This window comes from Thermostichus sp. OS-CIW-31 (assembly GCF_054060305.1).
This window is the reverse complement of the sequence record NZ_JBSSDA010000023.1, coordinates 1-48,235: the sequence shown is the minus strand read 5'-3', so window position 1 is coordinate 48,235 and position 48,235 is coordinate 1. Positions and strand designations below refer to the sequence as shown.

The window sequence follows — 48,235 nt, the reverse complement described above, 5'->3', positions numbered from 1 at the left end:
AATCTACTGGAATGAATCCTACCTTATTGCTTCATGCGGTGGGGTTACCGTCTCGGTTTTAGGCCAGTCCATTGAAAACCAAAGTGTCCCCGCCTCTCATCCCGACCTTCACCCTGGATAGTGGTGAGTGGATAGTGACTAGCCACTAGTCACTAACAGAGGGCAGGGCTTCCCGGCGGTCTAGCTAACGCTACGCATCGCCAACAGGAGCGATGAGCAGGGGAAACGCTACAAAAAACAAACCGTGAAAAATCCCCCGGCCTCAAGGGTGAGGAGAACGTCAAACTGCCCAAAATTCCCCTGCAATTTGCAATGGCCACAAAAGGGGATCCCTAGAGCTTGCGGGAATAGAACTCAACCACCAAAAGCTCGTTGACCGGGGCGCAAATTTGCTCGCGGGGGGGCAATTCCTTGATGCGTCCGCGCAGCTTTTCTTTGTCAAACTCCAGGTAGTCCGGCAAAAACAACCCCGGATACTCCGCGTAGGCGGCCACCAGCTTGCGGGAAGATTCCTTGTTTTTTACCGTAATCACATCCCCCACTTTGCAGCCATAGCTGGGAATGGTTACCTTTTGGCCGTTAACCTCTATGTGGCCGTGGCTCACGAGCTGCCGAGCTGCCGGAATGGTTGGAGCCATGCCCAGACGAAACACGATGCAATCCAACCGCATTTCCAGCATTTGCAGCAAGGCCAAACCGGTGGATCCCTTGGAGCGCCGTGCCTTGCGCATGTAGCGGATCATCTGCCGCTCGCTCAGCCCGTAGTTGAAGCGCACCTTCTGCTTTTCTTCTAAGCGAATGGCATATTCGGATTTTTTCTTGCGCTCGGCGCCATGCATACCGGGCGGGTTGGTATTTTTGGGGCGCTTGCGCGTCAAGCCGGGCAGATCAAGTCCCCCGAAGCGACGAATAATTTTTAGGCGGGGGCCTGTGTAGCGGGACATGCGGGCATTTCTCCGAAATCAGCAAACAAAGTCAGCAAGAGATGGTCAGCTGGGGAGCAAGAGTACAAACCACCAAAAGAATCGGCGATCTACTATATTAAGCGTTTAGTTCCTGCTTTGGACAAGGGGTCAAGGCTGTCTTTTGGGATCCCGTCTCCACCGTTGTATTCACCCTGTCAGTCGTAGTGAACCCCCAGCTGGGTGCGGATGAAAGCGCGATCTTCGCTGAGCAGGCCGTTGAGGGTGCGCCGTTCCCCCAAGATGGGATCCGGATCCAGGCCGATGGCTTCCAAGTCGGCCAGCACCATCAGCTCCACCAACTGCGGGAAGCTCACCTTGGGCTCCCATCCTAGGACTCGCTTGGCTTTTGAAGCATCCCCCAACAGCAGATCCACCTCGGTTGGGCGGTAGTAGCGGGGATCGATCTCGATCAACACTTGGTCTTTGTACAACCCCTGTTCGGCTTGGCCGGAGCCTTTCCAGGTAATCGGCAGGCCCACCAGCGCGAAGGCCCGTTCCACAAACTCGCGCACAGTGTGGGTTTCCCCGGTAGCCAGCACATAGTCATCCGGCTGGGGTTGTTGGAGCATCATCCACATCCCCTCGACGTAGTCTTTGGCGTAGCCCCAGTCCCGCTTGGCATCCAGGTTGCCCAGGTAGAGCTTGTCCTGTTTGCCGGCCACAATGCGGCTGACGGCGCGGGTGATCTTGCGGGTTACAAAGGTTTCCCCTCGCCGTGGGCTTTCGTGGTTGAACAAGATACCGTTGCAGGCGAAGAGGTTGTAGGCTTCGCGGTAGTTGACCGTCTGCCAGTAGCCGTACACCTTGGCACAGGCATAGGGGCTGCGCGGGTAGAAGGGGGTGGTTTCCTTTTGCGGGATCTCCTGCACCAGGCCGAACATCTCCGAGGAGCCTGCCTGGTAAAACTTCACCCGGATCCCGGTGCGCTGCTGATAGTCGCGGATGGCCTCTAGGAGACGCAGGGTACCCATGGCCACTGCATCAACAGTGTATTCCGGCGCATCAAAGCTCACCCGCACGTGGGATTGGGCCCCCAGGTTGTACACTTCCGTCGGCTGCACCTGTTCCAGGATCCTGCGCAGGGTGGTGCCATCCGTGAGATCCCCGTAGTGAAGGAATAGCCTAGCCTGGGGGTCATGGGCATCCACGTAGATGTGGTCGATGCGGTCGGTGTTGAAGGTGCTGGCGCGGCGGATGATGCCGTGAACTTCGTAGTTTTTCTTCAACAACAGCTCGGCCAGATAGGAGCCATCCTGTCCGGTGATGCCGGTAATTAGGGCACGTTGGGTCATAGAGCTGGGGGCAAAGACTAGGAAAACACCAAAAATCAAAATGGCCTGAGGCTCAAGTCCAATGGCAAAACTCAAACCTCAAAGCGGAGACCTTGAAGCTAGAACATTATAGTGCAGCGGGACTCCTTCTCCTCAGGCAGGGCCCGCCGAGGCACATTCCTGGCCAAGGGTGTGGTCTTTCAACCGTTGCAAAGCGGCAGTCAGGGCTGTGGGCCAGGGATCCGGCTGGCGCAGTTGTCGCACTCCCTGGGGCAGGCACAGCACAGAGGCGCGGCTGGTGCGGGCAATGGCTTCCAGATCCGGCAAGGGATCCAGCAGCAGCCCTTTTTCCATAACTTTGCGCAAGAGCGGTTCGTAGCCAGGAGGCGGGGGCTCGTCAGCATGGCCCAACAAGTCTCCTTCAGGGCCGCGAAAGATCTGCTTGCGACCGGGAAGGGTGGCTTTGGCAAAGGAAGCTTTGGCCACTGGGATCCCATTGATTTCCACCAATTTGTACACCCCGTTTACGCCTTCTCCAGTTACCAGGCGGGTGCCCACCCCATAACCGCTGATGGGGGCTTGGGAGCGATGCAGGCGCTCGATCTCGTATTCGTCCAAATCCCCACTGACGAACACCGGGGCGCCTTGAGGCAAAATTTGTTTCACCCGGCGAGAGAGATCTTCCAAATCTCCCGAGTCGATGCGCACCCCGCCGATTTCCCCCTGGGATCCCAGTTGATCTGGGCTTCTGGCCGCAAAGAGCTGGGCTGCTGTGCGCGCCCCTTGGATGGGATCGTAGGTATCGATTAGAAGCGCAGCTTGGGGAAAGTAGCGCCGAAAGGATTGAAAGGCGCGGGTTTCGTCTCCCGAGAGAGCAGCAATGGCCATCACTAGGGAATGGGCCATGGTTCCTGCCGGCTTGCGCCCCAATTTCAGGGCTGCCAAGACGTTGGAGGTGGCATTGAACCCTGCCGCCAGAGCCGCCCGGGCTGCCCACAGCCCCGCCTGGGGACCAAAAGCTCGCCGGGTGCCGAACTCCAACAAAATGGCCTCATCCCCTGCTGCATCTCGCATACGGGCCGCCTTGGTGGCGATCAGGGTCTGGTAGTTAAAGGTGGACAGCAAGTAAGTTTCCACCAGTTGGGCTTGCCAGAGGGGGGCTTCCACCCGCAACAGGGGCTGGTTGGCGAAAATGGCGGTTCCTTCCGGCACCGCCCACACATCCCCCTCAAACCGGCAGCGGGCCAGCAGCTCCCAAAAGCGCTCCGGCGCATCGGCGAAAATGCCCGTTTCCCGCAGCGCTCGCAAAGCCTCGGGGGCGAAGCTCAGTTGCTGCAGATAGTCCACTGCCTGGGTGAGCCCCATGGCGATTAGGTAGCCATAGTCGGTGGGCAGCCGCCGCACAAACAGCTCAAAGGCAGCGGGCTGAGCCTCTAGCCCTTCCCCCACGTAGCAAGCGGCCATGGTGAACTGGTACAGATCGGTTAGCAAGCCATAGTCTTGGGGCTGCAACGACGAGAAATCAGGGCTCAACATGAAAAACCTCGGGGCAGAAGCCAGTGGGGAACGGCGGGATCGAGCAGAGGGCTGTTGCGAAGGTTATAGTGAAACTTACCATAAGTAAGGCTGCTTGTAGGGGTCCACCAGAAGCACCGCAACCCCCGAAAAGCTCGAAAAATCGGTCTCAACAAGACGCCAAATCCAAACTTAGCCGAGAACACAGGCGGCCATCTGGACAAAATCTTGCCCCCAACTTATAGTGAAACCAACCATAAGTGTTACCCGTCCAACTCTATTGAGCGGGTGCAAGCCTGGTCAATCCAGCCCCCACCGGAAGAACGCCATGAATACCACTCTACAGGAGCTAACTGTTAAGGCTCCAGCGGGCCTTCCCCCCCACTTTGATCCGGAGCGGGTGGGAGAGATTTGGCGCGTGCCCTACCAACAGCGGGCAGCAGAAGCCGAGCTCTGGGCCAAGGAGCAAGGGATCCCGCCGGCAGAGGCGGATCAGGTGCGGGTGGGCTTGCTGCTCATTGATGTGCAGAACACCTTTTGCATTCCCGGCTTTGAGTTGTTTGTGGCCGGTTCCAGCGGGTTGGGAGCGGTGGAAGACAATCGCCGGCTTTGTCAGTTCATCTACCGCAATTTGGCCTGCATCACCCAGATTGTTGCCACTCTCGACACCCACACGGCCATGCAGATCTTCCACCCCGTCTTTTGGGTGGACGCGCAGGGAGCCCATCCTGAGCCGGCCACGGCCATTTCGGCAGCCGATATCCGCTGCGGGCGGTGGCGGGTGAACCCGGCTGTAGCCGCCAGCCTGACCCAAGGGGATCTAACCCGGTTGCAGGTCTACGCTCTGCACTACGCCGAGCAGTTGGAGCAGGGGGGAAAATATCCCCTCATCGTCTGGCCCTACCACTCCATGCTGGGGGGGATTGGCCATGCCCTGGTGCCAGCGGTGGAGGAGGCGATTTTCTTTCACAGCATGGCCCGCTGCAGCCAGCCCAGCCTGCAGCTCAAGGGAGCCAATCCCTTAACGGAAAATTATTCCGTGCTTAGCCCGGAGGTTTTGACTGGGCCGGAAGGGGATCCCATCGACGAGAAAAATGAGCCTCTTATCTGCCACCTGCTGCAGTTTGACGCCCTGATCGTGGCTGGCCAAGCCAAAAGCCACTGCGTGGCCTGGACGGTGAGCGACCTGCTGCAAGAGATCCAGGCCACGGATCCCAGCTTGGCCAAGAAAGTCTACCTTCTGGAGGACTGCACCTCGGCGGTGGTGATCCCCGGCGTTGTGGATTTCAGCGAACAGGCGGAGGCCGCTTTCGCCCGCTTTGCGGAAGCAGGAATGCACCGAGTGCGCTCCACGGATCCCATCTGGGAGTGGCCTGAGTTTCCCCGGGATCCCAGCTGACCTCCAACATCCGGTATGATGCAGCAGGATCCTCTGCTGGAGCAGCCCTGTGTACGGTCGCGGTAGCGGTGCGGAGCACTCTCGCGGTAGCGGTGCGGAGCACTTTTGGGATCCCCGCCCTGAGGCCAGTTCCACCGTCTCCAGCAGTCTGCGCCCCCCCAGCGGTGCCCGGGATCTCCTGCCGCGGGAAGTACAACGGCGGGAGAAGCTGGAGGCTCAGCTGACCCGGGTTTTCCGGCGCCATGGCTACCAGCGCATCATCACTCCCACCCTAGAGCGGCTGGAAACGCTGCTGGCGGGGGGATCCATCCGCGCTGAGTCGGTGCTGCAACTGCGGGATGGCGAAGGGACGATGCTGGGGCTGCGCCCCGAGTTCACTGCTTCCATTGTGCGGGCGGCAGCCACCCGTCTAGCCGGTGGGCCTTTGCCGTTGCGGCTCTACTACCACGGCAGCGTTTTTCGCAACAGCCGGCGGGAGGAGGGATCCTACAGTAGCCAGGAGTTTTTTCAGTCCGGAGTGGAGCTGATCGGGGCAGGGGGATGGCTGGCAGATGCCGAGATTCTGCTGCTGCTGGCCGATTGCATTCGCTCGATCGGCATCTCTTCTTGTGTAAACGGGACGGAGGCCGCCTGGACGCTGCTGCTGGGAGATGTCAGCCTCACCGAGAGTTTGCTCAGCGCCGTTGCCCCCACGGCTCAAGCGGCAGTGCGCCGTGCCATTGCCCAGCTCGACTACGTTTACCTGGAATCGGCCCCTCTGCCGGAAGCCGCCCGCCAGATTGGCTTGCAGATTCTGGGGCTGCGGGGCCAGCCCGGCTCAGTTCTTTCTGACCTGGCTCAGTTGCCTGTGCCGCCTGAGCGGCTGCGGGATCTGCGGCAGCTCTGCCAGGTGCTGGAGGAACATGGGGTGCGGGTGGTGCTGGATCTGAGCTTGTTGCAAACCCTGGCCTACTACACCGGTATCGTTTTTCAGGCGGTGGCGAGCGGGGAGGTCATTGCTCTGGGGGGGCGCTACGACCGGCTGTACGCCCTCTACAGCCCTCAGCAGGCCAGTCGCGCTGGCGGCGGCACGGAATCCTCGCAGCCGGGGATTGGCTTTACCCTTCTGCCGGATACGCTGCTGCGGCTCTTGCCCCCCGATCCCCAAACCGAGGAGATGGGCTGCAAACGGTTGGTGGTGCCCCTGGTGCCGGCAGGGATCCCGGCGGCGCTGGCCTTGGCCGCCCGCTGGCGAGAAGAGTGCACCGCACCGCTGACGCGAACGGAGGCGGTGGAGCTGGAATTGCTGGATCGGGCCCCTGAAGAGATCGAAGCCTATGCCCGCCAATGTCGGATCCCGGAGATCGCCTGGGTACAAGCCGACGGCAGCTACCACATCACCCACCCGGGCTAATGCTGGCAAGGTTGACCTCCCAACAGAGACGGGGCTGCACCAGTTGCAACAGGTGTTGGCGAATGCGTTCCAACTGCCGGATGGCGCTCTGCACCCCTGGCGCAAACGGCTGACGGGATCCCTGCGCCCAAAAATGCTGCTGCAAATAATCGATCAGCCACAGTTGTGCCGGCAGCTCCAAACTGGCCACCGCTCTGCCCAATTCCAATGCTTGCTGGAGAGAAGAGTGCCAGGGCCAACGTTTGAGTTCCTCAAGGAGCGACGGCGGGATCTGCTGCAGGTGCTGGTGGGCCAGCAAGGCCAAGCCGGGGCTGCCCTGGGCCAAGGCAATCAGCTCGGATCGAGGGATCCCTGCCAGATCTGGGCAACCCAACCCACTCAGCACCCGGTCGACCTCTTCTGGGCTGAGGCGGCGAAAAGGCACCATCTGGCAGCGGGACAACAGCGTCGGCAACAGCGAGGCCGCCTGGGGGGCGATGAGTATAATATGGGCTGGGCCTGGCTCCTCCAGGGTTTTCAACAAAGCATTGGCAGCGCTTTCCGCCAAGGTTTCGGCTCCCTCCAGCACCACCACCGCTCCCGATCGCGTAAGCGGGACGGAGTCCTTTAGCGGGGCGGAGCCCTTTCGCTGGGCTCGAATCGGCTTGCGGGCACAGAAGCGGGATACCCCCTGCACCTGCTCCAGGCGAATTTGGGGCGGCGAGCGCCGTTGCAAGGTTTGCGCCTCCGGGGAGTCTGCCGCAATTAGGCGGCCTTGGTGCAGGTAGGTGGGGCTGACCCAGTGGAGATCGGGATGGTTGCCCGCCAGCAGCCAACGGCAGTGGGAGCACTTGCCGCAAGGGATCCCGGAGCTGGATTCGCACAAGAGGGCCTGGGCAAACCAACGGGCCATCAGCTTCCGCCCCACCCCTTGGGGGCCCAAGAAGCAGTAGCTGGAAGTCACCCGCCCCTTCTCCAGGGCCGCCACAAGCAGTCGTGCCGCCATCTCCTGCCCGACAATGTGCTGTGGAGGCAAGACCTTCATCCGCTTGACGGTCTCGGCGCTCGGACGGAGTTCTGGCATATCTCAGCATCCGCTGGCAGAAGCTGGCAGGAAATGTTTGCGAAAATACTGCAGCGTCTCCGGTCGCAATAACCCCCGCTCCACCAAGGGATCCCCCCAGTGGGGCGAAGATTCATCCATCGGCGGCAAGGACTCCAGCACTTCAGCAGCCAACAAGTCGGCAGCCTTGAGGAACTCTCCCACCGTGCGGCACCCCGACAAACGGGCAGAATACCCCCCATCCGCAAAGAACTTGAAAGTGCTATGCCTCCGGCACCCTACCGGGAACCGCACCGCTAATGCGACCGTGGTTGCCTTCAGGCCGGTACACTCGCCAATGACCGCGGTTAGCTTGCCCCCCGACTGTTGCCAGCGGCTGAGGATGTCTTGGATCTGGGGCCGATCCAGCAAGCCCGCTGCCTGCAAGTTTTGGAACAGATGCCTGGCCCAGGGGGTGAGTTCCGCCAGCAAAGGATCCGTCGGCGTGTCCTCAGGATTGGCGGGAAGCTCCCCGGCATCGGTCGCAGGTTCCTCCAGTCTCCTCGTAAGGACTGCGTTTCGCTCACGCGAACGTGCTGGCTCATCTTTGGCGGTTGAACCAGAGAAGTTGGCTGCTCTCAACTGGGCTTGGGCTGCTTCGGCGATCAGCTTTTGCTGTTCGTAACTCACCTGCAGCAGACGGTTGCGATTCTGCTCAATCTTGAGGTTCTCCTGTAAAGTCTCCAAGCTCTGTCGGTAGGCCGCTAGCAGCTCTCGCGCGTCTCGCAGTTCCACCGTCAAGTTGGCCTGCTGCTGTTGAAGGGCGCTGAGGCGGGATCCCATCGTTTTCAGTTGTTGTTGAGCTTGCTCCAAGGCTTCTTGGCGGGCTTGCAGGGATCCCTCCAGTTGGACAATGCGCTGGTCGGCCTCGGCCCGTTCTGCCCTGAGCTGGTGGATCAGGGCTTGGCTCTGCTGCAGTTGCTCCTCCAGTTGAGCAAGGTGCGCTTCGTAGTCACGGTTGGCTGCCATCAGCTGTGCTATTTCCGCTTGCAGTTGTTGTAGCTGCGCCTGTAAGCTTTCCACCTGCTCTGGGGGAACATAGCCGGAAAGCCGCGCCATTTGGGCCTCGTGCTCTTGCTGTAGCTGGGCGTAGCGCTCTTGCCACATCTGCAAAGCGGCCCTCAGCTCCGCAATCTGTTGCTCCAAGGCGGCAACCTGCTCTGGCCAGAAGGAATCCAGATGCCGGGATAGAGCAGCCTCTGACTCTGCAGCTTGCTGGGCAAGTTGGGCCTGCAACTGATCCCGCTCCGATCGGAGCTGCTGGATTTGATGAAGCGCTGCCTCCAATTGGGCGCGTAGGTCAGCCACAACGCTGCTGGGCACCGAGTCCAACCGGCGTTTCTGCAGAATCTGGATTTGCTCTTGCAACTGCTCCAGTTCCGACTGATAGCAATCTCGCTGGGTTTGCAACTGCCGCTGCGCCTTCTGCTCGGCAGCGCGGGCAAGGGCCAGCTCCGTTTCTAGACGTTGCAGTTGTTCCCGCCAAACCCGCAAATCCTGCTGCAGCGTAGCCTGGTGCTGGAGCTCCGCCTGCTGGAGACGAATGGTGGCTTCCAGTTTTTGAATGCGCTGCTGATACTGGTTTTGAAAATCGGCAATCTGCTGGTTCATGTTGGCCAGGATCCGATCCCATTCCTGTTCCTGGAGCTCGATTTGTAGCCGCAAGGCTTCCACTTGCTTGCGGTAGTCAGCCAAGGTGGCCGGTTGAGGCTCATCGGCAAAGGGATCCGAGGCTGCCGCGGCTAATGTTCCAGGGATGGAATCTCCCCCAGCCGCAGATTCAAGACTCGGCGGCTGAACCGTACTCTCTCTCCTGGCCTCTTCGGGTACAGCCAAATCCTGGGCCAGAGCTTCTCGGCCAGGAGTTGCCGCTCTTTGGGGGGTAAGCTGAACCTCGGGTTTGGGATCCCTGGCCAAAAATGGCTGCAGTGCTTCCCACGCATTGGGGGAAGCCATCCGTTGCAGTTGCACCTGGACATCCAAGGCGCGATCCAAAATGGCGGGCTGTACCCAACCTTTCCAGGTGAGGATTTCCCCCAATTTCCGCCCATAGCGACGCTGTTGAGCCAGAGCAACCCGCAATTGCTCGAAATCCAAATGGCCCAGCGCCACCAAAATCTCTCCTAGAGAAAGGGACTGGCTGGGCAGGAAGCGGTAGAGATCAGCCAGAGTGAGCCAGCCGCGCTCGAGACACACTTCTCCCAACTTGAGGTGGTTTTGCTGTTGCTCTCGCAGAGCCTGAGCCAACTGGGATTGGGAGATCAGACCCGCCCGCAGCAGACGCTGTCCCAGCGGTAAGCTCGACTCAGCCTCACCGTCAGCAGCACCCCGCCCCTCCAGAAAGGGGAATGGGGTAGAGCCACTCTGGGAGGAAGAGGAGCGCGGAGGCATCAATAAAGTTCCCAGTTTAGGACTGTGTTGTTGCTGTACTTTAGCTTATCGCCCCTCAGGATAAAGCACAAAGAGATGCCAACGCCACATTGACCAGAAAACTGGGTTACAAGCCCCGCCCTTTATGACGGCTTCTTGATACAGTAACTGCGAACTCCGCCAGCTTGTTCGCCTGCGGCGGCACTGAGTGCTTCGTGGTGCAGTACCTCTTACTAGAGGGACATTAGAGGGACAAAGTATCTGGGAGTCTCTTCCCAGTAATTAGGGCGGCGGCATCCCTCTTCGTGCATAGGGATGGAGCAGTACAGCCTGTTAAGGAATCAAGGGGCACAGTAGCAACACCTAGCAAACCAACTTCGGAAGCAGAATGGATTGATGAGTAGTCAAGAGGTCTCTGCTATCTGCTCCATCCCATACTTCCCGGCTCTGGAAAACTGCCGGATAAAAGGCTTCAATACCGACCACATCCTCTCAATCGGATTCAACTCTGGTGCATACACAGGCAGGTCTATGATCCGCGCACCTGTTCCTTGAATCAAACCCTCCACTTCCGAACTCTAATCACCACCTTCCGCGCATCCAGTTCCGGACATGAGTCACTTTGCAAAAACTCCAGAAAATTGCTCTTCCGCATTCCACCCTTGATAACACAACAGCCTACTGCCTCTCTCCAGGAAATAGCTTCAATAATCTTATGTTTTTTCCCTTTGCATCTCTGACGGTAACTGTAAGCTCTTTGACTGCGTAAACTCCGAGATACCCCTCCGTTCCATTGCCTCTCACACCCTTGTCTGGTCTAGAATAGCTATATCTTCCACTGGTATATTCTTGACTTCTTAGCTATAGGCTAATTGTTGCCTTTGCACCTCCTCTTCTCTGATTTTTACACTGCGGTAATTCTTTTTTAGCGTCATTCCTCGCTTTTTTAAAAAGTTGTCTATCGTAACAGCACTCACATCAGTATCCAGTTGCTCTCGTAGCAGTTCTTGATACTACCACGGATAATAGTTCAGGCGCCTTTCAATGACCGTCATAACTTCTTGCCGGTGTTGTTCCAGAATACCTACTCGCTTTGTGCCGACTTTCTTGGGGGATAAATCCTGAGTTTGTTGATACTGATGCACCCAGTGGTGCAGTGTTCTTTGGGTTACCATGAACTGTTCCGCTACCTGGCGAGTGGAGGTCTTGCCTGCCTGATAAGCTGCCACAACTCTTTGGGATAAATCTAACAAATAGACTGGTATATATCTCTCTTTTCTCTCGGATACTTGTATCCTAATTCATAGGCTGTAATCGGTGAAGTGCCAAAAATGATTCTGATTCTTGTTTCAGCATCGTTGCCGAGCAACCGCTAGGGTGTAGAGACGCGGATCTTCGACAAGAGGATCCCTAGGAAAAAACGAGAAAGAAGGAGAGAAAATCATGTCTGCCAGCACCCTTGTCCGTTGCGCCTGTGAACACTGCAACTGCAGCTTCGAGAGCAGCCAAGGCTATCGCTACGAAGGTCAACTCTACTGCAGCGAAGCCTGTGCCACCCACAATCACGAGCACCCTTCCGCTTGTTGTGTGGCTTCCCACTGCTGTCAATAAGCAGGTCACCAGGCCTTCTTGGGGATCCCAAGCTGCTTTTCTCCCCAGGCAGTTTTTGATAGGCTCCTAGGAACCTTTATCCCTGTCGAGCTTGCATGGAATACCGCTGGGAGCTGCTGCCCACTCCCCCCCAGTTCAATCCGCAACTGAGCCGGGAATATGGCAAGTATGCGGCCAAGGTGATGGCTCTGCGGGGTCTGCACACCTGGGAGCAGGCGCAGGCCTTCGTGGATCCCGAACACTATTCCCCCACACCACCAGCATCCCTGCCGGATCTGGAGCGGGCGGTGGCGCGGCTGCTGCAGGCACGGGAAAGGGAAGAGACCCTGTGCATTTGGGGGGACTTTGACTGCGATGGTGTCACCAGTACCAGTCTCCTGCTCTCGGCGTTACAACCCTTGGGCTTCCGAGTCCAGTTCTCCATACCGCTGCGCAGCACCGAGGGGTACGGGCTCAATCCTCAACGGCTACAGCAGGTGCTGGCCCAGGGCTGCCAAGTGATCCTGACGGTGGATTGCGGGGTGGGCAATGCTGCCGAAATTGCCATGGCCCAAGCCCAGGGGGTGGACGTGATCGTGACGGATCACCACATGCTGCCGGATCCCTTGCCCGCTGCCTATGCGGTGGTCAACCCCTTGCGATTGCCGGCTGAACATCCGCTGCGCTTCTTGCCGGGGGTGGGAGTGGCCTACAAGTTGGCGGAGGCGCTCTACCAAGCCCTAGGGATCCCTGGTGTCGAGCAGCACCTGGATCTGGTGGCGGTGGGAATTGTGGCCGATGTGGCGGTGTTGCAGCGGGAGTGCCGCTACTTGGTGCAGCGGGGCCTGCCGGTGCTGGCCAGTACGCAGCGCCCGGGGTTGCGAGCTCTGCTGGCCCAGGTTAGCAACGGCCAGCTCCAGAGGTCGCCGACAGCCCAGGATATTGCTTTTCGCATCGCCCCCAAGTTGAACGTCATTGGCCGCTTGGAAGACGCCAGCTTAGCAGTGGAGCTGCTGACCACCTCCGATCCAGAGCGGGCCCAGGCGCTGGTGCAACGGTTTGTTGCCCTTGACGAAGAGCGCCGGCAGCTCACCCAGCAAGTGATCCAAGAGGCCAGCCAACAGGTAGAGAGCTTGGATCTGACCCGGGAAGGAGCCATTGTTCTGGCGGAAGCCGGCTGGAACCCAGGGGTTCTGGGGATCGCGGCGGCGCGCTTGGTGGAGCAGTACCGCTGCCCGACGGTGTTGATCGCCAAAGACGAAGCGGCGGGACGGGGCTATGGGTCGGGCCGTTCCCTGCCAGGGGTGAACCTGGTGGAGGCCATCGAGGCCGTGCGCCCCCTGTTGCTGGGGGGAGGTGGACACCCTATGGCAGCCGGGATCCAAGTGGATCTGGCTTGCCTGGCCACTGTGCAACTGGCGTTGCAGCGGGAGCTGGCCGCGCGGGTTAGCCCGGATCAGCAGGCTCGCGCCTTGGCGGTGGAGATTATCCTCGACTGGGAGCTTCTGGCCTCTCAGGGCCGGGACGGGGTGGCAGAGCTGGATGAGGTGTATCGGCAGGTGCAGCTTCTGCAGCCCTTTGGGCACGGCAACCCCAACCCCGTCGTTGCCTTGATGAACTTCCGTCCCAATAGCTCCAACCTGGGAGTCTCCCGCAATGGCCGCCACCTCAAGTTTGAACTCCAAGGCTCGCCGGGATCCCGTACTCTGTGGTTTTGGCAGGCCGGAGAAGAGCTGGAGCGTTGGCAAAAATGCCAAGCTTTGGACATCGCCCTCCAGTTGGAAGCGGATGACCGGGGCAAACAGCCTTGGCAGGGCAAGGTGCTGGCAGTGCGCCCTTCGGGAGAGTGGCAGGCACCCACCCTTTCTGCTCCCCCCATAGAGATCCAAGATTTTCGGCAGAAACCCCTGCCGGATTCGCTGAAAGGGGCCATCTGTTACGACGGGCAGGAGGCCGAGAACCTTGTTCCACCACCAAAAGGGGCAAAGCTGGTGCTGGCCCGCTGGCCCTGGCTACCGGCGGACTTGGCCCAACTGCTGCAACAGGCACAGCCGCAAACGCTGATCCTGACTGCTTCTGGCCACCGCTGGGAGCAGATCCCCCAGCAGATTGCCCAACTGCAAGCGCTGTGGCAAGCAGGCCGACGGGATCCCGAGGATCTGGCTGCAGTAACTGGCTTTCCCCGGCAATGGCTGGCGGAACTGGACGGCCCGGAGCAGATCCCCACCTTGCTGATGGGCCGCCTTCAGGAATCCCAAGCCTTTCACCGCTGGCTGGACGAGGCCAGCCCCACCCAGATTGCCCAACTGTGTCAGCGGCTGCTGCGACCGGATCCCAGGCCAGCAGCTTATTCCCAAAAGTAGGGGCATCTCCCAAGCGCTCTGCGCCACCAACGCGACCCCAAAAAGTAGGTAAGACTTGGGATCCTGCCAAGAACTTCAAGATGCTCCGCACCGCTGACGCGATACTCTGGATTAAATAATTCAACCCCATTTTTTCTGGCAACCAGAGCCCCTCAGAGTTTTCCGTGATCCCGGTTCGCCTAACCTTGCACAATTTTCTCTGTTACGCTCACGCCGTTTTGGATCTGCGCGGGATCCACACCGCCTGTATCTGTGGCCCCAATGGGGCAGGCAAGTCTGCCCTGCTCGATGCCCTCACCTGGGGCCTCTGGGGGCAAAGCCGGGCCAGCAACGATAGCGATCTCATCCGCAAGGGGGCCAGCGAAGCCTGGGTAGAGGTGATCTACCGCTCCCGAGGACAAACCTACCGCATCCTGCGCAGCCGTCATCTATCGGGCGAGGGATCCCTGGAGTGGCAAATTCAAACCGGAGAAACCGACGGCCAACCTCGCTGGCGTAGCTTGACCCGCCGCGGCATGCGCGCCACCCAACAGGCCATTCAAAGTCAGCTCAGCCTCGACTACGAGACCTTTATTCACTCTGCCTATCTGCGACAAGGACAAGCGGATGCCTTCACCCTGAAGCGTCCTGGCGAGCGCAAGCAAATTTTGGCCGACATGCTCAAGCTGGGGCAGTACGATCTGCTGGCCGAGCGCTGTCGGGAACGGGCACGCAGCGCCAAGCTCAAAGCCGATCTGCTCCAAGAGCGCCTGCAGCAGCTCGACCAACAACAGGCCCACCTTGGCCAAATCCAAGCCGAACTGAAGCAACTCCAACAACAGCAAACCCATCTGCAGCAACTCCTAGCCCAGCAACAGCAGGAATTGCAAGCCCTAGAGCGCCTCTACGAACATCACCGCACCTTGCAGGAACGCCATCACCACCTCACCCAACACTTGCAAAAGCTCGGCACCAACCTACAGCACACCGAGCAACAGTGGCGTGCCCAGCGACAGCACCTGCTCCAGTTGGAAGAGCTGATCGCCCAGAGTGAAGACATCCTGGCGGGTTACGAACGCTACCAAGCCCTGATGGCCCAAGATCGCCATCTCCACCACCTCTTCGAGCAACAGCAGCATCTGCTCCAAGAACGCCAAAAGCTGCAAGCCCAGCAAGCAGAGCAGCAACAGCAGCAACTGCGCAAGATGCAACGGCTGCAACAGGAGTTGGCCACCTGCCAAGCCCAGGCCCAAGCCGATGCCCAATTGCTGGCAGAACAGGAGCGCATCGAAATCGGCCTGCGCCACTACCAGCAAGCTCAAGAGCGTCTCCAGGCCCTGAACCAAGCCCAAGCTCAAGCCGCCGTCCTTCTCCAGCAGCAACAGCATTGGCAAGAGCAAATCCGCCGCGAGCGGGAACGCCTGCAAGCCCGCGTTCAGCTTCTCAGCCAGCAACTACAAAGCCGGGAAACTCTAGCCCAGCAGCAGCAGCACCTGGAGCAGAAAATTGCCGAAGGAGAGGCCGCCTTGGCAGAGCTGGAGCGACGGCGTCTCTACCAGCAGCAGGTGTTGGAAAAAGTCCAAGAACGACGGCTGTTCGTGCAAAAGCTCCAGGAACGCCAGCGGGTTCTCCAGCAACAGTGGCAACAGGAAGAAGAACGCTGCCGCCTGCTGGTGACCACCTGGGAGGAAGGTCAAGAGGTGTTTTCCGCTCAAAGTGCTCCGCGCAGCGAACGAGATCAGGTCACCCCCACTTTGGCGAGAGTGACGGCCCTTGTCGAGGAGACAGCAGAACAAGAGGAGGGATCCCCGGCCCTATCTTCCGCCGGTCAACCTGCCGAGTCATCCCCCGCAACGCCAACACCAGAGCCGCAGGGATCCGGCTTTATGGCTCCGCAACGCCGTCGCCACTGGACTTGCCCCCTCTGCGCCCGTCCCCTCAGCCTGCGCCTGCGGGATGTGGTGCTGAAAAAACACCGCGAGCGTCAAGAGGAAATTGCCGGCGAACTGTTTGTTATCCGCGAACAACTGGCGGTGGCCGACCGGGAGATCGAACTCTTGCAAGAAGAATACCGCCGTCTTAGCCAAGAACTGGCCACTTGGGATGAGCGCCTGCACCTTCAAGGGCGATTGCAACAGCAGTGGGAAGCCGAGCAGGAGCGCTGTCGGCAAATCCAGCTCTGGCAAGCAGAGGCGGCAGAGTTGAGGGAAATCCTTGACCGGGAAGCTTACGCTCAAGAAGCTCGGCAACAGCTCCAGCAGATCCAGCAGGCCCTGCACCAACTGGGCTATGACGAGCGCGAGCACGCCCTACAACGGGGAGAACTGGAGCGCTGGCGCTGGGCCCTGGGCCGCTCTCAAGAACTCCGCAAGGCCCAAGAGCGCCGCTCTCGCCTCTGCGAGCAAATCGCATCTCTACAGGCACAACTGGAAACCCTGCAACAGGTGGGATCCAAGGACTCCGGCCCGCTAGCGCGATCGGATTCTCCCCTGGCGGAGCGGTTGGCTCAGGTGGAACAGGCGTTAAACCACCTGGGCTACGATGGATCCCTGCACCAGCAGGTGAAAGCCGAACTGGCCCAAGCGCAACTCTGGCCGGTGCGCCTGCAAGCCCTACAGGTGGCCCGCCAGGAACTGCCGGAGGTGGCAGCCCGCACCCAAGCCTTATCCCAACGCCTACAGGAAAGCCGCCAGCACTTTGCCCAGGCCACCCAAGAGTTGGAACGGCTTCAGCAACAACTGGCGGAGCATCCCGAGGTTTTGCCTGCTCAGCTGGAAGGGATCCGCCAAACCCTGCGGGAGCACCGCCGGCGGCTGGATGAGGTGCTGTCTCAGATAGGGGCCGCCCAACAACGGCTACAACAGGCGGTTCAACAGCAGGCGGAACAGGCCGAGCTGGAACAGCAACTGCAACAGGCCCGCCGCCAGCAGCAGGTGTACCAAGAGCTGGCCAATGCCTACGGCCGCAACGGCATCCCCGCCCTGATCGTCGAAAATGTCCTGCCCGAGCTGGAAGCCCAGGCCAACCAGATCCTGGCCCGCCTGACCCAACACCGCCTGCACCTGCAATTGGTTACCCAGCGCTCCGGGCGACGCTATTGCTCACCGGCCAAGCTGTCCTCCGTAGCGGGACGGAGTCCCTATGACACCCTCGACATCCTCATCGCCGATCCCCACGGCACCCGCCCCTACGAGACTTACTCCGGTGGAGAAGCCTTCCGCATCAACTTCGCCATTCGCCTGGCCTTGTCCCGCCTGCTCACCCAGCGCTCGGGATCCGACCTGCAAACCTTAATCATCGACGAGGGGTTTGGATCCCAGGATGCCACCGGGCGCGCCCAACTGCTGGCTGCCATCAACGCCATTGCCCCAGACTTTGCCTGCATCTTGGTGATTACCCACATCCCCAGCCTGCAGGATGCTTTCCCCCGCCGCATTGAGGTACAACCCTCTCCCCAGGGATCCCGCCTCTCCATTCGCGGCTAGTCCCTTCAGGAGTTGCCGGCACGATTTTGCAGCCACTGCTGCAACAGGGGCACCAGAGTCTCGCTGAGTTGGTTCCACTGGTCGGGCTTCTGGACGGTGGTCAGCAGCTCCACTCGCTCGCCTCGGATCACCAGAAAGCCAACTGGCTCGATGCGCACCCCACCCCCCGCTCCCCCGAACAGACTGGCCGGATCACCGCCGTTGCCGCGAAAGCCAGAAGCAGTTTTGCCGAAGTTGCCCCCTCCCCCACCCAAGCCAAAATGCAAGGACATGTAAGGGACAATAATCGTCTCACCAATAGTGATCGGCTGACCAAAGGTTTGTCCCGTTTCCGCCAAAACCTTCAGCTTGCCGAGCACCGCCTCCAGCACCGATTCCACGTTGAAGTCGGATCCCATCTCCGTTGACTCGCCCACCAGACGCTCGGGCAAATGGCGCGCAGTACCTTCCCAGGCTAGTGCAGCCACGCCCAAGAGAGAAAGCCCAAGAAACTCCCCTAATCTTCGTCCGGCGAGCCGGAATAGAGATCTTCCAAACGGCTGCGAGCTTCTTCCAAGCTGGCCGAGCGAATCACCAGTAGAGGCTCCTCGGTGAGGTTGCCATCTTCATCCAGCAGCTCTGGGTGAGGGATCCGCTTGCGGGCACGACGAGGAGAGGCCTTGCGCTCTTCCACGCCCAACGTGATGACATTGGCAACCAAGTTGCGCAGGGCCAAAAAGGCAATGGCCACAAAAGCGATGAGGTAGAGAATCTGCAGCATCACAGGTCAGAGGAGGGGTGAATCTGGCGAAATCGACGGCCCAATTCGGCACATTTCATCAGCAGGCGATGCCATTTTGCCATCAGCCCAGGGTCGATGCCAACCTCTTGATCGGACGCCTGATAAAGCGCTTCGGCCACCTGTAGCTCCGCTTGAGCGGCCAGAACCTGTTCCAGCAAGGACTGTTGCTCCTCTGGGCTGATCAATTCCAGGGTCTCTTCCTGCAAAAAGCGGCGAGAACGCTCAAACCAGTAGCGGTAGTCCTCCAACAGTGGCCCCAGAATCTCTCGCAACAGCTCAGATTTGCTCATGGCCTGGGATCCCTCCACAACTGGTTTGGATGAAAAAATCTTAGCAGAACTTAACCTTCTCTCGCCACGGGAGAGCGGGATTCCAGGTAGGCTTCCATCTCCAGCATCAGGGCTTCGATCTGAGGCAGCAATTCCAGGGCCTGCTCTTGCCAGTAGCCCCGCTGGTGGGCTTCCAGCAGCCGCTCGCTCATGTCCCGCAGCGCCCAGGGGTTGCGGGATCGCAGGAACTGCTGGACTTGGGGATCCAATAGGTAGGCGCGGGCCAGGCCGGCGTACATGAAATCCGGCACAGCATGGGTGGTGACGTCGTAGGCAAAGAGGTAGTCCAGGGTGGCAGCCATCTCGAAGGCGCCCTTGTAGCCGTGGCGCATCACGCCGGCAATCCACTTGGGGTTGATCACGCGGGCGCGATAGACGCGGTCAATTTCTTCGGCCAGGGTGCGGATCTTAGGGTTGTGGGGACGGGCGTGATCCCCGAAGTAAATCCGCGGGTTGCGGCCCTGGAGCGTTCGCACTGCCGCCACCATCCCCCCTTGAAACTGGTAGTAGTCATCGGAGTCCAGCAGGTCGTGCTCGCGGTTGTCTTGGTTGTGGAGCACAATTTGCAGGTGGGCCAATTGCCGCCGCAGGGCTTCGGGGGCCGGCTCTCCCTCGCCATCGGCCCGGTAGGCGTAGCTGCTCCAGTTGAGGTAGGCGCGGGCCAGATCCGCTTCTGTTTCCCAGTTTTGCGCCTCGATCAGCCCCTGTAGGCCGGCCCCGTAGGCCCCTGGCTTGGAACCGAAGATGCGCAGCCGCGCCCGCTCCGCCGCTGCTTGCGTTGGGATCCCTTGCTCCTGCCAGTACTGGGTATCGGCCAGCACGTGGGCCCGCAGGGGATTGTCGGCTTCTGGCTCCTCCAGGTCAGCCACGGCCTGCACGGCCCGGTCAAACAGGGCAATCAGATTGGGAAAGGCATCGCGAAAGAAGCCAGAAATGCGCAAGGTTACATCCACACGGGGGCGGCCCAAAACCGCTACAGGCAGGATCTCGATGTCCACCACCCGTCCTCCATCCCAGCGGGGTTTGACCCCCAAGAGCGCCAGGGCCTCGGCCCAATCGTCGCCGCCAGTTCTTAGAGTTGAAGTGCCCCAAACGGATAGGCCCAGGCGACGGGGATATTCCCCCTGCTCTTGCACGTAGCGCTCCACCAGCCGCTCGGCGGCCAGTGAGCCGACCTGCCAGGCGGTGGGGGTGGGGATGGCGCGAATGTCCACCGAGTAAAAGTTGCGCCCCGTGGGCAACACGTCCACTCGGCCTCGGGTGGGGGCGCCGGAAGGGCCGCTGGGCACATAGCCGCCCCCTAGCCCATGCAGCAGGTTCTCCGGCTCCTGGGGGGTTTGCTGCAGGCGCGGCAGCAGATCCGTCTCGATCCAATGCAGCACCTGCCTGGCTGCTGGCCCCGGCGGCGGATCGTAAGGGATCCCTTGCAGCCGCTGGGCAATCCACAGGCGGGCTTGCGCTTCCAGGGCGGCCACCCCGTCTCCGATGTGGCGAAAGTTCTCGCCCATAGACCTTGAGGTTTTCCCAGGCCGGCTGCCAGCGGCTAATTCTTCAGATAGACCGCCGCCCCTAGGCCGACCAACATTTCCTCAGGGGTAATTTTGCCATCTTGGTTGGTATCCAGGGCATCGAAAACGCGATCTGCCCCCATCCACTCCTCGCGGGTGATGAAGCCATCCCCATCCAGGTCGTAGAGGCGGAAGACATCCTGGGCGGCGTGGGTAATGGTTTCCTTGGCACCCTCCAGCTTCTGCAGCCGCTCGGTGAGCAGTTTTTCCAGCACCTCCAGCGCTTTGGAGAAGCCCTGGATCCCTTCTTCCAGCTTTTCTGAGGCCATGCGGTTTTCCCGGTGCATCTGGTCGAAGGTGGCTCTGTCCATCACCAGGCGGGGAATATCCATCTGCTTGGCTTTTTCTGGATCCAACTTGCGCTCCAGGTAACCCTCGGTGTTCTGCAGCTCCGCCAGCAAGGCGGGCGAGATGGTCAGGAGATCACAGCCGGCCAACTCGATGATCTCCCCGATGTTGCGGAAGCTGGCCCCCATCACCTCGGTCGGATAGTCGTATTTGCGCAGATAGTTGTAAATCTGGGTTACCGACTGCACCCCCGGATCTTCGGCAGGAGGGTAGCTCTCCCGGCCCGTGTGTTTCTTGTACCAATCCAAGATGCGGCCCACAAAGGGCGAGATCAGCTTCACCCCCGCTTCGGCGCAGGCGATGGCCTGGTGCAAGCCAAACAACAGGGTGAGGTTGCAATGGATCCCTTCTTTTTCCAGGATCTCGGCAGCCCGGATCCCTTCCCAAGTCGAGGCAATTTTAATCAGCACCCGCTTGGGATCCGCTCCTGCCGCCTTGTAGAGCTCGATCAAATGGCGGGCTTTGGCAACTGTGGCTTCTGTGTCGTAAGAGAGGCGGGCATCCACCTCTGTCGAGACCCGGCCAGGAATGATGGACAAAATGCGCACGCCAAAGGCCACGGCCAGTTGATCGATGGCGTGGGCCACCACGGTTTTGATGTCGGCTTTGGATCCCAGTTCTTGGCGGGCCTTGAGCAAGGTTTCATCGACAATGCCCTGGTACTGGGGCATTTGGGCAGCCGCTGTGATCAAAGAGGGATTGGTGGTGGCATCCTGCGGCTTAAAGCTCTCGATGGCGTTGATATCCCCCGTATCAGCCACCACGACAGTCATCTGTCGCAACTGCTCCAGCAAGCTCTTGCTCATGTTCGGCTCCTTGAGATTGCGCTACGCGCCGCTTCTGCGACCTAGTTTCAGTGTTACCCATCCACGCAAGGGATCCCAGCAGATGTGAGATTGTCTTAATTCTCTTCTCTGGCCGGGTTCACCCCCACGGGTGTGGGGACAACTGGGCATAATCGTTTCAAACAAGATGAAGACCCTTCGCCGCTGACCCTCACCCCTTGCGGGCGAGGGGAGCTGGGGATCAACCAACCAGCTGTTCCACAGCCGTTTGCAATGACCAGGCAAAGCAAGGGGGAAACCCCAGAGGCTGCCTAGCCCGCCTGGCTGCGCAACTGCCGCAAGAGCCGCTCAAACTCCTCCGGCAGGGGAGCGGTAAACTGCAGCGGCTGGCCTGTGCGCGGGTGAACAAAGGAGAGCTTCCAGGCATGGAGAGCTTGGCCGCCCAGCTTAACAGGGCTGGTTTTGCTCTGGGTGTAGAGGGGATCCCCGACAATGGGTAGGCGCATGTGGGCAGCATGCACCCGAATTTGATGGGTGCGCCCGGTCTCCAGCTCAAACTGCATCAGGGTGTAGTTGCCCAGCCGCTCCAACACTTGCCAGTGGGTTACCGCCACTCGCCCTTGGCCAGGGGTCAGGACGGCCATTTTCTGCCGATCCACCGGGTGCCTCCCAATGGGGGCAGAGACGGTGCCTTGGCTTTGGGCCGGCCGGCCAAACACCACCCCCAAGTAGATGCGCCGGGCGGTTTTGGCCTGGATCTGGGCTTGTAGGTGCTGGTGGGCCTGATCGTGTTTGGCAATCACCAGGGCACCAGTGGTGTCTTTGTCAAGGCGATGGACAATACCTGGACGCAGCTCGCCGTTGATGCCTGAAAGATGGGGGCAGTGGGCCAGCAGGGCGTGCACCAGGGTGCCACTGGCGTGGCCGGGGGCGGGGTGCACCACCAAACCGCGGGGCTTGTTGATCACAAGCAAATCGTCATCTTCGTAAAGAATGTCCAAGGGGATCGGCTCCGGCTGCAGGGCAGTCGGGGTGGCTGGCGGGATCCGCACCTCGACTTCATCCCCAGCTTGCAGGGGGCGATCCTTATCCCGGCAGGGCTGCCCATTGAGCCAAACCTGGCCCTGGCGGATAAGCTGCTGCAGGCGCGACCGCGACAGCTCCGGCAGTTGCTCTGCCAATCCTCGATCCAGCCGCAAGCCCTGCTGTTTTTCCGTCACCCTGATCTGGCGAATGTCTGCTGCAGCCTCCTTGTGGCCCTCCATGCCGTTGTTGCCCAAATTGCCTTCTTTGACCATTGTGGCAGCCCGGCTACTTTTGCACTGAGTAAAAAAGGTCGAAGATTTGCAGCAACTTCCGCAGGCAGGTGGTGGGGGGATCTGCCTTGTCTCATCGCCTTCTAAGCCTTCTTGGGGGGATCCCTGGGCAATTTTAAGGGGCAGAAAATCCTGACTAGAGTGAGGCTATGGCCCACCAAGAATGAGTTGGGCCGAGTGTTGGCATAGGAGAGCCGGGAGCGATCCCAAGCCGACAACACAGCACACCCCAGCAATTGGCGTTGGCTCAATGGATCTAAGAAGGAGGTAAGGCATGTCGGATGGAGCAACCAGGGGATCCCAGCTTCAGCAACCCTCTCAACCCCAGCTTGGCTCAGAGCCGCCTTTGGTCTTGCCCCTGACGGAGGTGGGGCTGCGGGACGTTGCCCAGGTGGGCGGGAAAAACGCCTCCTTGGGAGAAATGCTGCAGCAGCTCACCTCAAAGGGGATCCAGGTGCCGACAGGATTTGCCACCACCGCCCATGCGTATCGCCAGTTCATCGCCTCTGCGGGCCTAGAGGAGAAGTTGCAGGAGATTTTCAAAGACTTAGACATTGAGAATGTCCAAAATTTGCGCGAGCGGGGCAAGGCTGCCCGCACCTTGATCTTGCAAACTCCCTTTCCCCCTCAGCTAGAGCAGGCCATCGCCGAAGCCTACCAGAAGCTGTGCGAGCGCTACGGCCCCGACACCGATGTGGCGGTGCGCTCCAGTGCCACGGCAGAAGACTTGCCGGATGCCAGCTTTGCCGGCCAGCAGGAGACCTACCTGAACGTGCGTGGAGTGCGGGCAGTGCTCAATGCCTGTCACCACTGTTTTGCCAGCTTGTTTACCGACCGGGCCATCTCCTACCGCCAAATCAAGGGCTTTGACCACTTTCAAGTGGCCCTTTCGGTGGGGGTGCAGAAGATGGTGCGCTCCGACCTGGCCTGTTCGGGGGTGATGTTCTCCATCGACCCGGAAACCGGCTTCAAAGACGCAGTGCTGATCACCGCCGCCTATGGTCTGGGGGAAAACGTGGTGCAAGGGATCGTCAACCCCGATGAGTACGTGGTCTTCAAACCCACCCTCAAGCAGGGACTGCGCCCCATCCTCTCCCGCAAGCTGGGCAGCAAGGCCCTGAAGCTGGTCTACGACGAGGGGGGATCCCGTTCCACCAAAAACGTGGCCGTCCCCGAAAGCCTGCGCAAGCAATATGCCCTCAGGGATGAGGAAATCCTCAAATTGGCCCAGTGGGCCTGCCTGATCGAAGAGCACTACTCGGCGCTGCGGGGCCGCTTCACCCCCATGGACATCGAGTGGGCCAAAGATGGCCTCACCGGCGAGCTGTTTATCGTCCAGGCCCGCCCCGAAACGGTGCAGTCGCAAAAAGGGGCCAACCAGCTGACCACCTATCGCTTCACCCAGCCTGGGGCGCAGCCCGAGCCTCTGGTGCGGGGGCGGGCGGTGGGCGAGGCCATCGGCCAGGGTACAGCCCGCGTCATTTTGGATGTGCGCCGCTCGGATCAGTTTCAGGCCGGCGAGGTGCTGGTGACCGAAAAAACGGATCCCGACTGGGAGCCAATCATGAAAAAGGCCAGCGCCATCGTCACCAACCAGGGGGGCAGAACTTGCCATGCGGCCATCATCGCCCGCGAGCTGGGGATCCCGGCCATTGTTGGCTGCGGCAACGCCACGCAGGTGCTGCACTCTGGCGATCCCATCACCGTCTCCTGCGCTGAAGGGGAAGAAGGGCGGGTCTACCCGGGCCTGTTGCCCTATGAGGTGACGGAGATCCCGCTGGAGGAGCTGCCCCGTCCCCGCACCCAGCTGATGATGAATGTGGGCAACCCAGAAAAAGCCTTCGGCCTCAGCGGGATCCCTTGCGATGGCGTGGGGCTGGCGCGGCTGGAGTTCATCATTGCCAACCACATTCAGGTCCACCCGCTGGCTTTGCTCAACTACGAGCAGGCGGTGAAAGAGGAGCCGCGCCTGGCGGAGCTGACCGCCCAATATCCCGATAAGCCTGAATACTTTGTGGACAAGCTGGCCCAGGGGGTGGCCACCATTGCTGCCGCCTTTTACCCCAAGCCGGTGATCGTGCGGCTGTCGGATTTCAAGAGCAACGAGTATGCCCACCTGTTGGGGGGATCCCGCTACGAGCCCCACGAGGAAAACCCCATGATTGGCTGGCGGGGGGCCTCCCGCTACACGGATCCCCGCTACCGCGAGGGCTTTGCCTTGGAGTGCCGAGCCATGAAACGGGTGCGGGATGAGATGGGCCTGACCAACGTCATCTTGATGATCCCCTTCTGCCGCACGCCGGAAGAGGGACACAGGGTGCTGGAGGAGATGGCCCGCCATGGCCTGGTGCGGGGAGAAAACGGTCTGCAGGTGTACGTGATGTGTGAATTGCCCAGCAATGTTATCCTGGCCGACGCGTTTTGCCAGATCTTCGACGGCTTCTCCATCGGCTCCAACGACCTCACCCAGCTCACTCTGGGCCTGGATCGCGACTCAGCCCTGGTGGCCCACCTTTTTGACGAGCGCCACGAGGCCGTCAGGCGGATGATCGCCCAGGTGATCCAGACGGTGAAAAGCCATGGCCGCAAGATCGGCATCTGCGGGCAGGCCCCCAGCGACTACCCCGACTTCGCCCGCTTCCTGGTGCAGGCGGGGATCGATTCCATCAGCCTCAACCCCGATTCCCTGTTGAAAACCCTGCTGGTGGTGGCCGAAGCAGAAGCGGCTGGCACCCGGTGAGCCCAAAGCCGGCCCAGGGACGTGCGCGGGGATCCCGTCTCCTGAGTTACAATCTCTTCTGCTGTGTTCCCATCCCCATCGATGATCCACGAACTCTCCATGCCGGCCCTCAGCTCCACCATGGAAACGGGCAAGATCGTCACCTGGCTTAAGAACCCCGGCGACCGCGTGGAGAAAGGAGAAAACATCCTGGTGGTGGAGTCCGACAAAGCGGACATGGACGTGGAGTCCTTCCACAGCGGCATCCTGGCCAGTATCCTGGTGCCGGCAGGGGAATCAGCCCCGGTGGGCGCCCCCATTGCCCTGATTGCCGAAAGCGAAGCGGAAGTGGCCCAAGCTCAGGAAAAAGCCAAAGCCCTCGCTGCTGGCGTTACCCCTGCGGCTCCACCTAGCGCAGACCGCGCCTCTGCAGCTCAGCCGACAAGTCCTGCCCCTGCGGCAACCCCCACCTCTACACTGCCAAATGGATCGGATGGCGCCGGATCCCAGCGGGTCGTGGCTTCCCCGCGGGCGAAAAAATTGGCGGAAAGCCTGGGGATCGATCTGCGCACCGTGCGCGGCTCCGGCCCCAACGGTCGCATCATAGCCGAAGACGTGGAGCGGGCAGCGGCCCTTTCCGCTCCTGCAGTGGCTGCCCCCTCTGCCCCAGCCCCTACGTCCCCAACTCCTGCGGCTGTCCCCTTGGGAGAAACGGTTCCCCTCAGCACTTTACAAGCGGCGGTGGTGCGCAATATGAACGCCAGCCTTGGCGTGCCGGTGTTCCACGTCGGCTACACCATCACCACCGACAACTTGGATCAGCTGTACCAACAGGTAAAGCCTAAGGGGGTGACCCTGACGGCCCTTTTGGTCAAAGCGGTGGCCCTGACCCTGGAGAAGCATCCCCTTTTGAATGCCAGCTACACAGAAAACGGCATCCATTACAAATCGGATATCAACATCGCCGTGGCCGTGGCCATGGAGGATGGCGGGCTGATCACCCCTGTCCTAAAGCAAGCCAACCGGCTGGATCTGTATGAGATCTCCCGCCGCTGGAAGGATCTGGTGGAGCGGGCGCGGCGTAAGCAACTGCAGCCAGAGGAGTACACCAGCGGCACCTTCACCCTCTCCAACCTGGGCATGTTTGGGGTGGATCGCTTCGACGCCATTTTGCCGCCTGGCCAAGGGGCCATTTTGGCCATCGGCGCTTCTCGCCCCACGGTGGTGGCGACGCCGGAAAAAGCCATTGCCATCCGTTCCCAAATGCAGGTGAACCTCACCTGCGATCACCGTGTCATCTACGGGGCTCATGCGGCGGCTTTCCTGCAAGATCTGGCGCAGCTCATAGAGCACAAGGTGGGATCCCTGACGTTGTAGCCGCCCTGAAACCCGGCCTTGAGCCAATCTCAGAGTAGGGTTCTTCTCTCGCGCAACCCACAAGGTCGGGCAGCCGGCGAGGCCCCAGCGCTCAGGAGCTCCTCCTGGGAAAGCGCTGCATCAACTCTTGCACAGCCTCGGCATGGTAAGAGCTGCGGGTGAGAGGGGAGGACACCACCTGCAAAAAGCCCAGCTCTTCCCCCACCCGTCGCCAATGGTCGAACTCTTCGGGGGGAACGTAGCGCTCCACCGGCAGGTGTTTGGGGCTGGGCGCCAGGTATTGGCCGAGCGTGAGGATGTCACAACCCACCCGGCGCAGATCCCGCATCACCTGCAAGATCTCCTCGGCTGTCTCTCCCAGACCCAACATCACCCCCGACTTGGTGTACAGGCCGGGATCCCATTGCCGTGCCAACTCCAACAGTTTGAGGGAGCGCTCGTAGTTCCCTTGCGGGCGTACACGGCGATAGAGGCGGGGCACCGTTTCGGTATTGTGGTTGAGCACCGTCGGTCGGGCGGCCAAGATCTGCTGCAGCGCCTGCCAGTTACCACATAGGTCTGGGATCAAGACCTCGATGGTGGTCTGGGGCATGCGGCGGCGGATTTCCGCAATGCAGGCCACAAACTGGCCGGCTCCCCCATCGGGCAGGTCGTCCCGATTCACTGATGTAATTACCGCATGGCGCAACCCCAAGCGCTCCACTGCTTCCGCCACCCGCCGGGGTTCGGTGGCATCCAGGGGCAGGGGGCGTTTGGTGAAGTCGATATCACAGTAGGGGCAGGCGCGGGTACAGGCCGGGCCCATGATCAAAAAGGTGGCGGTGCCGTTGGCGAAGCACTCCCCCAGGTTGGGACAGGAAGCCTCTTCGCAAACCGTGTTTAGGCCCAAGTCCCGCAGCAGTTGCTGGACGGATCCCACCCGTTGAGGGGCCTTGGCCCGCAGCCAGGAGGGTTTGCCGCCAGGAGAAGAAGAAACAACGGTCAAAGAAGTGCTCCAACACAAAACAGCAGCGACGGTATCACTCAGCTTAGCCTGCCATTTGGCCCCGTTGGAATTTGGACAAAGCCAATTTCCCGGCCCAATTGATCCCTAGCGCCTCGGAAGCAAGACCCAAAACACGGCATACTGGAAAGCAAATGTCGAGCGATAGGGATCCCACATGGTTGTTGCTGCTCCTCCCTCTCTGGAACAACTTGCCATCAATACGATTCGCTTTTTGGCGGTGGATGCTGTTCAGAAGGCCAACTCCGGCCACCCTGGCCTGCCGATGGGAGCAGCACCCATGGCCTATGTGTTGTGGCAGCAGTTCATGAAGTTCAACCCCCGCAACCCCAAGTGGGTGGATCGGGATCGCTTTGTGCTCTCGGCGGGGCACGGCTGCATGCTGCAGTACGCGCTGCTGCACCTAACCGGCTTCGATGTAAGCCTGGAGGACATTAAGCAGTTCCGCCAGTGGGGCTCCAAAACCCCCGGCCACCCGGAAAACTTTGAAACTCCGGGGGTGGAGGTGACCACCGGCCCGCTGGGGCAAGGGGTGGGCAATGCGGTAGGGTTGGCCATTGCCGAGGCCCATCTGGCCGCCCGCTTCAACAAGCCCGGTTACACCATTGTGGATCACTACACTTACGTGATCTTGGGCGATGGCTGCAACATGGAAGGGGTGGCTTCTGAAGCAGCTTCTCTGGCCGGCCACCTGCAACTGGGCAAGCTGATCATGCTTTACGACAGCAACCACATCTCCATCGACGGCAGAACGGAAATCGCCTTTACGGAAGATGTGGGCAAACGCTATGAAGCCTACGGCTGGCATGTGCAAAAAGTAGAGGATGGCAACCACGACTTGAAAGGGATCGCCGAGGCCATCCAGAAAGCCAAGGAAGTCACCAACAAGCCGTCCTTGATTATTGTCGAGACCACCATCGGCTACGGATCCCCCAACAAGGCCGGCAGCGAGAGCGTCCATGGGGCACCCCTGGGGCCGGAAGAGGTGAAGCTCACCAAACAAAACCTGGGCTGGCCGCTGGAGCCGGAGTTTTACATTCCCGACGAGGTGCTGGCCCACTTCCGCCAGGCCATCGAGAAAGGGGCCAAAGCCGAAGCGGAGTGGAACGAGCGCTTCGCCGCCTACGAGAAGGCTTACCCCGAAGAGGCCGCCGAGTTCAAGCGCATCATGGCCGGGGAGCTGCCGGTGGGCTGGAAAGAAGCGCTGGCCCCCATTGCCGAAACCGGCAGAGAATCCACCCGCAACCTCTCCAAGTTTTGTCTGAATGCCTTGGCCAAAGCGGTGCCGGAACTGCTGGGGGGATCCGCAGATCTCGCCCACTCCAACATGACCTATTTAAAAGGGATCCCAGAGTTTCAGGCCGGATCTTACGAGGGGCGCAACTTCCGCTTTGGGGTGCGGGAACACGGCATGGGAGCCATCGCCAACGGCATGGCGCTTCATGGAGGCCTCATCCCTTACGACGCCACCTTTTTGATCTTCACAGACTACATGCGGCCTGCCATCCGCCTATCGGCCCTCTCGCAAGTGCGGGTGCTGCACGTCATGACCCACGACTCCGTCGCCTTGGGAGAAGATGGCCCCACCCACCAGCCCATTGAGACACTGGCTTCCCTACGGGCTATCCCCAACCTCTATGTGCTGCGCCCGGCGGATGCCCGCGAAACGGTGGGATCTTACCAGGTGGCCCTAGAAGCCAAGACCACCCCTTCTGTGCTGGTGTTCACCCGGCAGGCGGTCAACCCGGTGGAGGGCACCTCTGTTGAAGGCGTAGCCAAAGGGGCCTATGTGGTGGTGGATGCCCCCAACCCAGAGCTGATCTTGATCGCCACCGGCTCTGAACTGGAGCTGGCAGTGAAAGCTGCCGCCCAACTAAAGCAGGAAGGCCGGGCGGTGCGGGTGGTCTCTATGCCCTGCATGGAGCTGTTTGAGGCCCAGCCCCAGAGCTACCGCGATTCCGTTCTGCCCCCCAACGTCACCAAGCGCGTCTCCGTCGAGGCAGGCTGCACCTTCGGCTGGCACAAGTACCTGGGGTTTGAGGGGGTGGCCATTGGCATCGATCGCTTTGGCGCTTCCGCCCCCGGCCCGGTGTGTATGGAGAAGTTCGGCTTCACGGTGGAGAACGTGCTCAACACTGCCCGCCGGCTGCTGGGCTGAGGGCACTTTACCCCTTCCTCGGCGCTTTCAAGGGGCTCAGCAGGGATCCCTTCTCTGCTGGGCTTTTTTCCCTGTTGAGCCTGCTGCCCAGCGGCGTGACCCGGACAGGCGTAGCGAACCTCGCATCAACCAATCAGCAGGACTTCCAAAGCATCCGGATCTGCTTCTTTCTGTAGGGCAGCCATGGCGGAGAACGCAGTCGAGGGCGGCTTCCTGCCCCGCAGACAACACCTTTGCCTTGAGGACATCTTCAACCATGGCGGGGATGATCCTTGAAGGCAAGTTGGAAGTCGAGCAGGCTGCCACCATCGCCTTGAAATCGCCTTGAAGAAGAAACTTTGGCTTCCGCCGCCGTGCTGAGGTGCTTGTGCCGGCTGCAGACACAAACAGCTTTGCCTACTGTTTGCCTACTGTAGGAACCCCGCCAGTAAAATCACCGCGGCTCCCACGGCAGCCAAAATCGTCAGCGCCCGGCCCGCGTCGGCACTGCCCTTCCACGAGAAGTTTTTCTCCGACTTTTTCGGTTCTGCTGGCATGGCCATGCCTCCCTTTGCATTGCCAACTCTAACTTAACTTCCCCCCCACGGGATCTTAGCTGGTTGGGGCATACCCTGGAAAAAACAGCAGCCATCTGGCCCGGCCAGCCGTTTTTGGGAACAATACAAGCAGGCAAGGGATCCAACTCCCACCAGTCTGGAAGCACATCCTGAGGCGAAAGCCATGAGCTATGCAGAACGGAGCAAAAGAATGGTTTTGACGTTGGCGACTCTGCTGGGCGGCTGGGTTGGCGGAGGGTTGTTGCAGGGATCCCTCTGGGTTGCCGCTCAGCCCACCTTCCAAACCGTGCCGTTGCCGCGCTTACCGGTGGGTGTCGATCAATTGGTTTTTGATCGCCCAGTGGCCCGCTTCAACCCCGACCTGCCGGCAGAGCTGGTGATCCGCAATCGCACCGGTCTGCCTTTGGAATACGGCTTTACCGATCCCCGCCAGAAAGTCTCGGAACTGCCTGCCGGCGAAACGTTGCGCCTGAGCAACCTGTTGATCCCCAATTGCATGGCCATCAACACGCCGATGTTGGCTCCTGTGGGCTACCAGGTGAGCGTGGATTCTTTCAACGTGATCACTGTAGAAGTGCGCCTGGTCAACGATGTCTCCGGCGACCACTGCCTCGATCTGCAAGCGACAGGGGCTATTTTTGTGAATTGAGATGAGCTGATACCCATCGATTACCCATCGAACACAAGTTAAGTCAAATCCTTCAAAGGGATCCCTTACATTCTCACCTACAGTCATCTTCTGGATTTTGCCAGGATGGACATGGGATCCCACACGGTAGATGGCAGTTGACTTTGCCCGGTTTTGACGCTGGGATTGAGTCTATTGGAGAGCCGATCAGAGGTTTAGGCGTATCGACAGGGGCCATCCCCTGTGACAGGATTCGAACAGGATATCGAGGCCGATGTTCTGCCGGACTCTGTTTAGCCTTTCTCTGGGCTTGTTGCCTGTGTAGTCTGTCTGTACTCTATCTTTTTCTTGGATGGTCTCATGAGCGATAACTTGTATTCCTGGTTTCCCCGGGCCTTGGTGATCGGTGCTGCGGTTGTGGGGTTGTCGAGCTTGCCTGCAAGGGCTCAGCAAATTACGGATCCCAGCCCAGCTCAAGCGGCCACCAATGTTGAGCCCACCTCGCCAATCTCGGCTTCTTTTCGCAGCCAAGATGGAGTCAGCGTGCGTCCGGAAACGGTGAGGGTTTTCCTGGATGGCCAAGACGTCACTTCCCAGTCGGTGATTACCCGCGATTTCTTCACCTATCGCCCTGGCCAACCCCTGCCGCCGGGGCGTCGGGAAGTCTTGCTGGAGTTCACCAATACCCAGGGGGTGACCCGCCGCGTGACTTGGAGCTTCACTGTGGGCAGCCCTGTCCGCGCTTCCATCGACCTGGTGGATCACAATGCCGGCAGTCGCCCCTTGGCAGCCGGGGAAATCCTGCTGGTTACCGTCAAAGGCACTCCTTCCAGCCGGGTAACGGTTTACCTCATCCAAGATGGACGGCAAGTGCAAACCCTGCCGGCTCAGGAAGTCTCCAGCGGCACCTATGTGGTGAATGCCCTAATCGAGGCGAAGGATACCACCCGTGAGGGGATCGTCGTCGCCCGCTTGGAAAATGGCGGCCAAGTGCGCTTCATGACCGCCGAACAACCGGCCCGCCTGATCGAAGGGGCCACCGGGGGCATCCAGCGGCTGACCACCCAAGAGGTTTCCGCCACGGTCAGCGCCCCCGGCCCACTCTTGCCTCAGATCACCAACCTGCGGGATGGGGATCGGGTTTCCGGCTCTTCGTTTACGCTGCAGGGCACTACAGCTCCCAATGCTTCGGTGCGGGTGAATGTAACGGCTTCTACTTCTCTGGGCGGCATCATCAGCGCCCAACAGACCGTGACCAACCAAACGGTGCAGGCAGATGCCCAGGGCCGTTTCACAATCACCGTTCGACCTCCCATTCCGGCCTCTGGCACGGTGTATCAGGTGAATCTCACGGCCACTTCCGGCAACCAAACCAGCCCAACGGTAACCCTGCGCCTTACCCAGCAGTAGGGGTTCAAGGGATCCCAATCCATCCCGATAGCCTTCCCCCCACCCATCAAGGGATCTGGGCAGCCTTCCATGTCCAGCAGTTCAGACTTCCCTCTCTTCTCCGGGAGAGGGGCTGGGGGTGAGGGCCTTATCGTTTTCCATTGCCAGGGATCCCTTGCCGGCTTGTAGGGGAGTTTTGGATAGAGGAGACTGCATTTGCCAGCGCCACAGGATCCCGGCCATGATCAAGGTGGGCAAAACGATCATCCCGACCACCACTGGCATTTGCTCCGGCAAGGCCAAGTAAGGGCCACCATACTTGATGGCTGTGCTGATCCCGGCAGCAGCCAGCATCAACTTCAGGGCAAACCAGACTGTTTTTCGATCCATGACTTACTTTTAATTCACGCTTTTAATTCACGATTGGCTAGGGTTGCTGACCATGGCAGTGAGAATGCCGGCAATGGTTTCCAGCTCCTCAGGTACTCGATACAGCGTTAAGTCTTGTTTGATCATCTGCTGATGGGCAAGAATTTGTCCGAACTGCCAGATAGACCCCATCGTCACTGCACCGTAGATCTGAGCCTGCTGCTCCACCTGCGCCAGGGCAATCATTTCTACAGCCATTTGCACAAAGGCCCGCGTTAGATCGTCCTTTTTGGCTTCAACCACCAGCAGGATGTTCTTCCCTCGCAACAGATAATCGAGGCTGCCCTTCAACCAATTGTTGACCATCAGGGGATACTCCAGCCGCAAAGGAACTCGACAATGGAGAGCCACTTCGGTCAGCACAGGAGCCACCAGCAATTCCCGCCGCGCTGTTTCGCTGGTGAGGCTAACCAAAGGTAACAATTGTCGGATCCGATCTTTCAAAACTGGGGTTTGCGGCGGCGCAGGGGCAACAGGCCATGTCCACTCCCCAATTTCCAGTCGATAGCCAAACTGAGCCAAGATTTCATCCGGCTCGTAGGGCATCTCAAAATAAGAGCGAAAAGTATAGGATTCGTCTTCTTTAAGAATGGAGATGTTCAGCATGGAGTTCAGGAGAAACCACGCTCAGTCTGGCACAGCTAGGGCTGCTTCAATCCGCTCTTTCAGGGTGGTCACCACTTCTTCAATGGGAATTTCCGTGGCTTGGCCGCTGGCCCGCTCGCTGAGTTCCACCTTGCCTTGTTTGAGGCTGCGCCCCGTGGTGAGGCGATAGGGGATCCCGATGAGATCTGCATCCTTGAACTTGACGCCGGCCCGCTCGTCCCGGTCATCCCAGAGGGTCTCGATGCCGGCAGCAGCGAGATCTTGCACCAGTTTCTCTGCCACGCTCATCTGCTCGGCGTCGGAGATGTTGGGCACCACCACCACTACGTGATAGGGGGCAATGGCCACGGGCCAGATGATCCCGTTGGCATCGTGGGACTGTTCCACCGCCGCCTGGGCCAAGCGGGATACCCCAATGCCATAACAGCCCATCCAGAGGGGCTGCTCGGATCCCTGTTCGTCGGTAAAGGTGGCCCGCATTGGCAGCGAGAACTTGAGGCCTAGCTGAAAGATATGGCCGATCTCGATGCCACGGGCCGTTTCCAGGATCTGGTCGGGGTTGAGCAAACACCGATCCCCCGCCTGTGCCTTGCGCACATCCACCACTTCCGGCAGGGGATATTGCTCGCCCCAGTTGGCCCCCACCACGTGCTGCCCCACCTGGTTGCCGCCGGTTACGAAGTTCTGCAGCAGGGCTGCCGTCTGGTCGGCCAAGCGCAGGATCTGGGGGGCAAGGTTTTTTTGCCGGCCCAGACAGCTATCCGGCAAGTCGGGGGCAATGTAGCCCACCGGGATGGGATCCCCCTGCCAACTGTTTTGGATCTCGGCATCGGCCAAGGCGAGCTTGAGCAATTTGCTGGCTTGGTAGCGCTCTGCCAGGCGGCTGAGGTGGTTGGCCAGTTTGACCTCGTTGACTTCTTGATCCCCACGGATGCTCAGTAGCACTGCCACCCGCAGGCCGTTGTCGTAGAGGGCTTGGTAGAGGACGTTTTTAACGATCAGGGTAGAGGAGATTTTTAGGAAAGCGGCCAGCTTCTCGATGGTTTCGGTTCCCGGCGTATCCAGAACCTGGAAGGCGGTGTAGGGAGACTCTGCCGCTGGCGGCGGGATGGAGACGGCCTTCTCCACATTGGCAGCATAGGAGCCATCGGGCGTGTAGAGAATCTCATCTTCTCCGGCAGAGGCCAGCACCATAAACTCCTGCGAGGCCGCCGATGGCCCCCCGATCGCCCCGGCATCAGCATCCACCACGCGAAACTCCAGCCCACAGCGCCTGAGGATGCGGCTATAGGCTCGGTACATATCCTGGTAGGTCTGGCGCAGGCTTTCCTCGTTGGCATGGAAGGAGTAGGCGTCTTTCATGATGAACTCCCGCCCTCGCATCAGGCCAAAGCGGGGTCGAATCTCATCCCGGAACTTGGTCTGGATCTGGTAGAGCGTCTGCGGCAACTGGCGATAGGAGCGGATGAGATCCCGGGCCAGCAAGGTGATCACCTCCTCATGGGTGGGGCCTAGGGCCTGCTCACGTCCCTGGCGATCCTTAAGGGCAAACATGATCCCTTCCGCCTGGGTGTACACCTCCCAGCGGCCCGACTCCCGCCAGATCTCTGCCGGCTGCAGCTGGGGCAAAAGACACTCCTGAGCGCCGATGGCGTTCATCTCCTCCCGGACAATCTCCGAGATCTTTTGCAGCACCCGCCAGAGGAGCGGCAGATAGGTGTAGATCCCTGGGGAGAGCCGCCGGATAAAGCAGCCCCGCAGCAGCAATTTGTGGCTGGGCAGCTCGGCCTCAACGGGATCCTCCCGCAGCGTTACAAACAGCATCTGGCTCAGTCTCTGGCTCTGTTGCATCCATTCCCCCCTCTGAGGACTCCGTCCCGCTTACGCGATCAGCTCAAATTTTCCCTCCCTGTCTGGGATCCTCTGCCCGAGAACACAGGCCTGACCGGCAGGCCAACCTGAAGTGCCTTGATGAAGCTAGACAGAGGCCAGCGTCCGCCGCTTGGTGACCATCTGGTACACCTCGATGATGTCGCCTTCCTGCCAGGATTGGAACTTGTCGATGCCGATCCCACACTCGAAGCCCGCAGCCACTTCCCGCACATCGTCCTTGAAGCGCTTCAGGGAGTCTAGACGTCCCTCGTAAACTACCTCCCCTCTGCGGCGAACTCGCACCAGAGCATTGCGCTGCACCTTGCCCGAGAGCACATAGCTGCCGGCAACCGCACCGCGCCCGATGGGGATCACCATGCGCACCTCCGCCTGACCCAGCGGCTCCTCTACTTCTTCCGGCTCCAGCAGGCCCTCCATGGCCGCCCGCAGATCGTCCAGCAGGTTGTAGATGATGTCGTACTCCCGCACATCCACGCCCTTGTCATCGGCAGCCTGGCGGGCGCCGGGGGCCAGGGTGGTGTTGAAACCGAGGATGATGGCGTCGCTGGCCGCAGCCAAATCCACATCGGTTTCCGTGATCTCGCCAGGGGCCGCCAGCAGAACCCGCAACTGGACTTCCTCTTGGGGCAAATCCCGCAGCGCTGTCTGAATGGCCTCGGCGGATCCCTGGACATCCGTCTTGATGATCAAGTTCAACTCCTTGAGCTGACCTTCTTGGGCTTTGGCGGAAACGCTACCCAAGCTCACGCGACGAGACAGCAGCGCCTGTTGTAGACGGGTTTGCCGCAGCACCTCCGCCCGCTCTTGGGCAATGCGACGGGCCTCTTTTTCGTCGGTGTAAACCTGAAACTCATCCCCGGCTGCCGGGACTTCATCCAGGCCTAGCAGTTGTACCGCCGAAGAGGGCCCGGCTTCTTGCAACCGCTGGCCGCGATCGTCCATCATCGCTTTGACCCGACCCAGAACGGCCCCGGCCACCAGGGTGTCTCCGACCCGCAGAGTGCCATTTTGCACCAAGAGGGTAGCCACCGGCCCGCGGGCTTTGTCCAAGTGGGCCTCGATCACCGTGCCGCGAGCGGGACGATTGGGGTTGGCCTGCAGCTCCGCCACATCGGCCACCAATAGGATCATCTCCAGCAGAGCATCCAGGTTACGGCGGGTGAGAGCGCTCACCTCCACCATCGGGGTATCCCCACCCCACTCCTCTGGCAATAGGCCGTGCTCCGCCAACTGCTGCTTGATGCGCTCTGGCTGGCTGCCGGGCTTGTCGATCTTGTTGATGGCCACGATGATCGGCACCTGAGCCGCCCGCGCATGGCTGATCGCTTCCAGAGTTTGCGGTTGTACCCCATCGTCGGCGGCCACCACCAGAACCGCGATGTCGGTAACGCGGGCTCCTCGGGCACGCATGGCGGTAAAAGCCTGGTGGCCGGGAGTATCCAGGAAAACGATGCGCCGCTTCTGGCCTTCAAAGTCCACATCCACATGGTAGGCACCGATGCGCTGGGTGATCCCGCCAGCCTCTCCCTGGGCCACTTTGGTGTCGCGGATGGCATCGAGGAGGGTGGTTTTGCCGTGATCCACATGGCCCATGATAGTCACCACCGGCGGACGCGAGACCAGATGGTCGATGTCCTCCACATCCAGCATTTCGGTTTTTTTGGCCTCGGGTTCTGCCTCGGGTCGGCGAATCTCATAGCCCAACTCTTTGGCCACCGACTCGGCCAGCGATTCATCCAGGACTTGGTTGATGGTCACCATCACCCCTTTGAAAAAGAGGGTTTTGATGATCTCGGTTTCGGCCACACGCAGGCGGTGGGCCAATTCCTGAACGGTGAGGCTGCCATCCAAGAGCAACACCTTCTCTTCGGGCAAGGGCTCTGTCCCGCTGGCGCGATCGGCAGCACCAGCTTCAGCGGAGGTGGGTTGCTGCTGCGAACGAGCAGCAGGGCGGGGGCGGGCAGGGGGAGCAGCCGTTGCCACGGGTGGGCGATAGGAAGGAGGCTTGGCGGTGGGGCGAGCCAAGGGCTTGAGGGCGTTCAGCTCAGCCTGCTTGACCGCTGAAATGATGGTCATGGGATCCAAATCCAAACCATCTCCATCTCCTTCCCCCCGTCTCCGACTGCGTTTGCGTTTGGCTTGGACGCGGGCAGCCCGCCGACTGAGAGCTTGTAGCTCGTCGTCCTCTTCTTCTTCCGTTTTGCGCTTGACCTTGGGTGGGGTAGGTCTTACGGGAGCCTCCGCCAACACTGGGCTGGGACGTTCCCCAGGGATTCTTTCTGGCAAGGGAGAGGCAGCATCTGGCTCAGGGGGAGCCGGCTTGGCCACAGGACGGGTAGGGGGCCCCACCAATTCCATCCGCCGCTGCGGACGAGGAGCTTCACCGACTTTGCTGCTGCTGACACTGTCTTCTTTGGTTGCCGGGGAGCGCGTGCCAGGGCGAACGGGTGCGCTCACCAGTTGTGGACGGGGGCGCTGCGCAGGTGGAGGAGAAGGAGCTTTTTCTTCCGCAGGCTGAGGAACGCGGGCGTGGCTGGGGGATGGTGCTTCTGAGGGGCTGGGGCGACTGAGCTCGGGAGCTTTTTGCGGCGGTTCAGGCCGCTCTGCCGGCAGTTCTGCCTCGGAGGTAGCTCGTCGAGGGGGGGTGAGCACAGTTGGGCGCTTGGCCACAGAACTGGGCTCGGAGCTGCTGGCTTTGGCTGCGGCAGGTTCAGGGCGAATGGGGGGGGGTGCCGGTTGAGAAGCCGTCCCCGGCTCTTGGGTGGCCTCAGACGAGCGGACAGGAGGGCTAACTTGCCGCCGCGGCGGGCCTATGAGCTGAGCACCACCAGCCGATCCCTTTTCGGGGGAGACTCGCTCAGGTCGAGACAGCGAGGGCTTGGCAGCCGGCAGAGTTTCAGCAGTCTTGGCTTCGCCAACTGGAGCTGGCTGCTGAGCGGGCGCGGGCCGACGAATGCCGACGATCGCGCTGGCGGTGCCGGGAACTTTCTGCTGAGGGCGCTCACCGACTTTGGCTTCAGCAGGAGGCTCCGGCGGCAGGCTTTCAGATGGGGGTTTGGGCCGGGGTCGAGGAGGTTTCACAATGTGGGGGGCGCCCAGCTTGCTGCGCACCAACTCAGCTTGCTCCGGAGAAATGGTGCTGCTGTGGGTTTTGAAAGGGATCCCCAGTTGCTCACAAACCTCCAGCACATCCCGACTGTCACGCCCCATCTCACGGGCAATATCATAAATTCGAACTTTATCGGTCATTCGTCTGCTAGCCTCTGCTCCTTTACTTCTCGTCAGTTTTACTATCCAAACTCAATGGGAACCAAGTTATTGGGTTGAGCCGAACCTTTCGGGCTTGCGGGGGCTTCCTCCGGCGCATCGAGAACAGCTCGGCAATCCTCCGGGGATCCGGCCTGAAGGGAACCCAGGTCTGAAGCTGCTCTGGCAACATCCACAGGGGACATCCAGTAAAGCAACCGAGGAAGAACGAGCAAATGTCAACAGCGCCTCCAGAATAACCTCTCTGCAGTTCATCCCACTTGGCCTCAGTTTTCCAGCCAACTCCCATTCTGACAGTTGAGAGGGGCTGCCGTGTGGTTCGCAACTTAGCGAACCTGAAGAGGCGCTTTGAATATCTTACCTACATTGGGAATACCTCTAAGGCTCAGGCTTTTGGAGGAGATGTCCCTGGGAATCTTGCTCAAGAGAATCCAGCAGCCGTTGGAACAACGAGTCAGGCACAGGTGCCTTGAGGGCTCGGTTTATCTGTTGCTTGCGCCGGGCTGCTTGCAGACATTCCAGCCGCCGACAGACATAGGCAGAGCGCCCCATACCCCCGCCCAAAAGCACTTGGTGGGAATCAAATTGCCTGACCAGCCGCCACAGTTGTGAGCGAGGAAACAACTGGCGACAGCCTACACAACGACGCAGCGGATCGGCACCCGGCAAAAGACTCTATCCTGCTGGTACACTACAAGCAAGCTCTATCCAGCCTACTCCAAATCTGGCGCCTGCGATCGCAGAAACTCAAAGAAATACTCCACCAACTGGGGATCCCGCCAACCCCTGTCTGTTTCTTCCCGCAAGATGCTTATGGCCTCTTGAACGGTGAACGCTCGCTTGTAAGGTCGCTCTGAGGTGAGGGCGTCGTAGATGTCGATGATCTGGAAGATACGGGCCACCAGAGGGATCTCTTCCCCCTTGAGGCCGTCGGGATAACCGCTGCCATCCCAACGCTCGTGGTGGTGACGGATGAGGGGCAACACCTCTTTCATGGTGCGCAGTGGGCGGCAGATTTGCTCCCCGATCAAGACATGGGATTTCATCACCTCCCACTCTTCCGGCGTATGCTTGCCTGTTTTACCCAAAATGGCATCGGGTATGCCCACTTTGCCGATGTCGTGCAGGTAACCTCCCCACATCAGCACCTTGATCAGGGGACGGGGCAGATGCAAAAACTCGCCGAAGCTCTTGGCCATTTGTGCCAGGCGCTCACAGTGATCCCCGGTGGTGGGATCCCGGCTTTCCACACTGCGGGCAATGGCGAACAGAACCTGAGCAGCATGATCCAAGTCTTCATTGAGGTGCTTTTGGCGAACGAGGGAACGCACCCGCGCCAACAATTCCGACTCGTCAAAGGGCTTGCTCAAGAAATCATCTGCCCCAGCTTCAATACCGCGCACGCGATTTTTGCGATCGCTGGCCGCTGTAATCAGCACCACCGGGATCAAACGCGTCTCGTCATTGGCTTTGATGCGCCGACAGACCTCGAACCCATCCAACCCCGGCATCATCACATCCAGCAAGATCAGATCCGGCTGGAAGGTTTTCAACATTTGCAGGGCTTGATTGCCGCTTTCGGCCTCGCTGACCCGATAGCCAATGCTCTGCAGCAGATCCCCCAGCAGCAGGCGGCTGTTGGGCTGATCATCGACGATCAAAAGATGACCGATCTCTGTCTCATCCGCCTCATCCGCAGAAGGTGTGACAGGGATCCCAACTGTCACGGGCATCTTGGGCATCTCGAGTTTGGCGAGTTGGGCACAGGAAAAGCTGGTCACTGCAGGATCTCAGTAGCAACACCTCTACGGTAATCCCATCAGAGAAAAAAGAGCATCAGGCTTTACACTGAGCTGCTCCGGGAAAGGGAAGGGTTTTCTGATACATTTACGCTGAACACTGCTGAACATCACTGTTCAACTATGCAGCGATAGCATTCTGTTTGTTTCCAAACAGAATGGCGGTATCCCGCAAAGCTTTGAGTAGAATACCCAAAGCGCAGTTTCCGTGTCGTCTTACTACCAATTTTCTGCTTTGCTTTGGCTACCATGTTGGCAGACTCGAAAGTAAACAGAAAGATCAACTGGTAGTAATCCGTACTGAACATATTATACATTATTTTCAGTATAGTTGAGCTTATTATTGACTAGAGTCATGCTCCCATCAACCCAGGGCTTTGTGAGCAATTGTACAAAGCCTAGATATCCTGGCAGCCTCCTTCTGTTTAGTCTGATACAGATGCTCCGGAGAGTGGATGCCCCAGTCAACTCCCCAGGCTCCTACGTCAGCTTGCCAGTTGAGTGTCGGGCCCGGTATTTGGCCCCCGGAGTACCGGAGAGTGCTGGGTTCTCTATGAATGCAAAATGAATGCAAAGGCCGAGAATTACGGCCCATCAAGAAATTAAGGGGCACAGCAGCAACACTTCTCTGGGAGAGGGGCTGGGGCTGATGGTCTGTTGAGAACGGGCTTGGAGTGGATGCACCTGAACTGGATGGATCCAATCCTAACTTGGGACTCTCGAATCGATTACTTGTTGAGAAAGTCCCCCAGATTGAGGATGGTGTTTTGCTCGCTGACGATGGCTTGGATGTCGTCGGGCAAGTTGCGGACATACTCGAGCTGGATGACGTTCGGGTTGCTGCGCAGCGCTTCCCCTTTGAGGGCGATGGCTTGGGCCTCACCGCTGGCTTTGACAATCATTCGTTGTTTGATGAGTTGAGCCTGCTCTACGCGAAACACTTCTCTTTGCTTCTCTTGCTCGGCAATTTGTTTGGCTTCGATGGCCGACTGAAACTCTTTGGAAAATTCCACATTGCGCAAGAGCAAGCTCTGCAGCACCAGCCCTTCTGGCTGCATTAGGCGAGAGAGCTCAGCGGCAATTTGTTCTTGGATTTCAGCTCGTTGCTCAGAATAAACGCCAATGGCCGAATAGCGGGCGATAACATTGCGCACCACGGCTTGGGAGGCGGGGCGAATAATTTTGTTCAGGTAATCGGGGCCTACATTGCGATGGATTTCGGGAACCCGATCCGGATCCAGGCGATAGCGCACCGAAACATCCAGATCCACCCGTTGCCCATCGGCAGTGAGAGCGGTGAGGGTATCGTCGGCTTTGACGCTGCGCTCTTCACTTCGGCTGGTCATGTTGTAGGTTTGGGTGCGCACATCGTAAAGGGTGGGGAACTGCAGCACCGGAATCAGCAGATGGATCCCCTCGCGGCGGGGAGTCATTTCCACTCCCGTGAGGCGGTTGAAGATGACGGCTTCGTAGCCGGGTTGGACAACCAGCAGACAACGGGGCAGGAGGGTCAGCAGCGCCAAAAGCAGGCCCAGCAGAGGCAGAAAGCGCGAAGTCTTGCGGTCAAGACTAAATGGTCTAGGGCGTCGCATGCGCATGGGCAAGGGCTCCGGGATCCGAGAGCTTTTCTATCCTAAGGGGTAGGCTAGCTCAGCACCCAGCGCTGCAGGGCAATGCCCAGCAGCAGGCCAAGGCCGCCGAAGCGCACCACCTGCCAAAAGGTAGCGGGGACAGGATTAAACACCTCTAGCACATAAGCCTGCAGGCGTTGCTCCAGTTGACTGGCTTCAGCTTGGATTTCGGCCCATTGTTCAGGGGAAAGCTGGGCTATGCGCTCCAATTCTCTGAGGTCGGCAAGACGAGCCTGGAGACTCTGGAGTTTTTCCTGCAGAGCCTCGAGAGGATCAAAGGGATCGGGATTGGCCGTCACGGCTGGGCCTTTGTGGGGGGGTAGGCTTGGGGAGAACGGGATCCGGCAAATCCGGTTTGGATCTCGTTGAAGGGTTTGGCTTTGATCAGCCCTGGGGGAACGGGATCCAACTTGAAGAGGGCGCGAATAGCGTTTTCCACCTCGGTGATGGGGCGGTTGCCGACGGATTGATAGACGATATTTCCCTCTGGGTCGAAGAGGAGGGTTTGAGGCACTTGTCCGGTGTAGTATTGGCCGCGCTCGTCGCCGGGCAGGAGGGAATCGACGGAATAGGGGATGAAATAGACCCCCAGCCCGTAGCGAACCTGCAGGTTGGCAATGGTGGCGGCGTATTTTTTGCAATCGCTACTGTCATCGATGTAATACACGAGGAGGGCCGGGATCCCTTGCTCTTTCGCCTGCTTCAAGGAAACGCGGGGGGGGATCATGCCGCCGTTGGCCCCGTAGAGGGCAAAGATGTTGCCATCGTAACGGTCGTCGTTGAGCAGAGCACTGGCGGGAGGGGAAAACCAACCTGTCAAAGTGATGAGCAGAGCCACCAGGAAGATACGAAGCAACAGCATGATCTCATCCTCTTCTGTGGAGGGATCCTCGGCGATCCATTTTTAGAAGTAGGGAACACCCTCATTGTGCCATCTGGCGCTGACGCTGCCCCGTTGCCGTTCAACACTGACGCAACCAAGAGCAGCTACAGGCTCAAGCGGCAAAATGAATGCGCAGGTAGTCTTCTTCCATCTTGGCGCGGGCCGGGGTCATGGCCGCTAAAGTCTGGGGCAGAACCAAGTTGCGGCGGTGGTTGCCGATGCGGATGTTCAGCTCATCCCCGGTTTTGGTCAATTCCACCTGCTCTTTCGGGATCCCGGGCAAGTAAAGATCCAGCCGGTACTGGCCGTTGTCGGTTACCACATTCAGGGTTTGCTCGGCATAGAGCACGTCCGCCGGGTTGCGATCCCCCCAGAGGTCTTTTTTCAGGCGGGCTAGGGCGTCCCATCCCACCAACTCCTCGGAGTACAGCGGGATCTCGAAGACCGGCAGGGGGGCAAAGTTTTCGTGGATTTCCTGGCGATATTTCTGTTGGGCTGCCTTCCAGGCGGCAAAGTAGGGATCCACCACTCCATCGGGCAAGATGCGGTTGGCAATCACCAAATCGGTGGCCACCCCGTAAAGGCTGAGGTAGGCGTGGGCCCGCAGCGATTCTTTGATCACCATCTTTTCGGGGTTAGTGACCAGCCGCACTGAGGTGATGCGGTTGTTGGTGAGGATGCGCTCCAGCCGCTCAATCTTCTGATAGAACTCATAAGGAGCATCCAGCACCTGGTCATTCGGCAGCGGGATCCCGGTCAGCCCCTTCACAATCGGCTCGGCAATAGGACGCAGCATTTGCGCCAGCCCCTGCAGGGGTTTGTAGAACCTGCGCATGTACCAGCCAGAAACATCCGGCAGGCTCAAGAGGCGCAGGGCCGTGCCTGTAGGGGCCGAGTCGATAATCAACACATCGAACTTGCCTTCGTCGTAATGGCGATTCACCCGCACTAGGGCAAAGATCTCATCCATCCCTGGCAAAATCGCCAGCTCCTGTGCCTGCACCCCATCTAGCCCTCGCGCCTGCAACACCTGGGTAATGTAGGTTTTGACGGATCCCCAATTCAGCTCCAGTTCGTTGAGGGCGTCCAGCTCCGCCCCCCAAAGGTTAGGTTTGACCTCGACCGGCTCATGGCCCAAGGGCTGATCGAAGCTATCGGCCAAAGAGTGGGCCGGATCTGTGCTCAGCACCAAAGTTTTCAGGCCAATCTCGGCACAACGCCAGCCGGTCGCCGCCGCCATCGAGGTTTTGCCGACTCCACCCTTGCCGGTCATGAGGATGATGCGTTGCATGAGAGTGCCATTTACATTGTTTTACATCCCTAGCCTAACCGATTTGCTGTGCTGATACATTCACGCTGAACTCTCCTGAACATGGTTCAGGAAAGAAGCGATCGCATCCTGCCTATCTCTGTTCGCGTCAGCGGGACGGAGTCCAAACAGGAAGGCGGTATCCCGCAAAGCCCTGAGGAATACCCCCCGAGCGCTTTCCCCCTTCACTTCCCGGCAACCGTTGCGGTGGACTCAAGGATCAGGGGGAAACTTGGTCTACTATATCCCCCTCAATGACTTTTGCCAAACCGCCTAAAGCTCAGTAAATTCAGCAAAGTTCAGGGTTTTGGGGGTTAGAGGCATGCTCTTCGAGAGGCAGCCAAGGGGCTGAGGTGCAGCCAGCGGGTAAACTATTCATTTGATTACCAAATGATTGCCAAAAAGCTGATAGCAATCATGGCCAAGAAGTCAAGCCTGTTGCAGGCATGTGGGAGGTATGTGATGATCTGTCGCTGGCGGAGTGTGTTGCTGGTTGCCATCCTGACATTGGGGCTGTGGCTGGGATCCCTTTCTGTGCAAGCGGCTGCTGGCCTGCCCCGAGAGCTGCAACAACTGGAGCAACAGGTAGAGCGGCTGCAAAGCCTGGTGGAGGCGGAGGACTGGTTGGAGATCCGCTCCTACATCCACGGGCCGATGGGACTCACTCGTAAGACCTTGACCGGCCTGGCGGCTACCCTGCCAGATAAACAAAAGCGGGAAGTGCTGCGCCTGGCTAAGGAGATGGGCCGCAGCTTAGAACAACTAGACTTTGCCGCTAAAGCCTATGACCAACCCGAGGTGGAGGCAGCCCAGGCCAAGGTGAGAAAGACCTTGCAGGCGCTGGAGGCTGTGTTTTCCTAGTGAGGATCCCTTCTCTCTTTGGCGACTTTGGCGATATGGTGGTTTCAAGTTAGGGTGAGACGCCTAGGCCACTGATCGCGCCAGCGGGACGGAGTCCTTGAAAAGCCTTCTGGCCCTGCGCATTCAAGGTTTTGGGTGCGGATGCAGGGCCCTAGTTTGAATCGAAAACGCAGTCATTTCAAGTAGTGTAGTCATTTTTTAAACAGGTAATGAAACATTTCTGTCGCATTGGTCTCTAACTCCCCTCTCCCTCTGGGAGAGGAGCTGGGGGTGGTCGCGGCAGCGGCGCGGAGCGTTTGGGGAGTGTCTCAATCTAGTTTGAAATGACTGTAATTTACAAACAGGCTGTAACGGCTGCTACTTACAGCGGATGTTGCATCAGCCAGAAGCCGGCGAAAGACTGGGCCCTAAGATCGGTTTGAATGGCAAGAAAGTGGAGCCCCTGGGCCTGCTGCTGGCGCTGGGCAAAGACTTCTGCCTCTGTTCGCAGTGTTTCATCTCTCAATTGTGCAAACAGATAACAATCGTTGAGGCCCGCCTCGAGCAGTAGCCGTCCGTCTGCCACACTCAAGTAGGCGGGTTCCATACCGCTCATCCAGGCTGCCATCGGCAAAGCCCGCTGCGAGGTAATCACCAAGCCGGGAATGAGGGTGCTCCGCACCACTGGTGCCAATGTGTCGGGCGTCAAAGTGTCCCAGGCAACCGGAAAAAGCTCGCCAAATTCTATCGGCCAGGCGTCGGCTTCCCGCAGATCCTCAGCTCGCAAGGTCACGAAGGCCCAGCGTTCTCCCTGCAACTTGTCCGGCAGACGGATGGGATCCGGCGGATCCGGATCCACAGGAGGTTCGGGGCTGTAGGTAAACTGAGTCTCTTGAGGGTAAACCTGCTCTGCCCGTTCTCGCATCCAAGCTTTGAGGGTGTAAACGCGACGACTGGGCAGCATCGGGATCCCAACCGCATCGCAGGCCCGTTGCAGGATGGAACTCATGCGGGCTCGAAACACACGAATGGCCGAGGGAGGCTGGGGAGCCGCTTCGAGGTAGCTCCGCAACTGTCGTGCCACCCAGGTGCTATTCACCTCTTGGTTACTGCAATACTGCGCTTGGCGAAACCGGCCGGTGGGATCGCATACCAACAGCTCCCAAACCCTTCGGTTCTGCTCATCCCGCAGGGGGACGGCGTTGAAATCCATCTGCCAGATAGGGCCGCGCGCAGGGCCAGAACGCAGGGGTTGAGTGGCCAAAGGTTCCTCCTGTTTGCACTACATGCCACTTGAGCGGGCCGGGGATCGTTCGCGCGAGCGGTGGGAAGCACTGTCCCCGACCAAGGCCAAGTCCCGCTCCCCGAAAATGGCGGAAGCGTTGCGGTAGTACTTAAACTCCAGCAGGTTATGGAAGGGATCCTGCAAAAAGAAGGTGCCATGCTCCAAGGGGGTGCCAACAAAGCGCCAGCGCGGCTCTTGATAAAAGGGCAAGGCTCGCTCCAGGGCACGGTCGGCCAGCGCCTGCCAATCCCCTTGGGTAGGGAAGATCAGGCCAAAATGACGAGGGTAGATGCCCCGCTGGGGCGTCAGCTCTTCGTGGGTGAGGTGGGCCACCAGTTGATGGCCGTACAGGTTAAAAATAACGGCAGCAGAGGTTTCTCGACCGATCTCACAGCCCAAGCCATCGCCGTAGTAGGCCTTGGCCAAGGCAATATCGGCAACTGGAAAGGCCAGATGAAAGCGGATGGGTTCCATAACGTCGCTCCTAAAAAGCCACCAAAACTGCCCCACCAGCCAACATCAGAGCCAGCACCCCGAGCTGTGGGGCTTTTCCCCGGCTAATGGGATCCCCGCTCTTTTCAAGGTAGGCGATCTTAGAGCTGCTGCAAGGTGGGATCCCTTCCCGAGCCCGAGATAGACTATACGCCTTTGCGCAGGAGTGCCAACTGCTCGGATGCTATAACACTAGCTAGTGTGTTACCCGCGTGGCCGAGTCTGCAACAGACAACTCGGTGTGTTGAGAGCGTTGAAGAAAGGAAAGGGCAATCTTGGCTATGACCAGCATCTGGATTGAGCAGCGCCGCCGCGAGGATGAATCTCGCAACTTTTTTTGGATGGTGGCGCTGTCGCTGCTGCTGCACGTGCTGGTGCTGCTGGGATTGCTCCACTTGGGGCGGCTTTGGCTCACTCGCGAGCCAGAACAAGAAGCCATTGAGTTTATCCTTCTGGATCCAGAAGATCTGCAGCCCCCAGAGGAAGCAGATCTGGTTTCAGAAGTTGATTCCCGCGATGGGGGTGAGCGGGTAGAAGCCCCTCCGTCTCAAGGCAGTCCACCTCAATCTCAGGCCGCCCCTCCCCAGGAGGCCCCTGCTCCTCCTCCGCCAAGACCCCAACCACCGCCACCGCCTGCCCCTGTTCCACCACCACCTGCCCCGGCTGCAGTTGCCCTGGCAACCCCAACTCCAACCCCTCCACCCAAGCCCACGCCTACCCCAACCCCCGCTCCCCCTCAGCCCACCGCGACCCCGACTGCGGCACCGCCCCCTCCCACGCCTGTCCCCAGACCTACTCCGACCCAAACTCCACCGCCTGTGGCGGCTGCTCCCTCCCCAAGGCCCACTCCCCCGCCAACTGCGGAGCCCTTGCCCATACAGCCAAGCGAGCGGGTTTCGGATCCCAGCCAATTGGCTCCCGTTCCGCCCGCTCCGCAACCGGTGACAGAGGTTCTTCCCGCCCAGCGGCCCTCTGACTCTTCCCAGTTGGGGCCTCCGGTCAGTGCCTCTGCTCCCAGCAATGGAGCCGGGATCCAGGGCAGTGGAGCTAGTGGATTGGCCAACCCCACCCAATCGGCTCCCAATCCCCCCAGTGTGGCAGCGCGGGCCGATGTGGATTGGGGCCCCTGGCTGGCCGCTTTGCAGCGGAAAGTGGAGCAAAATTGGATCCCTGGGCAGACCGGTACCTCGCGCCGCACAGTGGTGATCTTTACGGTGGGTCGAGCTGGCGATCTGCAGAGCATTCGCCTGGGGCGCACGTCCGGCAGCCAACAAACAGACGATGCAGCGCTGACAGCTATCCAGAGGGCAGCTCCCTTCCTGCCGCTGCCTGAGGCTTACGAGGGCAACTCGGTGACGATTAATTTCACCTTTGATATCAACGTGCTGGGCCAGTTGACTGTAGGGGGATCCGCCAAGTAAACTACCCGACC

Annotated in this window: 37 protein-coding genes and 2 pseudogenes; 13 read left to right on the top strand and 26 right to left on the bottom strand. The window is 59.6% G+C overall.

Going from position 1 to position 48,235, the window contains the following annotated elements:
- A pseudogene (locus ACVWY9_RS12275) lies at nucleotides 1-121 on the top strand (IS200/IS605 family transposase); the annotation flags it as partial.
- Between the two features lie 211 nt (nucleotides 122-332).
- Here the strand turns inward: ACVWY9_RS12275 and rpsD are convergent.
- From rpsD to ACVWY9_RS12260, 3 genes are all read right to left on the bottom strand, one after another.
- Entirely contained in the window at nucleotides 333-944 is a 612-nt protein-coding gene (rpsD, locus tag ACVWY9_RS12270) for a 30S ribosomal protein S4 (RefSeq protein WP_011432724.1), read from the bottom strand.
- Between the two features lie 176 nt (nucleotides 945-1,120).
- Entirely contained in the window at nucleotides 1,121-2,257 is a 1,137-nt protein-coding gene (gmd, locus tag ACVWY9_RS12265) for a GDP-mannose 4,6-dehydratase (RefSeq protein WP_011432725.1), read from the bottom strand.
- Between the two features lie 132 nt (nucleotides 2,258-2,389).
- Complete coding sequence (locus ACVWY9_RS12260) at nucleotides 2,390-3,772, bottom strand: nicotinate phosphoribosyltransferase (RefSeq protein ID WP_457388620.1); 1,383 nt, start codon at nucleotides 3,770-3,772, stop codon at nucleotides 2,390-2,392.
- A gap of 307 nt (nucleotides 3,773-4,079) precedes the next feature.
- On the opposite strand from ACVWY9_RS12260, the gene ACVWY9_RS12255 reads away from it, so the two are divergent.
- Nucleotides 4,080-5,150, top strand: coding sequence for an isochorismatase (locus ACVWY9_RS12255; protein ID WP_457388618.1), 1,071 nt, complete (start codon nucleotides 4,080-4,082; stop codon nucleotides 5,148-5,150).
- A 49-nt stretch (nucleotides 5,151-5,199) separates the two neighbouring features.
- Nucleotides 5,200-6,543 (top strand): ATP phosphoribosyltransferase regulatory subunit, encoded by a 1,344-nt coding sequence (locus ACVWY9_RS12250; protein WP_457388616.1) that lies wholly within the window; start codon nucleotides 5,200-5,202, stop codon nucleotides 6,541-6,543.
- Here ACVWY9_RS12250 and ACVWY9_RS12245 read toward each other — a convergent pair.
- From ACVWY9_RS12245 to ACVWY9_RS12235, 3 genes and pseudogenes are all read right to left on the bottom strand, one after another.
- Nucleotides 6,527-7,606: a DNA polymerase III subunit delta' gene (locus tag ACVWY9_RS12245; protein WP_457388614.1), complete on the bottom strand. Its 1,080-nt coding sequence runs from the start codon at nucleotides 7,604-7,606 to the stop codon at nucleotides 6,527-6,529. The genes ACVWY9_RS12250 and ACVWY9_RS12245 overlap by 17 nt on opposite strands.
- A 3-nt stretch (nucleotides 7,607-7,609) precedes the next feature.
- Entirely contained in the window at nucleotides 7,610-10,015 is a 2,406-nt protein-coding gene (locus ACVWY9_RS12240; RefSeq protein WP_457388612.1) for a hypothetical protein, read from the bottom strand.
- A gap of 320 nt (nucleotides 10,016-10,335) precedes the next feature.
- Nucleotides 10,336-11,259: pseudogene (locus ACVWY9_RS12235) on the bottom strand (IS630 family transposase).
- A 178-nt stretch (nucleotides 11,260-11,437) separates the two neighbouring features.
- Between ACVWY9_RS12235 and ACVWY9_RS12230 the strand changes: the two are divergent.
- The 3 genes from ACVWY9_RS12230 (at nucleotide 11,438) to ACVWY9_RS12220 (ending at nucleotide 17,411) form a co-directional block, all read left to right on the top strand.
- A complete protein-coding gene (locus ACVWY9_RS12230) occupies nucleotides 11,438-11,605 on the top strand; it encodes a hypothetical protein (RefSeq protein ID WP_083757636.1) in 168 nt (55 codons plus the stop codon).
- A gap of 95 nt (nucleotides 11,606-11,700) precedes the next feature.
- Entirely contained in the window at nucleotides 11,701-13,947 is a 2,247-nt protein-coding gene (recJ, locus tag ACVWY9_RS12225) for a single-stranded-DNA-specific exonuclease RecJ (protein WP_457388610.1), read from the top strand.
- Between the two features lie 164 nt (nucleotides 13,948-14,111).
- Entirely contained in the window at nucleotides 14,112-17,411 is a 3,300-nt protein-coding gene (locus tag ACVWY9_RS12220; protein WP_457388608.1) for an AAA family ATPase, read from the top strand.
- Between the two features lie 5 nt (nucleotides 17,412-17,416).
- Here the strand turns inward: ACVWY9_RS12220 and ACVWY9_RS12215 are convergent, their stop codons facing one another.
- The 6 genes from ACVWY9_RS12215 to ACVWY9_RS12190 form a co-directional block, all read right to left on the bottom strand.
- Entirely contained in the window at nucleotides 17,417-17,878 is a 462-nt protein-coding gene (locus ACVWY9_RS12215; RefSeq protein ID WP_457388606.1) for a GerW family sporulation protein, read from the bottom strand.
- A 29-nt stretch (nucleotides 17,879-17,907) separates the two neighbouring features.
- Entirely contained in the window at nucleotides 17,908-18,171 is a 264-nt protein-coding gene (locus ACVWY9_RS12210; protein WP_011432739.1) for a DUF2973 domain-containing protein, read from the bottom strand.
- Nucleotides 18,171-18,482, bottom strand: coding sequence for a DUF2605 domain-containing protein (locus ACVWY9_RS12205; protein ID WP_457388604.1), 312 nt, complete (start codon nucleotides 18,480-18,482; stop codon nucleotides 18,171-18,173). Before ACVWY9_RS12205 ends, ACVWY9_RS12210 begins: the two co-directional genes overlap by 1 nt.
- A gap of 50 nt (nucleotides 18,483-18,532) precedes the next feature.
- Nucleotides 18,533-20,029, bottom strand: coding sequence for a cobaltochelatase subunit CobN (locus ACVWY9_RS12200; RefSeq protein ID WP_457388602.1), 1,497 nt, complete (start codon nucleotides 20,027-20,029; stop codon nucleotides 18,533-18,535).
- Nucleotides 20,030-20,064: 35 nt separating this feature from the next.
- The gene (locus ACVWY9_RS12195; RefSeq protein WP_457388600.1) at nucleotides 20,065-21,243 is read right to left on the bottom strand and encodes a transaldolase; all 1,179 of its coding nucleotides are present in this window, start codon (nucleotides 21,241-21,243) and stop codon (nucleotides 20,065-20,067) included.
- Nucleotides 21,244-21,533: 290 nt separating this feature from the next.
- Nucleotides 21,534-22,487 carry an RluA family pseudouridine synthase gene (locus ACVWY9_RS12190; protein ID WP_414331111.1) on the bottom strand — a complete coding sequence of 318 codons (954 nt, stop codon included), beginning with the start codon at nucleotides 22,485-22,487 and terminating at the stop codon, nucleotides 21,534-21,536.
- Nucleotides 22,488-22,812: 325 nt separating this feature from the next.
- On the opposite strand from ACVWY9_RS12190, the gene ppsA reads away from it, so the two are divergent.
- Entirely contained in the window at nucleotides 22,813-25,278 is a 2,466-nt protein-coding gene (gene ppsA / locus ACVWY9_RS12185; protein ID WP_457388598.1) for a phosphoenolpyruvate synthase, read from the top strand.
- Between the two features lie 81 nt (nucleotides 25,279-25,359).
- Nucleotides 25,360-26,634, top strand: coding sequence for a dihydrolipoamide acetyltransferase family protein (locus ACVWY9_RS12180; RefSeq protein WP_457388596.1), 1,275 nt, complete (start codon nucleotides 25,360-25,362; stop codon nucleotides 26,632-26,634).
- 91 nt (nucleotides 26,635-26,725) lie between these two features.
- Here ACVWY9_RS12180 and lipA read toward each other — a convergent pair whose 3' ends face one another.
- Nucleotides 26,726-27,619, bottom strand: coding sequence for a lipoyl synthase (gene lipA, locus ACVWY9_RS12175; RefSeq protein ID WP_457388594.1), 894 nt, complete (start codon nucleotides 27,617-27,619; stop codon nucleotides 26,726-26,728).
- A gap of 175 nt (nucleotides 27,620-27,794) precedes the next feature.
- Between lipA and tkt the strand changes: the two genes are divergently transcribed.
- Complete coding sequence (gene tkt / locus ACVWY9_RS12170; protein WP_414407544.1) at nucleotides 27,795-29,795, top strand: transketolase; 2,001 nt, start codon at nucleotides 27,795-27,797, stop codon at nucleotides 29,793-29,795.
- Between the two features lie 407 nt (nucleotides 29,796-30,202).
- On the opposite strand, the gene ACVWY9_RS12165 is transcribed toward tkt, so the two are convergent.
- Nucleotides 30,203-30,337: a hypothetical protein gene (locus ACVWY9_RS12165; protein ID WP_414351941.1), complete on the bottom strand. Its 135-nt coding sequence runs from the start codon at nucleotides 30,335-30,337 to the stop codon at nucleotides 30,203-30,205.
- 178 nt (nucleotides 30,338-30,515) lie between these two features.
- Between ACVWY9_RS12165 and ACVWY9_RS12160 the strand changes: the two genes are divergently transcribed.
- Nucleotides 30,516-31,001 (top strand): hypothetical protein, encoded by a 486-nt coding sequence (locus tag ACVWY9_RS12160; protein WP_414344337.1) that lies wholly within the window; start codon nucleotides 30,516-30,518, stop codon nucleotides 30,999-31,001.
- A gap of 339 nt (nucleotides 31,002-31,340) precedes the next feature.
- Nucleotides 31,341-32,390 carry a hypothetical protein gene (locus ACVWY9_RS12155; protein WP_457388591.1) on the top strand — a complete coding sequence of 350 codons (1,050 nt, stop codon included), beginning with the start codon at nucleotides 31,341-31,343 and terminating at the stop codon, nucleotides 32,388-32,390.
- Between the two features lie 81 nt (nucleotides 32,391-32,471).
- Here ACVWY9_RS12155 and ACVWY9_RS12150 read toward each other — a convergent pair whose 3' ends face one another.
- The 10 genes from ACVWY9_RS12150 to ACVWY9_RS12105 all read right to left on the bottom strand — a co-directional run bounded on the left by ACVWY9_RS12150 (nucleotide 32,472) and on the right by ACVWY9_RS12105 (nucleotide 44,168).
- A complete protein-coding gene (locus tag ACVWY9_RS12150) occupies nucleotides 32,472-32,759 on the bottom strand; it encodes a hypothetical protein (protein ID WP_457388589.1) in 288 nt (95 codons plus the stop codon).
- 27 nt (nucleotides 32,760-32,786) lie between these two features.
- A complete protein-coding gene (locus ACVWY9_RS12145; protein WP_457388587.1) occupies nucleotides 32,787-33,404 on the bottom strand; it encodes a hypothetical protein in 618 nt (205 codons plus the stop codon).
- Nucleotides 33,405-33,425: 21 nt separating this feature from the next.
- Nucleotides 33,426-35,255 (bottom strand): proline--tRNA ligase, encoded by a 1,830-nt coding sequence (locus ACVWY9_RS12140; protein WP_414407100.1) that lies wholly within the window; start codon nucleotides 35,253-35,255, stop codon nucleotides 33,426-33,428.
- 126 nt (nucleotides 35,256-35,381) lie between these two features.
- Nucleotides 35,382-38,546, bottom strand: coding sequence for a translation initiation factor IF-2 (infB, locus tag ACVWY9_RS12135; RefSeq protein WP_457388585.1), 3,165 nt, complete (start codon nucleotides 38,544-38,546; stop codon nucleotides 35,382-35,384).
- Nucleotides 38,547-38,942: 396 nt separating this feature from the next.
- Nucleotides 38,943-39,233 carry a YlxR family protein gene (locus ACVWY9_RS12130; RefSeq protein WP_011432759.1) on the bottom strand — a complete coding sequence of 97 codons (291 nt, stop codon included), beginning with the start codon at nucleotides 39,231-39,233 and terminating at the stop codon, nucleotides 38,943-38,945.
- Between the two features lie 44 nt (nucleotides 39,234-39,277).
- Nucleotides 39,278-40,297 carry an HD domain-containing phosphohydrolase gene (locus tag ACVWY9_RS12125; RefSeq protein ID WP_457388582.1) on the bottom strand — a complete coding sequence of 340 codons (1,020 nt, stop codon included), beginning with the start codon at nucleotides 40,295-40,297 and terminating at the stop codon, nucleotides 39,278-39,280.
- A gap of 794 nt (nucleotides 40,298-41,091) precedes the next feature.
- Nucleotides 41,092-41,961, bottom strand: a complete 870-nt coding sequence (locus ACVWY9_RS12120; protein WP_148202707.1) for a prohibitin family protein — start codon at nucleotides 41,959-41,961, stop codon at nucleotides 41,092-41,094.
- Nucleotides 41,962-42,008: 47 nt separating this feature from the next.
- Nucleotides 42,009-42,293 carry a hypothetical protein gene (locus ACVWY9_RS12115; protein WP_041436379.1) on the bottom strand — a complete coding sequence of 95 codons (285 nt, stop codon included), beginning with the start codon at nucleotides 42,291-42,293 and terminating at the stop codon, nucleotides 42,009-42,011.
- The gene (locus ACVWY9_RS12110) at nucleotides 42,290-42,856 is read right to left on the bottom strand and encodes a thylakoid membrane photosystem I accumulation factor (protein WP_457388580.1); all 567 of its coding nucleotides are present in this window, start codon (nucleotides 42,854-42,856) and stop codon (nucleotides 42,290-42,292) included. The genes ACVWY9_RS12115 and ACVWY9_RS12110 overlap by 4 nt, the downstream gene beginning before the upstream one ends.
- A gap of 133 nt (nucleotides 42,857-42,989) precedes the next feature.
- The gene (locus tag ACVWY9_RS12105; protein WP_414332153.1) at nucleotides 42,990-44,168 is read right to left on the bottom strand and encodes a TRC40/GET3/ArsA family transport-energizing ATPase; all 1,179 of its coding nucleotides are present in this window, start codon (nucleotides 44,166-44,168) and stop codon (nucleotides 42,990-42,992) included.
- Nucleotides 44,169-44,648: 480 nt separating this feature from the next.
- Between ACVWY9_RS12105 and psbQ the strand changes: the two genes are divergently transcribed.
- Nucleotides 44,649-45,047, top strand: a complete 399-nt coding sequence (gene psbQ, locus ACVWY9_RS12100) for a photosystem II protein PsbQ (RefSeq protein WP_457388577.1) — start codon at nucleotides 44,649-44,651, stop codon at nucleotides 45,045-45,047.
- A gap of 361 nt (nucleotides 45,048-45,408) precedes the next feature.
- Here the strand turns inward: psbQ and ACVWY9_RS12095 are convergent, their stop codons facing one another.
- Nucleotides 45,409-46,290: a Tab2/Atab2 family RNA-binding protein gene (locus ACVWY9_RS12095; protein ID WP_011432767.1), complete on the bottom strand. Its 882-nt coding sequence runs from the start codon at nucleotides 46,288-46,290 to the stop codon at nucleotides 45,409-45,411.
- Nucleotides 46,291-46,308: 18 nt separating this feature from the next.
- Nucleotides 46,309-46,785 (bottom strand): VOC family protein, encoded by a 477-nt coding sequence (locus ACVWY9_RS12090; protein ID WP_457388575.1) that lies wholly within the window; start codon nucleotides 46,783-46,785, stop codon nucleotides 46,309-46,311.
- 299 nt (nucleotides 46,786-47,084) lie between these two features.
- Between ACVWY9_RS12090 and ACVWY9_RS12085 the strand changes: the two genes are divergently transcribed.
- Nucleotides 47,085-48,224: an energy transducer TonB gene (locus tag ACVWY9_RS12085; RefSeq protein WP_457388573.1), complete on the top strand. Its 1,140-nt coding sequence runs from the start codon at nucleotides 47,085-47,087 to the stop codon at nucleotides 48,222-48,224.
- The last annotated feature ends 11 nt before the right edge of the window (nucleotides 48,225-48,235 follow it).

Excerpts from the sequence above, each read along its gene's own strand:
- ACVWY9_RS12180 (WP_457388596.1), top strand. The coding sequence starts at position 25,360 with ATGATCCACGAACTCTCCATGCCGGCCCTCAGCTCCACCATGGAAACG.
- ACVWY9_RS12190 (WP_414331111.1), bottom strand. The coding sequence starts at position 22,487 with ATGGAGGGCCACAAGGAGGCTGCAGCAGACATTCGCCAGATCAGGGTG.
- ACVWY9_RS12090 (WP_457388575.1), bottom strand. The coding sequence starts at position 46,785 with ATGGAACCCATCCGCTTTCATCTGGCCTTTCCAGTTGCCGATATTGCC.
- ACVWY9_RS12160 (WP_414344337.1), top strand. The coding sequence starts at position 30,516 with ATGAGCTATGCAGAACGGAGCAAAAGAATGGTTTTGACGTTGGCGACT.
- ACVWY9_RS12125 (WP_457388582.1), bottom strand. The coding sequence starts at position 40,297 with ATGCCCGTGACAGTTGGGATCCCTGTCACACCTTCTGCGGATGAGGCG.
- ACVWY9_RS12145 (WP_457388587.1), bottom strand. The coding sequence starts at position 33,404 with ATGCTGAACATCTCCATTCTTAAAGAAGACGAATCCTATACTTTTCGC.
- ACVWY9_RS12205 (WP_457388604.1), bottom strand. The coding sequence starts at position 18,482 with ATGAGCAAATCTGAGCTGTTGCGAGAGATTCTGGGGCCACTGTTGGAG.
- ACVWY9_RS12255 (WP_457388618.1), top strand. The coding sequence starts at position 4,080 with ATGAATACCACTCTACAGGAGCTAACTGTTAAGGCTCCAGCGGGCCTT.
- rpsD (WP_011432724.1), bottom strand. The coding sequence starts at position 944 with ATGTCCCGCTACACAGGCCCCCGCCTAAAAATTATTCGTCGCTTCGGG.
- ACVWY9_RS12140 (WP_414407100.1), bottom strand. The coding sequence starts at position 35,255 with ATGCAACAGAGCCAGAGACTGAGCCAGATGCTGTTTGTAACGCTGCGG.
- ppsA (WP_457388598.1), top strand. The coding sequence starts at position 22,813 with ATGTCGGATGGAGCAACCAGGGGATCCCAGCTTCAGCAACCCTCTCAA.
- ACVWY9_RS12155 (WP_457388591.1), top strand. The coding sequence starts at position 31,341 with ATGAGCGATAACTTGTATTCCTGGTTTCCCCGGGCCTTGGTGATCGGT.
- ACVWY9_RS12260 (WP_457388620.1), bottom strand. The coding sequence starts at position 3,772 with ATGTTGAGCCCTGATTTCTCGTCGTTGCAGCCCCAAGACTATGGCTTG.
- ACVWY9_RS12150 (WP_457388589.1), bottom strand. The coding sequence starts at position 32,759 with ATGGATCGAAAAACAGTCTGGTTTGCCCTGAAGTTGATGCTGGCTGCT.
- ACVWY9_RS12105 (WP_414332153.1), bottom strand. The coding sequence starts at position 44,168 with ATGCAACGCATCATCCTCATGACCGGCAAGGGTGGAGTCGGCAAAACC.
- ACVWY9_RS12110 (WP_457388580.1), bottom strand. The coding sequence starts at position 42,856 with ATGCTGTTGCTTCGTATCTTCCTGGTGGCTCTGCTCATCACTTTGACA.
- ACVWY9_RS12200 (WP_457388602.1), bottom strand. The coding sequence starts at position 20,029 with ATGGGCGAGAACTTTCGCCACATCGGAGACGGGGTGGCCGCCCTGGAA.
- ACVWY9_RS12210 (WP_011432739.1), bottom strand. The coding sequence starts at position 18,171 with ATGCTGCAGATTCTCTACCTCATCGCTTTTGTGGCCATTGCCTTTTTG.
- ACVWY9_RS12230 (WP_083757636.1), top strand. The coding sequence starts at position 11,438 with ATGTCTGCCAGCACCCTTGTCCGTTGCGCCTGTGAACACTGCAACTGC.
- tkt (WP_414407544.1), top strand. The coding sequence starts at position 27,795 with ATGGTTGTTGCTGCTCCTCCCTCTCTGGAACAACTTGCCATCAATACG.
- ACVWY9_RS12195 (WP_457388600.1), bottom strand. The coding sequence starts at position 21,243 with ATGAGCAAGAGCTTGCTGGAGCAGTTGCGACAGATGACTGTCGTGGTG.
- ACVWY9_RS12245 (WP_457388614.1), bottom strand. The coding sequence starts at position 7,606 with ATGCCAGAACTCCGTCCGAGCGCCGAGACCGTCAAGCGGATGAAGGTC.
- ACVWY9_RS12120 (WP_148202707.1), bottom strand. The coding sequence starts at position 41,961 with ATGCGCATGCGACGCCCTAGACCATTTAGTCTTGACCGCAAGACTTCG.
- ACVWY9_RS12240 (WP_457388612.1), bottom strand. The coding sequence starts at position 10,015 with ATGCCTCCGCGCTCCTCTTCCTCCCAGAGTGGCTCTACCCCATTCCCC.
- ACVWY9_RS12085 (WP_457388573.1), top strand. The coding sequence starts at position 47,085 with ATGACCAGCATCTGGATTGAGCAGCGCCGCCGCGAGGATGAATCTCGC.
- recJ (WP_457388610.1), top strand. The coding sequence starts at position 11,701 with ATGGAATACCGCTGGGAGCTGCTGCCCACTCCCCCCCAGTTCAATCCG.
- ACVWY9_RS12165 (WP_414351941.1), bottom strand. The coding sequence starts at position 30,337 with ATGGCCATGCCAGCAGAACCGAAAAAGTCGGAGAAAAACTTCTCGTGG.
- psbQ (WP_457388577.1), top strand. The coding sequence starts at position 44,649 with ATGATCTGTCGCTGGCGGAGTGTGTTGCTGGTTGCCATCCTGACATTG.
- gmd (WP_011432725.1), bottom strand. The coding sequence starts at position 2,257 with ATGACCCAACGTGCCCTAATTACCGGCATCACCGGACAGGATGGCTCC.
- infB (WP_457388585.1), bottom strand. The coding sequence starts at position 38,546 with ATGACCGATAAAGTTCGAATTTATGATATTGCCCGTGAGATGGGGCGT.